Source organism: Thermogemmatispora onikobensis (genome assembly GCF_001748285.1).
Lineage (GTDB): Bacteria > Chloroflexota > Ktedonobacteria > Ktedonobacterales > Ktedonobacteraceae > Thermogemmatispora > Thermogemmatispora onikobensis.
This window is the reverse complement of sequence record NZ_BDGT01000008.1, coordinates 55,839-113,509: the sequence shown is the minus strand read 5'-3', so window position 1 is coordinate 113,509 and position 57,671 is coordinate 55,839. Positions and strand designations below refer to the sequence as shown.

General features: G+C 59.2%; 48 protein-coding genes, 1 tRNA gene and 1 riboswitch (1 of these 50 only partly in view). Of the genes, 31 read left to right on the top strand and 18 right to left on the bottom strand.

Translation table 11 applies throughout. The features are described from left to right. The 6 genes from BGC09_RS05825 to BGC09_RS05800 all read left to right on the top strand — a co-directional run. Positions 1–95: the final stretch of a [LysW]-aminoadipate kinase gene (locus tag BGC09_RS05825; RefSeq protein ID WP_069802944.1), read on the top strand. Its footprint begins 775 nt before the window's first position; the window shows 95 of its 870 coding nt (coding positions 776–870); its start codon lies off the left edge, out of view; the stop codon is at positions 93–95. Then, positions 92–2,476: a [LysW]-lysine hydrolase gene (locus BGC09_RS05820; RefSeq protein ID WP_069802943.1), complete on the top strand. Its 2,385-nt coding sequence runs from the start codon at positions 92–94 to the stop codon at positions 2,474–2,476. Before BGC09_RS05825 ends, BGC09_RS05820 begins: the two co-directional genes overlap by 4 nt. Further along, a complete protein-coding gene (locus tag BGC09_RS05815; RefSeq protein WP_069802942.1) occupies positions 2,473–3,624 on the top strand; it encodes a LeuA family protein in 1,152 nt (383 codons plus the stop codon). The genes BGC09_RS05820 and BGC09_RS05815 overlap by 4 nt, the downstream gene beginning before the upstream one ends. Further along, positions 3,612–4,865 (top strand): 3-isopropylmalate dehydratase large subunit, encoded by a 1,254-nt coding sequence (locus tag BGC09_RS05810; protein WP_069802941.1) that lies wholly within the window; start codon positions 3,612–3,614, stop codon positions 4,863–4,865. The genes BGC09_RS05815 and BGC09_RS05810 overlap by 13 nt, the downstream gene beginning before the upstream one ends. Before the next feature lie 96 nt (positions 4,866–4,961). Beyond that, positions 4,962–5,459 carry a 3-isopropylmalate dehydratase small subunit gene (locus tag BGC09_RS05805; protein WP_069802963.1) on the top strand — a complete coding sequence of 166 codons (498 nt, stop codon included), beginning with the start codon at positions 4,962–4,964 and terminating at the stop codon, positions 5,457–5,459. Continuing rightward, positions 5,456–6,556 (top strand): isocitrate/isopropylmalate family dehydrogenase, encoded by a 1,101-nt coding sequence (locus tag BGC09_RS05800; protein ID WP_069802940.1) that lies wholly within the window; start codon positions 5,456–5,458, stop codon positions 6,554–6,556. The genes BGC09_RS05805 and BGC09_RS05800 overlap by 4 nt, the downstream gene beginning before the upstream one ends. A gap of 134 nt (positions 6,557–6,690) precedes the next feature. On the opposite strand, the gene BGC09_RS05795 is transcribed toward BGC09_RS05800, so the two are convergent. Further along, positions 6,691–7,986, bottom strand: a complete 1,296-nt coding sequence (locus tag BGC09_RS05795; protein ID WP_218103975.1) for a phospholipase D-like domain-containing protein — start codon at positions 7,984–7,986, stop codon at positions 6,691–6,693. Between the two features lie 585 nt (positions 7,987–8,571). Between BGC09_RS05795 and BGC09_RS05790 the strand changes: the two genes are divergently transcribed. The 10 genes from BGC09_RS05790 to BGC09_RS05745 are packed head-to-tail and all read left to right on the top strand — an operon-like array spanning position 8,572 to position 19,076. Then, on the top strand, positions 8,572–10,371 hold the full coding sequence (locus tag BGC09_RS05790) for a Cas10/Cmr2 second palm domain-containing protein (RefSeq protein ID WP_069802938.1): 1,800 nt from the start codon (positions 8,572–8,574) through the stop codon (positions 10,369–10,371). Beyond that, complete coding sequence (locus BGC09_RS05785; RefSeq protein WP_069802937.1) at positions 10,355–11,143, top strand: RAMP superfamily CRISPR-associated protein; 789 nt, start codon at positions 10,355–10,357, stop codon at positions 11,141–11,143. Before BGC09_RS05790 ends, BGC09_RS05785 begins: the two co-directional genes overlap by 17 nt. Then, positions 11,140–12,423: an RAMP superfamily CRISPR-associated protein gene (locus BGC09_RS05780; protein ID WP_069802936.1), complete on the top strand. Its 1,284-nt coding sequence runs from the start codon at positions 11,140–11,142 to the stop codon at positions 12,421–12,423. Before BGC09_RS05785 ends, BGC09_RS05780 begins: the two co-directional genes overlap by 4 nt. Positions 12,424–12,425: 2 nt before the next feature. Beyond that, on the top strand, positions 12,426–12,941 hold the full coding sequence (locus BGC09_RS05775; RefSeq protein WP_069802935.1) for a hypothetical protein: 516 nt from the start codon (positions 12,426–12,428) through the stop codon (positions 12,939–12,941). Between the two features lie 6 nt (positions 12,942–12,947). Next, positions 12,948–13,424, top strand: coding sequence for a hypothetical protein (locus BGC09_RS05770; RefSeq protein WP_069802934.1), 477 nt, complete (start codon positions 12,948–12,950; stop codon positions 13,422–13,424). Further along, entirely contained in the window at positions 13,424–14,386 is a 963-nt protein-coding gene (csx7, locus tag BGC09_RS05765) for a type III CRISPR-associated RAMP protein Csx7 (protein WP_069802933.1), read from the top strand. The genes BGC09_RS05770 and csx7 (BGC09_RS05765) overlap by 1 nt, the downstream gene beginning before the upstream one ends. Before the next feature lie 15 nt (positions 14,387–14,401). Further along, positions 14,402–15,460 carry a type III CRISPR-associated RAMP protein Csx7 gene (gene csx7 / locus BGC09_RS05760; protein WP_069802932.1) on the top strand — a complete coding sequence of 353 codons (1,059 nt, stop codon included), beginning with the start codon at positions 14,402–14,404 and terminating at the stop codon, positions 15,458–15,460. Next, complete coding sequence (gene csx19, locus BGC09_RS05755; protein WP_069802931.1) at positions 15,457–16,119, top strand: type III-D CRISPR-associated protein Csx19; 663 nt, start codon at positions 15,457–15,459, stop codon at positions 16,117–16,119. The genes csx7 (BGC09_RS05760) and csx19 overlap by 4 nt, the downstream gene beginning before the upstream one ends. Further along, positions 16,116–17,288: an RAMP superfamily CRISPR-associated protein gene (locus tag BGC09_RS05750; protein ID WP_069802930.1), complete on the top strand. Its 1,173-nt coding sequence runs from the start codon at positions 16,116–16,118 to the stop codon at positions 17,286–17,288. The genes csx19 and BGC09_RS05750 overlap by 4 nt, the downstream gene beginning before the upstream one ends. Positions 17,289–17,306: 18 nt before the next feature. After that, entirely contained in the window at positions 17,307–19,076 is a 1,770-nt protein-coding gene (locus BGC09_RS05745) for an SAVED domain-containing protein (protein WP_069802929.1), read from the top strand. 196 nt (positions 19,077–19,272) lie between these two features. Here the strand turns inward: BGC09_RS05745 and rpsU are convergent, their stop codons facing one another. Both rpsU and BGC09_RS05735 read right to left on the bottom strand, forming a co-directional pair. Continuing rightward, positions 19,273–19,467, bottom strand: a complete 195-nt coding sequence (rpsU, locus tag BGC09_RS05740; RefSeq protein ID WP_052887903.1) for a 30S ribosomal protein S21 — start codon at positions 19,465–19,467, stop codon at positions 19,273–19,275. Positions 19,468–19,478: 11 nt separating this feature from the next. Continuing rightward, entirely contained in the window at positions 19,479–19,817 is a 339-nt protein-coding gene (locus BGC09_RS05735) for a zinc-ribbon domain containing protein (protein WP_069802928.1), read from the bottom strand. Positions 19,818–20,487: 670 nt separating this feature from the next. Here BGC09_RS05735 and BGC09_RS05730 point away from each other — a divergent pair. The 3 genes from BGC09_RS05730 (at position 20,488) to BGC09_RS05720 (ending at position 24,546) form a co-directional block, all read left to right on the top strand. After that, complete coding sequence (locus tag BGC09_RS05730) at positions 20,488–21,441, top strand: MBL fold metallo-hydrolase (protein ID WP_069802927.1); 954 nt, start codon at positions 20,488–20,490, stop codon at positions 21,439–21,441. Between the two features lie 58 nt (positions 21,442–21,499). Then, entirely contained in the window at positions 21,500–21,856 is a 357-nt protein-coding gene (locus BGC09_RS05725; protein WP_069802926.1) for a YrdB family protein, read from the top strand. Between the two features lie 314 nt (positions 21,857–22,170). Further along, on the top strand, positions 22,171–24,546 hold the full coding sequence (locus BGC09_RS05720) for a phosphoketolase family protein (protein ID WP_069802925.1): 2,376 nt from the start codon (positions 22,171–22,173) through the stop codon (positions 24,544–24,546). Between the two features lie 143 nt (positions 24,547–24,689). Here the strand turns inward: BGC09_RS05720 and thiC are convergent, their stop codons facing one another. Together thiC and BGC09_RS05710 are read right to left on the bottom strand one after the other, a co-directional pair. Then, complete coding sequence (gene thiC, locus BGC09_RS05715; protein ID WP_218103974.1) at positions 24,690–26,027, bottom strand: phosphomethylpyrimidine synthase ThiC; 1,338 nt, start codon at positions 26,025–26,027, stop codon at positions 24,690–24,692. A gap of 57 nt (positions 26,028–26,084) precedes the next feature. Then, positions 26,085–26,198: riboswitch (TPP riboswitch) on the bottom strand. 276 nt (positions 26,199–26,474) lie between these two features. Continuing rightward, positions 26,475–27,242: an SDR family NAD(P)-dependent oxidoreductase gene (locus BGC09_RS05710; protein WP_218103973.1), complete on the bottom strand. Its 768-nt coding sequence runs from the start codon at positions 27,240–27,242 to the stop codon at positions 26,475–26,477. 209 nt (positions 27,243–27,451) lie between these two features. Here BGC09_RS05710 and BGC09_RS05705 point away from each other — a divergent pair, with 209 nt between their 5' ends. After that, entirely contained in the window at positions 27,452–28,078 is a 627-nt protein-coding gene (locus BGC09_RS05705) for a TetR family transcriptional regulator (protein ID WP_069802924.1), read from the top strand. A 201-nt stretch (positions 28,079–28,279) separates the two neighbouring features. Here BGC09_RS05705 and BGC09_RS05700 read toward each other — a convergent pair. Beyond that, positions 28,280–28,365: transfer RNA gene (locus BGC09_RS05700), tRNA-Leu, on the bottom strand. Between the two features lie 326 nt (positions 28,366–28,691). Between BGC09_RS05700 and BGC09_RS05695 the strand changes: the two genes are divergently transcribed. From BGC09_RS05695 to BGC09_RS05685, 3 genes are all read left to right on the top strand, one after another. Further along, positions 28,692–30,152 (top strand): Ppx/GppA phosphatase family protein, encoded by a 1,461-nt coding sequence (locus tag BGC09_RS05695; protein WP_069802923.1) that lies wholly within the window; start codon positions 28,692–28,694, stop codon positions 30,150–30,152. Positions 30,153–30,154: 2 nt separating this feature from the next. Further along, entirely contained in the window at positions 30,155–30,682 is a 528-nt protein-coding gene (locus BGC09_RS23375; protein ID WP_069802922.1) for a CHAD domain-containing protein, read from the top strand. Positions 30,683–30,844: 162 nt separating this feature from the next. Further along, positions 30,845–31,486, top strand: coding sequence for an HD domain-containing protein (locus BGC09_RS05685; protein WP_069802921.1), 642 nt, complete (start codon positions 30,845–30,847; stop codon positions 31,484–31,486). 117 nt (positions 31,487–31,603) lie between these two features. Here the strand turns inward: BGC09_RS05685 and BGC09_RS05680 are convergent, their stop codons facing one another. The 3 genes from BGC09_RS05680 to secD form a co-directional block, all read right to left on the bottom strand. Next, positions 31,604–32,542, bottom strand: coding sequence for a VOC family protein (locus tag BGC09_RS05680; RefSeq protein WP_069802920.1), 939 nt, complete (start codon positions 32,540–32,542; stop codon positions 31,604–31,606). A 176-nt stretch (positions 32,543–32,718) separates the two neighbouring features. Next, entirely contained in the window at positions 32,719–34,275 is a 1,557-nt protein-coding gene (gene secF / locus BGC09_RS05675; protein ID WP_069802919.1) for a protein translocase subunit SecF, read from the bottom strand. Between the two features lie 12 nt (positions 34,276–34,287). Continuing rightward, on the bottom strand, positions 34,288–35,664 hold the full coding sequence (gene secD / locus BGC09_RS05670) for a protein translocase subunit SecD (protein ID WP_069802918.1): 1,377 nt from the start codon (positions 35,662–35,664) through the stop codon (positions 34,288–34,290). Positions 35,665–36,366: 702 nt separating this feature from the next. On the opposite strand from secD, the gene BGC09_RS05665 reads away from it, so the two are divergent. Next, the gene (locus BGC09_RS05665) at positions 36,367–37,110 is read left to right on the top strand and encodes an ABC transporter ATP-binding protein (protein WP_069802960.1); all 744 of its coding nucleotides are present in this window, start codon (positions 36,367–36,369) and stop codon (positions 37,108–37,110) included. Next, positions 37,107–39,857 carry an ABC transporter permease gene (locus BGC09_RS05660; protein WP_069802917.1) on the top strand — a complete coding sequence of 917 codons (2,751 nt, stop codon included), beginning with the start codon at positions 37,107–37,109 and terminating at the stop codon, positions 39,855–39,857. The genes BGC09_RS05665 and BGC09_RS05660 overlap by 4 nt, the downstream gene beginning before the upstream one ends. A gap of 131 nt (positions 39,858–39,988) precedes the next feature. Here the strand turns inward: BGC09_RS05660 and BGC09_RS05655 are convergent, their stop codons facing one another. Next, positions 39,989–41,275 carry an alkaline phosphatase family protein gene (locus tag BGC09_RS05655; protein ID WP_069802916.1) on the bottom strand — a complete coding sequence of 429 codons (1,287 nt, stop codon included), beginning with the start codon at positions 41,273–41,275 and terminating at the stop codon, positions 39,989–39,991. 135 nt (positions 41,276–41,410) lie between these two features. Here BGC09_RS05655 and BGC09_RS05650 point away from each other — a divergent pair, with 135 nt between their 5' ends. Both BGC09_RS05650 and BGC09_RS05645 read left to right on the top strand, forming a co-directional pair. Next, a complete protein-coding gene (locus BGC09_RS05650; RefSeq protein ID WP_069802915.1) occupies positions 41,411–42,556 on the top strand; it encodes an acyl-CoA dehydrogenase family protein in 1,146 nt (381 codons plus the stop codon). 369 nt (positions 42,557–42,925) lie between these two features. Continuing rightward, positions 42,926–43,804, top strand: a complete 879-nt coding sequence (locus BGC09_RS05645) for a GNAT family N-acetyltransferase (RefSeq protein WP_069802914.1) — start codon at positions 42,926–42,928, stop codon at positions 43,802–43,804. On the opposite strand, the gene BGC09_RS05640 is transcribed toward BGC09_RS05645, so the two are convergent. Both BGC09_RS05640 and BGC09_RS05635 read right to left on the bottom strand, forming a co-directional pair. Next, positions 43,783–44,799: a hypothetical protein gene (locus BGC09_RS05640; protein ID WP_141727657.1), complete on the bottom strand. Its 1,017-nt coding sequence runs from the start codon at positions 44,797–44,799 to the stop codon at positions 43,783–43,785. The genes BGC09_RS05645 and BGC09_RS05640 overlap by 22 nt on opposite strands. Further along, positions 44,759–45,658: a DNA-methyltransferase gene (locus BGC09_RS05635; RefSeq protein WP_069802958.1), complete on the bottom strand. Its 900-nt coding sequence runs from the start codon at positions 45,656–45,658 to the stop codon at positions 44,759–44,761. The genes BGC09_RS05640 and BGC09_RS05635 overlap by 41 nt, the downstream gene beginning before the upstream one ends. A gap of 479 nt (positions 45,659–46,137) precedes the next feature. Between BGC09_RS05635 and BGC09_RS22500 the strand changes: the two genes are divergently transcribed. Beyond that, on the top strand, positions 46,138–46,365 hold the full coding sequence (locus tag BGC09_RS22500) for a hypothetical protein (RefSeq protein WP_141727656.1): 228 nt from the start codon (positions 46,138–46,140) through the stop codon (positions 46,363–46,365). Between the two features lie 122 nt (positions 46,366–46,487). Here the strand turns inward: BGC09_RS22500 and BGC09_RS05625 are convergent, their stop codons facing one another. The 6 genes from BGC09_RS05625 to BGC09_RS05600 form a co-directional block, all read right to left on the bottom strand. Beyond that, complete coding sequence (locus BGC09_RS05625; protein WP_069802912.1) at positions 46,488–47,756, bottom strand: glycosyltransferase 87 family protein; 1,269 nt, start codon at positions 47,754–47,756, stop codon at positions 46,488–46,490. 525 nt (positions 47,757–48,281) lie between these two features. Beyond that, positions 48,282–49,232 carry a glycine betaine ABC transporter substrate-binding protein gene (locus tag BGC09_RS05620; RefSeq protein WP_069802911.1) on the bottom strand — a complete coding sequence of 317 codons (951 nt, stop codon included), beginning with the start codon at positions 49,230–49,232 and terminating at the stop codon, positions 48,282–48,284. A 134-nt stretch (positions 49,233–49,366) separates the two neighbouring features. Continuing rightward, the gene (locus BGC09_RS05615; RefSeq protein ID WP_069802910.1) at positions 49,367–50,044 is read right to left on the bottom strand and encodes an ABC transporter permease; all 678 of its coding nucleotides are present in this window, start codon (positions 50,042–50,044) and stop codon (positions 49,367–49,369) included. A 39-nt stretch (positions 50,045–50,083) separates the two neighbouring features. Continuing rightward, positions 50,084–50,788 (bottom strand): ABC transporter permease, encoded by a 705-nt coding sequence (locus BGC09_RS05610; RefSeq protein WP_218103970.1) that lies wholly within the window; start codon positions 50,786–50,788, stop codon positions 50,084–50,086. A gap of 81 nt (positions 50,789–50,869) precedes the next feature. Continuing rightward, positions 50,870–51,880 (bottom strand): ABC transporter ATP-binding protein, encoded by a 1,011-nt coding sequence (locus tag BGC09_RS05605; RefSeq protein WP_069802909.1) that lies wholly within the window; start codon positions 51,878–51,880, stop codon positions 50,870–50,872. Positions 51,881–52,553: 673 nt separating this feature from the next. Beyond that, the gene (locus tag BGC09_RS05600) at positions 52,554–52,796 is read right to left on the bottom strand and encodes a helix-turn-helix domain-containing protein (RefSeq protein ID WP_069802908.1); all 243 of its coding nucleotides are present in this window, start codon (positions 52,794–52,796) and stop codon (positions 52,554–52,556) included. A 367-nt stretch (positions 52,797–53,163) separates the two neighbouring features. Here BGC09_RS05600 and BGC09_RS05595 point away from each other — a divergent pair, with 367 nt between their 5' ends. The 3 genes from BGC09_RS05595 to proS all read left to right on the top strand — a co-directional run bounded on the left by BGC09_RS05595 (position 53,164) and on the right by proS (position 57,451). Further along, positions 53,164–54,510, top strand: a complete 1,347-nt coding sequence (locus BGC09_RS05595) for a hypothetical protein (protein ID WP_069802907.1) — start codon at positions 53,164–53,166, stop codon at positions 54,508–54,510. A 586-nt stretch (positions 54,511–55,096) separates the two neighbouring features. Beyond that, the gene (locus tag BGC09_RS05590) at positions 55,097–55,432 is read left to right on the top strand and encodes a tRNA-binding protein (protein ID WP_069802906.1); all 336 of its coding nucleotides are present in this window, start codon (positions 55,097–55,099) and stop codon (positions 55,430–55,432) included. Between the two features lie 561 nt (positions 55,433–55,993). Then, positions 55,994–57,451 (top strand): proline--tRNA ligase, encoded by a 1,458-nt coding sequence (proS, locus tag BGC09_RS05585; RefSeq protein WP_069802905.1) that lies wholly within the window; start codon positions 55,994–55,996, stop codon positions 57,449–57,451. Positions 57,452–57,671 lie beyond the last annotated feature (220 nt).

The window sequence follows — 57,671 nt, the reverse complement described above, 5'->3', positions numbered from 1 at the left end:
GTGCTGGGACAGTCATTGCCGCTTCCAGCTCCTGTGAGGCTGAGGCGTCCCCAGTTTATCAGCAGCCGGCGCTCTCGGGGGAGGTGCGGCGATGAGCATACTCAGCGAACCAGCGGCGGCCTTCGAGACGCTGATGGATCTGGAGCGCCTTCACACCAGCGGCGTCTACAACAAGCGGCCAGTGGAGATCGTGCGCGGCGAGGGGGCGCTGCTCTGGGATGCGCGGGGACGCTGCTACATTGACTGCGCCGCCGGGCATGGAGTGGCAAACATCGGACATGGGCGGGCGGAGATTGCCGCAGCGCTGGCGGCCCAGGCGCAGCGCCTGATTACCTGCCCCGAGAGTGTCTACAACGATGTGCGGGCGCGTCTGCTAGAGCGTCTGGCGCAGCTCATGCCGTCCGGATTGCAGCGTTTCTTTCTCTGCAACAGTGGGGCTGAAGCGGTCGAAGGAGCGATCAAGTTTGCTCGTCTGGCGACCGGACGACCGGGCATCATTGCCACTCTGCGTGGCTTTCACGGACGCACGTTCGGCGCGCTCTCGGCCACCTGGGAACGCAGCTATCGCGAGCCATTTGCTCCTCTGGTACCAGAGATCAGGCATGTGCGCTACAACGACCTGGCGGCTCTGGAGCGAGCGATCGACGATCAGACAGCAGCGGTTCTCATTGAGCTGGTCCAGGGAGAAGGCGGGGTCCATGTGGCCGATGCGACCTACGTGCGTGAGCTGGCCAGGCTCTGCCAGGAGCGTGGAATCTTGCTGATCGTCGACGAGGTACAGACTGGCTGCGGACGCACGGGGCGCTTCCTGGCCTGCGAGCATTATGGGCTGCAGCCCGACCTGCTCTGTCTGGCTAAAGGAATCGCCGGAGGGTTGCCGATGGGAGTAGTGGCACTTGGTGAGCGTGTAATTGCCAGCGGGCGGCTGACGCCGGGCACGCATGGCAGCACCTTCGGCGGCAATCCGTTGGTCTGTGCTGCGGCCCTGGAGACGCTGGACATCATCGAGCGCGAGGAACTGGCTGAGAGAGCCGCGCGCCTCGGTCAGCATGCTCTGGAGCGTCTGAGGGCACTGCAGTCGCCGCTGATTCGCGAGGTGCGTGGCCTGGGCCTGCTGCTCGGCGTCGAACTGCGCACGCGCGTGCAACCCTATCTCGAAGCGCTGCTAGAGCGCGGCGTGCTGGCCCTGCCCGCAGGTCCCAACGTCATCCGCTTGCTGCCGCCGCTAGTCATCAGCGAGGAGCAGCTTGACCAGGCGCTCGACTGCCTGGCAGAGGTATTGCAAGCCGGCCAGCCGGCAGCGACGGCAGAGCCTCGTCCTGCGCACGCGCAGACGGCCTCGGCAGGGGAAGGGGCAGCCGCTGAACAGGCTGCTGAGATTGAGCTGCTCTATCGTATGGTCAGCATTCCCAGTCTCTCGGGTCAGGAGCGTGTCCTTGCGACCTGGCTGGCCGAATATCTGCCACGCCTCGGACTACAAACTGCCATTGACGAGGTCGGCAACCTGATCGCCACGGTACCTGTGGCCGCGGAAGCCGCCCGACGAGCGCCGCTGGTGCTGCTGGGGCATATGGATACCGTGCCCGGGGCGATCCCGGTGGCTTTCCGCGAGGGCAGACTTTACGGACGTGGGGCCGTGGATGCCAAGGGGCCGCTGGCGGCTTTCCTGGCGGCGGCAGCGCGCCTGGTGGGGCGTCGCCATCTGCAGCGTCCTATTGTGGTCATTGGGGCTGTCGAAGAGGAGGCGGCCACCTCGCGTGGAGCGCGTGCCGTCGTAGAGCGCTATCGTCCCTATGCGTGCATGATCGGCGAACCAAGCGGCAGCCGGGCGGTGACGCTCGGCTACAAAGGGCGACTGCTTGTTGACGGGCGAGTGGTACGTCCCTGTGGTCACAGCGCTGGGCCACGCCAGACGGCGGCGGAGGCAGCCGCGGCCTTCTGGGAGCGGGTCAGGCAGCATGCAGAGGAGTGGAACCGTCTGCATGGTGGCAGCTCACCTTTTGCGTCGCTGCAGCCGGTGCTGCGCAGCATCGAGAGTGAACAGGATGGTCTCCATGAGTGGGCGACGCTGCGCATTGGCTATCGTCTGCCGCTGGCCTGCTCAGCGCAGGCGCTGCGTGAGGAACTGCAGCACTGGGCAGAAGAGTCAGATCTAGCATTAGAATTCAGTGGCGAAGAAGCTGCCTTTCAGGCACCGCGCACGACCAGGCTGGTGCGCGCCTTTGTGCAGGCCATGAGGGCAATGGGAATCCAGCCTGCCTTTAAAGTCAAGACCGGCACTTCGGATATGAACGTCGTGGGGCCGGCCTGGGGACCTGAGATTGTGGCCTATGGTCCGGGCGACGCGCGCCTGGATCATACACCCGGGGAACACCTTGCTGTGGAGGAATATATGGAGGCCATTGCCATCCTGGAGCGCGTGCTGACAAGCCTGGCTCAGGAGGTGGCAGGCGGAGAGGAGGACGAGGAGCGATGAGACGAGCGCTGCACATTCTCGATACGACGCTCAGAGAAGGCGAGCAGTTCGCCGGCGCTTTCTTCAATCTGGAGCAGCAGATTGCTATTGCTCGTATGCTGGATGCCTTCGGCGTCGATTTCATTGAGGTACCCTCGCCGATCTCGGCGCCGCGCATCCGCGAAGCCATCGAGCATCTCTGCGCCCTGGGGCTGCGGGCGCGCATCGTGACCCATGTGCGCTGTGTTGAGGCGGATGTCGAGGCAGCTCTGGCAACCCCGGTGGCCGGCGTCAACCTCTTCTATGGCACCTCACCCGAGTTGCGCTCTTATAGTCATGGTAAGCGCATCGAGAGGATTATCGCCGATGCCGTGCCGCTGATCCAGCGCATTCGGGAGGCGGGGCGCTATGTGCGTTTCTCGGCTGAGGATGCCTTCCGCAGTGATCTGGTCGACCTGTTGACCGTCTTTGATGCCGTAGTGGAGGCTGGGGTGGAGCGCATCGGCCTGCCCGATTCGGTGGGCATTGCCACGCCGCGCCAGGTCGAGCGCATCATTCGCCTCTGTGCCGAGCGCTATCCCCAGGTTGGGATCGAGTTTCATGGGCACAACGATAGCGGCTGCGCCATTGCCAATACCGTTGCCGCCTATGAAGCCGGTGCGGATTGTCTGGATGTGACTGTACTGGGCATCGGCGAGCGCAATGGCATTGCTTCACTGAGTGGCCTGGTGGCGCAGCTCTACCTGCATTATCCTGAGACGCTGCAGCAGCGCGATTTAAGGCAGTTAGCGCCTCTCGATGATTATGTTGCTCAATGTCTTCATCTCCCTATCCCTTTCAATAATCCGATTACAGCGCCGTACGCCTTCACTCATCGCGCGGGTGTGCACACGCGGGCCATTCTCAACAATCCGCGGGCCTATGAGATCCTGAATCCGGCGGACTTTGGCCTGGAGCGCCGGGTAGACCTGGGTTCGCGCTTCACGGGCAGCCATGCTGTCGCTCATCGAGCTGCGGAGCTGGGGCTGCAGCTGAACGATGAGGAAGTGCGTGAGCTGACCTGGTCGCTGAAAATGCGAGCTGAGGAGGGGCCGCTCTCGTCAGAGGCCGTTGACGCTTTTATTCAATCCTGGTATGAGCAGCAAAGGAGTACCGCATGGGAACGCTAGCCGAAGAGATCTTTAGCTATAAACTGGGCCGGCCAGTGAACGCTGGCGAGATTGTGATCGTCGACGTTGATCACGTCATGAGCCATGACACGACCTCGCCGCTGGCCATTCAAGCCTTTCGCAAACTGACGGGCGAGCGCGGCGGGCACGTCTTTGATCCCGCACGTGCGCACATCGTGTTTGATCACATTGTCCCGGCGGCCACCGTGGCGGCGGCTACTCTCCAGCGAGATATCCGCGGCTTTGCCCGTGAGCAGGGCATCCAGATCCTGCAAGAGGGCATTTGTCATCAGGTGATGCCGGAGCGTGGCTTTGTGGCACCGGGCGAGATTATCGTTGGGGCTGACAGCCACACCTGCACCTATGGCGCCCTCGGAGCCTTCGCCACCGGCATGGGGTCGACCGATATTGGCGTAGCCTATGCTACAGGGCGCAGTTGGTTCCGCGTCCCCGAGACCATCAATGTGCGCCTGACGGGGCAGTTGCAACCCGGCGTCTATGTCAAAGATGTGACGCTGGAGCTGGTGCGGCGTATTGGTGTGGATGGGGCCAACTACCGCGCCCTGGAGTATAGCGGCCCGCTTGTCGAAGCTCTTTCGGTCAGCGAGCGCTTCACGCTCTGCAACATGGCCATCGAGATGGGAGCCAAGACCGGTCTGGTCGCGCCCGATGCCACCACCGAGGCTTGGCTGCGTGGGCGTGTCAATCGTAGCTATCCGATGCTGCAGCCGCAGAATCCGCGCTACGAGCGTGTGGTCGAAGTCGATGTCTCAGAGTTGTCACCGCTGGTGGCCTGCCCGCCGGATGTCAACAACGTGGTCCCGGTTGAGCAGGTCGAGCACATTCAGATCGATCAGGTTTTCCTGGGCACCTGTACCAATGGCCGGCTGGACGATCTGGCGATCGCGGCCTCGATCTTGCGCGGGCGCACCATTCATCCTACTACGCGCATGGTCGTTATTCCAGCCTCGCGGGAGGTCTATCTGGAGGCGCTGCGCCTGGGCTACATTGAAACCTTTATCCAGGCTGGGGCCTCGGTCGGGACGCCGGGCTGTGGCCCCTGCATTGGTAGACACTTCGGTGTGCTTGGTCCCGGCGAGCGTGCCCTGACGACGATGAATCGCAATTTCACCGGGCGCATGGGCGATCCCACTGCCGAGATCTATCTAGGCAGTCCGGCCACGGTGGCGGCAACGGCCATCACCGGGCATATCACCGATCCGCGCCAGTTCCTTGCTTGAGTGTGTGAGCAGGTGCTGGTGAGCAAAAGGAGACGAGAGGGCAGATGCTCTGTCCAGTAGAGCAACGACTGTAGATTGAGAGTGAGAGAAGGAGCGATCAAGAGCATGGGACGTATCTGGAAGCTCGGTGATAATATCAATACCGATGTCATCATTCCGGGGCGTTACAATGTCACGACCGACCGTGCGCAGCTGGCGAAGTACTGTCTCTGTGAGATTCTGCCGGAGTTTGCCCAGCAGGTGCGCCCGGGCGACATCATTGTGGCCGGCCACAATTTTGGCTGTGGCTCCTCGCGCGAGCATGCCCCGGCGGCCATTCAAGCCAGCGGCGTCAAGGCGGTGATTGCCCGTAGCTTTGCTCGCATTTTCTACCGCAATGCCATTAACATCGGGCTGCCTGTCCTGATCTGCGAGGAGGCTGTGCTCAATAGTGAGGATGGGCAAGAGGCCGAAGTCGAGCTGGAGCAGGGTCTGATTACCAACCTGACCACCGGCCAGCGCTTTCAGGCGCAGCCGCTACCGCCCTTTATTGCGCGCATTGTGGAGGCTGGGGGCATCATCGAATACATCCGGCGTGAGGGCACGCTGCGATGAGCGCGGCCATCTTTCGGCGGGAACTGGTTCAGGACGAGCCGGCGCTGATCTGCGTCGTTGCCGGCGATGACGCCGCGCCCGAAGTAGTCTGGCCCACCGTGGAGGTCTTGCGGCGCCTGGTGCCGGAGTTGCGCTTTGTCAGAGGGAGCAGTGGGCGTGAGGCCGAGGAGCGCTACGGAGCGGCCTTTCCGCAGGAGACGCAGGAGCTGATCGACAGGGCGGTGTGCACGCTCTTTGGGGCCAGTGGCGGACCAAGCCGGCCTGTGCTCTGGTATCTGCGCTGGGGCAAAGATACGCGCGTCAACATTCGTCCGGTGTGCTGGCAGCCGGGCTATCGCAGTCCGATGCGCGAGCCGGAGCATTTCGATTTTGTCATTGTGCGCGACAATCTGGAGGGGATGTATCCACCGCGCGAAGGAGACCTGGCCGAACTGGCGGCCCTGGCGAGCAGCCGCAGCTGGTGGCAGCCGCCGCCGGTGGACCGTCAGGGGGCCTATGCGGTGCGCATCTGCACCGATGAGCAAATGGCCTATGTGGCGCAGGCTGCCTGTGAGCTGGCCCTGGAGCGCAAGGCTCAGGGCTATCCGGGACGGGTGACGCTCGGCGCCAAGTATTCGATTCAGCCGCGCACCGATGGGCGCTTTCGCGAGATAGTGCGCGAGACGGTGCATCGCTATGGAGAGCTGGAGTATCAGGAGTTCCTGATTGATGATCTGGCGCGGCGCATGGTAGCGGTGCCTGAGAGCCTCGATGTGGTTGTGCTCTCGAATGAGCACGGCGACATTCTGGCCGATATGGCCGCTGGCTGCATTGGAGGGCTTGGTCTGGCACCAAGTGGCTGCTATGGTCCCGCCTATGCCTATTTTGAGCCGGTGCACGGTTCCGCACCGGATCTGGCTGGCAAGGGGGTGATTAACCCGACGGCCATGCTGCTCTCTGGGGCCATGTTGCTGGACTATCTTGGCTATGGAGAGCAGGCGCGGCGCTTGAGGAAGGCCGTTGCTGAGGTCTATCGGCGCGGGCAGGTGCTGCCTCCTGATCAGGGGGGCAGGGCGACCACCGAGGAATTCGTGGCAGCGGTGGGGCAGCTTCTCTAGAGACTGATGAGCAGACGGTGGAGAGCAGGGGCGCGCCCCGGCTGAGTCTGGCAGATGATGCAGGCTGCCAGTGACTCAGCCGGGGCGCGCTCTCTTTTTGCTTGCTGGCAGGAAAACTGTGGCGGGTGGGAGAGTCATGTCAAGAAGCGCAGTGGGGTCAGGAGCCACTCGCTGAGGCGCACATACCAGGGCCGCTGCTCCCAGTCTTCGAGGCGCAGCTCGAAGGCATTGGTCTTATCGTACTTGAAAAGGACCTCCATCTGACGGGCCAGGTCGCCGTTGTAGATCTCCACGTTGATCTCGTAGTTGCCGATCGAGCTGAGGCGGTCGAGGTTGGCGGTGCCGATGGTTGCCCATTCGCCATCGATGGTGCAGGTTTTGGCGTGGAGCATGTGGCGATAGCCGAAGATGCGGATGCCGGCCTTGAGGCATTCGCTGAAGTGGCTGCGCGAGAGCCAGTCGGCGATGATGTGGTTGGACATCCAGGGGACGAGAATCTCGACGTCGACGCCACGCCGGGCGGCAGCCTTGAGGGCGTCGAGCAGAATGGAATCGGGAACAAAGTAGGCGTTAGTGAGGTAAATAAACTGCTGGGCGCGGTCGATGGCCTCGATGTACATGTCGCGGATGGGGAACATGAGGCGCATGGCGCTGGTGCCGCGCACGTTGATGAGCGGGTTGAAGCAGCGCGGGTGGCGCCTGGTGATGCGTTCATAGGCGGGTACGTGCTGGTTCCAGAAGTCGACGAAGGACTGGGCCAGGTCGGCGGCGGCTGGCCCGCGGATGCGCAGGTGGGTGTCGCGCCAGCTGGTGGCGTAGGTTTCGCCGATGTTGTAGCCGCCGATGAAGCCGATTTTGCCGTCGACGACGAGTAGTTTGCGATGGTCGAGAGCATAGCGTCGCGGATCGAAAAGATGCCAGGGGTAGCGGAACGCCTGGTACTGGAGCACATGAATGGTGGGAGGGAAGATTTTGAATTTGCGCGGGACAACCAGGTTGGCGAACCAGTCGAAGATGACGTAGACGGCAACGCCTTCTTCGGCTTTGCGAATGAGGTGTTCTTTAAAGGCGCGGCCAACGCTGTCGTCTTTCCAGATATATGATTCCAGATAAATGGTTTCTTGAGCGGAGTCGATGGCGGCGAGCATATCGTCGTAGAGGTCGCGCCCGTAGTCGTAGAGCTGCAGGTGGTCCTGTCCGATGGTGACCTCAGCAAAGCGCGTGTGTGGGAAGCCGCCCTGGGGAAGGTAGCGCTTGCGCTGACGCGAGATAACTTGCAGGATGATCAGGGTGATGGCCTGGGCGCTGAGGATGGCCCCCACGGTGCGTAGGAGCAGGCGCTTAAGGGAGAAGTGGCGTGCGAGGGAGATGAGCAAGGCCATCGCTATGCTTGTTGGGCTGCTGCGCTCTCGATGCTCTCTATGCCTCATGTGGTTTTCTCCGTTCGTACTGTCTGTGAGGATGGCTGTTGTGTGTTCTCTCTGGCTGGTTCATAGGCTCTCGGTCCGGCCAGGCCCGGCCCGGCTGGTCCTGCTAGTGCCGATGGCGGCTGGCTGAGGTACCCCCGTTGTCCTCTGCTGTTCCCGGCTGCCTTGATATGATAGCGTACTTTGCCCCCTCGGGGAAGGTGAGAATGGAGCAGGGGTGAAATTCTCCGGCTCGTTACTGCCCTTATGAGAGAGGACACCTTTTACTCTCTAGCCATAACTCGCTCATGCTTCCGCATAGGTATTGCTGGTCACTTGTGTAACGATAGATTGCCAGATTTTCATATGTAAGGTATATTTACACGTCGTAGGGGTTGAAAAAGTGGCGAGATTTTTTAGTAAAAAATAGTGATCCTATTCAGGGTAACGTAGTTGGTTGATAGGTGTATTAGTGAAATTCATAAAAATTTATGAAGAAAATCATATACCCCTTTGAAGTGGGAGGGCTATAACTATGCTATACTCCTATTGTCTGCCGGGTAGGGCAGCTAGAGAGCGCTGTAGACATCAGAAGGAGGTAGTGCAGCTGTGGCCTATGCTCTGGTAGCGCTCGACACCGATCGTATCAAAAACTACGTCTTCAGCACCGATCGTCTGAGAGAGATCCGGGGTGCCAGCTCTATCCTCGACCGACTCAACCGTGAGATCATGGGAGCCATCGCCAGGGATCTCGATCCCAACGCGCGGGTGGTCTATGCCAATGGCGGCTCGGGCCTCTTCTTGCTGGCTGAGGACAAATCAGAAGAATTCGTGAGACGAGTCCAGGCCAGATACCGCGAAGAAACCCAGGGTGGGGCTACTGTCACGGGCGCTGTGCAGCGGCTGCCAGCGGAGTTGGCTGAGCCTGATCTCTGGCAGGCTAACCTGCTCCAGCAGCTTGACCTGCTGCGCTACAAGCTGCGCCGCGCCAAGGATTGCCCACCGGCCATCGTGGCCTTGCCGTCTCATCCGCTGCTCCAGCTCTGCGACTCCTGCGGCCTTGCATATGCTGCCGGGCAAAGCCCCTGGAGAGAGCCTCGGGGGGAAGAGCAGCGTTACTGCCCTGTCTGCCTTCAGAAGAGAAGAGAGGATGCTCAGATCAAGAAAAGTATTGACGGCTTGGTGGATGCCAAATTGAGTGGCAAGGCGCTGGACTCTGCTCATGGCGCAAAGCAAGCGGTGCTTTGGAAGAAGCTGATCGAGTTGCTGCCGCTTGATTACTTCCAGGAAGCTGGCCAGCCGTGCAAACCGGAGCGCCCACGTGATATCGATACCTTGCGCGCCGTTGCCAGCAGTGGTCGAGGTAGTGGTAGTGTCAGAGACTATCTCGGCCTGATCTACGCCGATGGCAACGGTATGGGCAGCAGGATTGAAAAGCTCTCGACCCTCAAACAAATCGAAGAATTCGCCAGCGATATCGACGATGCCATCTACGAGGCCCTGGCGAGCGCAGTCGCTGAACACCTCAAGCCGGTCCCCGTGAAGGGCCTGTTGGATGAGGAGGACAACGGGGAGGAGAATGGTCAGGCAAGACAAGAAGCTCAGCCAAAGGGCGACTATTTCTTTCCCTTCGATGTGCTCTTGCTTGGCGGCGACGACCTGATGCTGCTGACCAGCGGTGATCGTGCCCTTAACGTGGCGCTGGAGGTGGCCCGTGTCTTCCGTGAAAAGGCAGGTAAGCAGCAGGGCACACTCTCAGTGGGGGTAGTTTTTGCCCCATTGAAGTATCCTTTCGGCCTGATGCACGATCTGGCGGAGAATGCGCTCAGGTTCGCTAAGAAGCAGGCCCGGGTGGACCAGTGGCGTGACGCCGGAGATGGCGACGACACGCGCATCAATTTCCTGGTCGTAGCTGGCGCCGGTACCCATGAATTTGACTATCTCTACAAGACCGTCTACTGCAAGCGTGAGGCCGACACTGAATTCCGTGCCACGCTACGCCCCTATCGGCTCCCCGCGCTGGAGGATCTGCTACAAGCCATTCGCGAAGCGAAGCGCCTGGGTTTTCCGCGCTCCAAGTTGCATCAGCTACGCGAGGCCGTGCTCAAAATGAACCGGACCAGCACCGTTCCCGAGGCCCTGGCGGCCCTACAGGGCTGCCGCGACAGAGAGCGCGAGTTTCTGCTGAAACGGCTCTATGACTTCAGTCAGCGCTATCTCCTGCGCGGGGACCAGTCGATAGAAAACGCTAGTCTCTTCCAGGGTTTCCCGCGTGTCATTTTCCCCTGGTCGCGGCTTCAAGACCAGGGTCAGTCGGGGCGAGAGATCTACCTGACGCCGCTGCTCGACCTGGTCGAACTCTACGATTTTGTGGCAGCAGAGGAGGGCGAGCGTGAAAGCGAGGACTGACCGCCTGTCGATCGATTACAGCTTAACCTTCCTTACTCCCTTCCATTTTGGGACTGGCTTCCGCCGGGGATTGGTCGATCGTACAGTAGCGCGTGATCAGCAGGGCTGGCTCTACGTACCCGGGGCTACCTTTAAGGGGGCCGTCCGCGAACGCTGCGAGCAACTGGCCCGCACCTACGAAGAGCTGGCTGAAATGTACCAGCTCATGGCTACTCCGCACGATGATGAGCTGGCCCTGCGCGGCCTCGGGTCACGCGTCAGCATGATCACACGTATCTTCGGCTCGCAGATGCTGCCCGGAACGCTCTTCTTTGACAACGCTCGCCTCTTGACGACCGCGGAGACGGCTCCGACTGCAGGGACAGCATCCACGGCGGAAGGACTGCAAGAGTCTCCCGAAGCCCTGGTAACCCCCTATACGCAGGTCCGCCTGCGGCGCCTTACGCGCACGGCGGTCCCTGGTGCCCTCTACACCAGCGAGTTTGGTCGGCGCCATCTAACTTTCTCCGGCACCATTCGCGGCTGGCTGACCTGCCTGCCTCTTGATGAGGAGCCGCGTAGCCCGACTTACTCGCTGCTGCTCTTGCTCGCGGGCCTGCATCTGGTCGAGCAGCTCGGAGCCAACAAGTCAACGGGAAAGGGGCGTTGTCACTGCGACGTGCTGCGTCTGGAAATCAACGGTGAGGAGTATCCTCCCGAAGAATGGCGCGGCTGGCTGGCGCGTCTCGACGAGCTGATGTACTATTCGACGGCGCAGGAGGATGAAGAATGAACGCTTTCACCCTGCTGCTGCAAGCCCGCGCGCCGCTGGCCATTCGCGCTGATCATGCCCCCTCTGGCTTTGGTTGCCTGGACTACCTGCCTGGCACGAGCCTGGCTGGTAGCCTGGCTGGTCTGCACCGTCTGCTCTATCCGACCCAGCGTGACGAATTCAGTCGCCTCTTTCTCAGCGGGCGCGTACAATTTCCCGACCTGTTGCTCGCTCCTCTGGTCTCGGATGGAGAGAAGAAAAATAAGTCCCAGCAAGAGATAGCACTCAGCCCTGTCTATCCGCTGCCGCGCACGGCCCAAAGCTGCAAACGGCACCCAGGCTTTAAAAGCGATAGCGGTCAGGAAGCGGACGAGAACGGGCACGGCGTGAGCGATACACTGTTTGCCTGGGCTGTCTTTGCTCTGCAGCCCGGCAATGAATCGCAAGCGATCAAGGCGCTTAAAAAGCTGCACTCCTGTCCTAGTAAGGACTGCAGTGCCTCGATGCAGAGCATTACCGGTTGTTATGCGCGACACAACGGGGCCTTTCATCTGGCCGATTATCGCGGGCGGCGGCACCTACAGACTCATACTGGCATCGACCGCTTGCGAGGAACTGTACAGGAAGAGATCCTTTACAATCGTGAGGTTCTGGACGAGGGAACCTGCTTCTGGGGACTGGTGAAAGCCTCCGACGAAGAGGCCCCTTTGCTCCAGCGCTTTATCGAGGAGGTGGGCCACTCGGGTCTGGTGCGCATTGGAACGGGGCGCACACGCGGCCTCGGCGCAGTTGAGCTGACGCTGACTCCTCTGCAAGATGCAGCGACCTCTTTGGCTCGTTTCCGTGAGCGCCTGCTGACCTTCGATCGCAAGCTGAAGGACTACCTGGCCAGTCATGAGCTATGCAACGACCAGAAGCCTTTCTACTTTGCCCTTACGCTCTATTCGCCGACCATCCTCTGCGATCAGTTCCTGCGCTATCGCGGGCGCATCGATGAGACCGCTCTGGCGGAGCTGCTCGGCCCGCCTTTCACCAGCGATGATCTGCGCTGTCTTCACACGGCGGCAGCGCTGCGTCGAGTAACGGGTTGGAACGATCTCTGGGGGCTGCCACGCGCCGCTGAGTATGCCATTGAGCGTGGCTCCGTCTTCCTCTTCGCTTACTGGGAGCGCAGCGGCGCCGGCCTTGATCGGCTGATTGAAGCCCTCTTCCGCCTGGAAGAGGAGGGCATCGGTCGCCGTCGCAACGAGGGTTTCGGTCGGGTGTGCGTGTCTGATCCTTTCCATTTTGAGGTGTTGTAGTCATGAGCACAAAGCCCAAGCCGATCCCTGAGATTCAGATTGTGATTGCCGTGAGTAAGGAAGCGGATAGACCGGACTTCTATGAGCTGGCCGAGCGCCTTGGATACCATGCGGCGGTCGTTCTGAAAAAGGATCACCGCTCGCAGATGACCGGGCTGGAGGCCATCGTCAATGGAACGCTCAAGCGCAGCGATGTCCTGGACTATGTCAAGAAGCAGATTGGGCGCTTAACTATGAAAGAGTGGCGCCTGCCATGCAGTGATGATCAGCTTGATCCTCAAACAGGTTTCGGCGAGCGTTTGCTGCGCGTCCTGGAGCAGGATCTGGCCGCGCGTGCTGACAGAGTCTGCCAGGAGCTGGGCATCGGCGAGAAAACTGAGGAGGACCGGCAACTCCGTCGACGTGTCCATCTCTCCTTGATGCGCCAGTTTATCCACTCGATGGTAGCCTACTATGAGTTTTGCTCGATGATGAAGGGCCACAAGGAGCTAGAGGCCTTTACGGAGCGAAGGAGGTAGTAGCCCGTGCTCTCAGAGGAACAGCTTAACAGGATTGCCCTACTGAGCGACGAGGTGCTCTATCCAGAAGCTGTGAGCCTCATACGCCAGTTGCTGGACGAAGAAGACTGCGAGCCTCTGCCCAATAGCCAGATCAATGGCCTGCACGCCATCTCGCTGGCCCTCAACTACCAGGCGCTGCGTGACTTCGTCACCCATCAGACCGAGCGTAACTGGTCCGCCAGTAAAAGAAATATAGAAATTTTTTACCAGAATCTGAAGAAATACATGGAATCTATGCAGAAGAATCGCCTGAAAGCTGAGTTCCACCTGCTCGATGACCAGGGAGGGGTACAGGCCAGGCGCGCTCAGACTGAGGAGCTGATGGCGCAGTTGATGGCCGAATTCATTCAGCATTTGGTGGCAGAAAACAGCCGCTTGCTGGGGGAGCAAGAGCAGCAGAAGGAAGAGAAGAAAGAAGGTTTCTCTAGGAGAGAGCGATAATGGCAGTCGATCACGATCTCTATCGAAAGGATCTCATGCGCCGGCTGCGCCTGCGCAACCGCTATCTCTTCAAAGGGCGGCTTGTCATGGAGACGGCGCTGCACATCGGCGGCGGCAAGCTCACCCTGAGCAGCAGCAAAAGCCCGATTGTCCTGACGCCCGAGAACATTCCTTTCATTCCGGGTTCGAGCTTTAAAGGGGCCTTGCGCAGCACGGTTGAAAAACTGGTGGCTGCCCTGGCTGAGCTGCCGCGGCCGCGCCTGCGCACCTGCGGCCTCATCGAGCGGGAGCAGGAGGAGCTAGAACAAATCCAGCATGAGGAAGGAAGTCTTGATAACATCTGTCCGACTGCGCGCCAGCGCACCATAGCTGAGGAGAGGCGTCAGCGGGGCGAGCTGGATCTGCTCCCTATTCTAGAGCAGCTTTGTCACACCTGTCAGCTCTTCGGCTCGCCGTTCTCGGCCTCGCGGGTTAACGTCAGCGACCTCTACATTCCCGAGGAGGAATGGAACGGTATCATTCAGCTGCGCGACGGTGTGGCCATCGAGCGCGACAGCGAGCGTGCCAAGGAACGCCTCAAGTACGACTACGAGGTCGTGCCGGCCAGCACTGCCTTTGACCTGGAGATCACTCTAGAGAACGCCACCAGAGAGGACCTCTGGCTGCTCAGCCTGGGACTCAGCGAGTTCGTCAACGGCTTCGGATCGATCGGCGGCAAGCGTTCGCGCGGCCTGGGGGCCTGCCGCCTGCGCGACCTGCGCGTCTACATCCTGGAGCTGGAAGGCGAAGAGGACTCCGACGGTAAGAACGGGAGGCTAAGCCCCGAGGAGCGCGCCCGGCGTTTGCAGCGTTATCTGCTTGGGCGCAGTCCCGAAGAGAAATTTAACCGCGTCGAAGACGGTGAGGACTTCCTGGCGAAGCAGATTGAGCGGCTGTTTAGCGCCAACCAGCCAGAGAGATAGGAGGAATTGTTACCAATGCTTAAACAACTCCTCAATGAGGCTCGCTTGCGCCTGCGCATCACCACCACCGGTCCACTGCTCGTCAAATCTGGCCTGCCTACGGTCAGTGGGCCGGACATGACGCCAGTGCTGACCTTTCGCAACGGGCGTCAGGAGCCGTTTCTGCCCGGCAGTTCGCTCAAAGGGGTCTTCCGCAGCCACGTCGAGAAGATTGTCGCCAGCCTGAGACCGCGTGTGGTTTGCTATCCCTTCGCCGGCAGCGAGGATCAGGAGGCCGATCTTGAGGAGCGCCGCCGCACCTATCGCGACTCCTGTGGCGGGCGCTTCACTAGCGAGGCCAAGGACAATGATCAGCGTCGCCACTATCTCGAAGCCCATACTGATGAGGTCTATGCATGTTCCTGCCCGGTTTGTCGCCTCTTCGGTTCAACCTGGTTTATCGGGCGCCTGGCCATCGGCGATGCCTATCTCGTTTCGGCCCCTGTCCGCGAGCTGCGCGACGGTGTGGGTATCGATCGCCTGACCGGCGGCGCCGCCCACAGGGCCAAATTTGAGCTGGAGGTCATCAGCGCAGGGGTCACCTTTGAATGCGCGATTCACCTGCGGAACTTCGAGATCTGGCAGCTTGGTATGCTCTTCGTGGTTCTGCAAGACCTGGAGGATGGGCTGATTCGCCTTGGCTCAGGTCGCTCACGTGGCCTGGGTTGGATCAAAGGAGCGATCAGCGAGGAGGAGCAAGAGGGCTGGCCCGGCGGCTTTGTCACGGCCACCATCCGCGGCAGCGACGCGCGCGAGCCGGTCAGCGAGCTGTGGGGACTGGGGCGCTGGCTGAATGAGAGGCCTGCTGTCAGGGAGACGGGCTTAGGTCGCTACGGGACCTGGTATGACGATCTGGTCAAGCTGCCTGCTGGCATTGAGCGACGCCTGCGCGGCATTCGCCACCTGCGTGTCTTCACCAATGAGGCCCTGGCGCAACTCCGCGAGGAGGCCATTGGGCACTTTATTCGCCGCATCCAGGAATGGCCAGATGAGTCAGCAGTGCTGGCTGCCCTGGCAGCAGGAGGACGCGTATGAGCAAAACAGCATCTCCTGCATGTGACGCGCAGTCTGGTGAGGTTGTCTCCAGCGCATCCGTGGCGCACGCTGCTCTCGAACAGCTTGTCAAGCCCTTTCCTGCAAACGCCTTCTTTCTCGGCGAGCATCTACCCGGCAGGGTTGTGGATGATAATCGACAAATGCGGCGTCTGCTGGTGCGCTTCGCCCGGCTGAGCGAGGTGCTGCAAGTGGAGAGGGACCCGCTTCCGTGGGCTGCCTATACCTGGGGACGGGTCTTCTGCGAAGAGGGAGAATTGCGCTGGGATGGCAGCGAGGGGGAGCTGCGCGTGGTCTACCTGGGACAGGCGCACTTGCTGGCCGAACATCTGCAGGCAAGCTCGCGCCCGGTGGAAGGTCTCAAGCGTCGCTCGACGCAATACTATCTTTTCGGGGAGCGTCCCCGTCGCGTGCGGCCGCAAGAGGTAGGGGTAGCACCTGAAGAGGAGCCGCGCCTCTTTCTCACCACGCGCATTCCGCGGCCCTTGTTCTATCCTGCCGAGCTGCTCCCGACGGCAAAACGGGTAACGCTGAAAGTCTACTCCTACTACGACCCTGCAGATGGGGCGACGGCCTACTTTCGCTTTGCCGGTCTAGAAGCAGAGCCATTGCCCACAGAGACCAGGGGAGGTCGCTCATGAACCCGTATGATTTCGCGCGCATTGACTGGAGCCGTCCCCCGGAGCGGCGTAAGCCCGTCTGGCATCACCGCCTCTTTGGCGCTGGCCTGCCACGGCTCTACAGCGGCAGGCTGGAGCTGCGCCTGACGGCACGTACTCCCATTTTTATCGCGGCCTACTCGCTGGCTGCGGCTGGCAAAGCGATCAAAGATCCCAAGAAGCCAGTACCTTTCATCCAGGATGGAACTGGCCACTACATCATTCCCGGCACCTCGCTCAAGGGCCTGCTGCGCAGCCTGGTCGAAACCCTGGGCAACGGCTGCCTGACGCTCTTCGATGGCAACTATGAGCAGGAGAAAACAGGCGAGCGGGGTCGCTATAAGGCGGTGTATAAGGATAAAGTCAGGCCTGAATTCTTGCACTGCCAGGACGATACCCATCTCTGCATCGCCTGCCGGATCTTTGGCTCGCTCAAAGAGCACAAGCGGGAAAGCATCTTCATGGGCAAAGTGAATATCGGCGATGCTCAGGCCGACCCGGAAACGGTGGCTCTCTACAAGCCAATGTATACCCAGCCCCTGGTTGAGCCAAAGCCGCATCATCGTGCCTTCTACCTCGATGAGCAAGAGCGCTACATCGCCGGGCGCAAGTTCTACTTCCACCATGATCCTGACAGGGAACCTTTGCAGGCGAGCGGCTATGTCTACTTCAGACGCGCAGAACCGGCCAACCGCTACATTCACCCGCTGGGCTACGACACCGTCTTTTACGCTCGCCTCGACTTTACCAATCTGGAGCGCGACGAGCTGGGCGCGCTGCTGCTGGCCATCGTCCTTGAAAAGGGCATGTGTCACAAGATCGGCTACGCCAAGCCGCTGGGCCTTGGCTCGATTGCTCTGGAGCCGCTGCGTCTGGAGTTGATCGACTATGCACGGCGCTACAGTTTCAGTGCGCGTGGTCAGGACGGCAGAGAGCAACTGCAGGGCGAGGCCCTGGCGCAGTTTATCGACGAGCTGGTAGAAGAGTTCAAACGCGAGCACTTGCAGCGGCTGGCAATGGAGGATCTGCGCCGTATCTGGCGCTGGCCGCCTGATCCCGACGTCGAATACTACTATCCTGACAAAGCCGGGTGGTTCGACCTGCCCGAGAACGCCCGCAAGCGCATTGCTGAGACGCGCGATTCTGCCTAGTAGAAGGGAGATCTTCTTATGGGAGCGAGTCAGTCGATTGCTGGTGAAATTCTTTGCTTGTATGCCAGTGAGGATAAGCGTGGTTTTGAGGAACTAAGCAAACACTTATATAATCTTAATAGGATAAGAGATATTCAAGATACCCTACCAGGAAAACCGCCGAAGCAGGAGCAGAGCAAGCTGATCAATCAGGCGAAGCTGATCATCATGCTTATCAGCCCTGATTTCTTGTTTTCGATGGGAGAAGTGGCCAGCATGGCCTTGAAACGAGCAACGAGTGGCGAGGCTGAACTTATTCCAATCTTATACAAGACCGTGGATCTCGGAGGCACTGACCTGGCCGAGCTGCAACTCTTGCCGCGCAATGGGGAGGCCCTCGCCCAGCGAGAGGGAGATAATCGCAATAAAGCATGGAAAGAAATAGCTGAGGAGATTCGGAAAATCTGGGAAGCCCTCGACGCAGGCTCTGGAACAGAGGAGAAAGAGAGGACGACGATGGATGCTGGCCAATCCGAGGCTCATCGATCCCAGCAGGAACAGGACCCGACCAGACCGGCCACCGTTTTCATCAGCTCTGCTGGCGATGCCGGAAAAAACCGCGAACAGCTAGAACTCATGCTGCGCCTGCGCGGCCTCAAGCTCTGGCACCGCGACAGCGAGGACCTGCCCTTTCTCGGCCTCCGTGAAAAAGCCGCAGAGCGGGCCGTGAGCGAGTTAGCCGATGCCTACCTGCTCTATCTCACACCCGAAGCCCTCAAGAAGCCGCAGCTCTGGCTACCCGAGGCACACGCTGCCCTCACGCGCCACGAAAGCGAGCTGGGGTTTCCTATAGTTGTGATCCTGCAGGGGGTCAGCCGGAAAAGAGTGCAGAACGCCCTGGCAAAGGTCAGTCTCGGGAAGCTGACGAATTTTATTGCGGACGAGCCTGAGCCGGAGGTGAGCCAGCAGGAGGTAGTGAGCGGCAAGCTGCGCTCGCTTGCGCGCAAGATCCTGCGCGAGGCCTTTCGCCAGCGTCGCGTGAGAGCTGGGGAGAACCATGAAATCTGGATTGGGCTACGCACCTTTGTTTTTGGAGAGGGCAGCCCTCGGCTCGATCTGTCGGTTGATGCCAGGAGGCTTTTCCTTGAAGACGAGAATAGGGATGTGCGACGTGTCCCTACGGTCGCTGAATGGCAGGATCTTATTGTTCCCGCTCTGCAGGATATCAAAGGACTGCTCACGGCTATTGGTCCAGGCTCTGGAGAAAGTCTAAAAGTTCCGATTAAAGCAGTCTATTCGCTGACCTACCTGTTCGGCTTCATTTTCCAGGGAATGAGGCTGCAAGTACGTGATGAAGCAAGACAGCAGTATTGGGATAACGAAGGGCCGCAGAGCGATTCTTCCCCTCTTACCTGTGATGAGAGCATTCAGGAGGGAGATCCCCAGACAGCGGTAGTGGCTATTTCCATATCGAATAATATTGAAAATGATGTAAAGGTATACATGCAACAGGCAGGGAATAAGATTGACTATAGCTGCTTCATCCATTATTCGATGCCGGAGGGAGTAGACCACACCCGAGGGGTAAGGGATGGCAATCATGCCCTGGCCATTGCCCGTCAGATTGGACGTGACCTGCGCCGCCTGCGCAGCCAAGGCATTGCCCATATCCATCTCTTCTCATCACTTCCTGCTGGGCTTGCGGTCCTGATCGGCCAGCAGCTGAATGCTAGCGTTTTCGGCCCAGTTTCCTTATACGAGTTCTCTGCAGCCTATCGCTATGCCTACACACTCAATCAAAAAGAGTAGGAGTGAGATCCTGCAGATAGGCATCTGTTAGATGAGCACTCGCTTGAAGGGGGAGCCTTCAGCAAGACTGTGCCTCTAGCTTGCATCTGCGACAAGCAGTAGAAGAGCGAGCGCTTGTTAAGGACAGCTCTTCTACTGCTGCTATTGCTGAGTCTTCTATGGATGACCAGTCAGGCACTCTTGACCGTGTATGGAGCTAGCGGCGTGTGCGTGTATGGCGGCGGCGGCGGCGGCGGGCCACGGCGGCCTTACGCTTGCGGCGATCGCTGCGGCTCTCGTAATGTTTGCGGCGGCGCACCTCGGCCAGAATACCAGCGTTCAAAACCTTGCGATTAAAGCGCTTAAGGGCGACCTCGAAGGACTCGTCAGGGTTCAGGCGAACTTCGCTCATCTCGGCCCGCCTTACCAGCGCGCGCGGCGGCCCTGGCCGCGCCCGTACGACTCCTGGGGACGATAGCAATCGCTGCAATAGACGGGGCGATCATCGCGGGGCAAGAACGGCACCCGGGCCTCGTTACCGCAGCTAGCGCAGGTCACCGTATACATCTGGCGCTCCTCACGCCCGTAGCCACGGCCACGGCGCCCGCCACTTGCCTTGCGCGCCGCCCGACAGCTGGGGCAGCGGCTGGGTGTATTGGTCAAGCCGCGGCTGGCAAAAAACTCTTGCTCTCCAACGGTAAAGGTGAATTCCTGGCCGCACTCGCGGCAGACCAGGATTTGGTCCTGTCCAGGGTTAATCATGTAGATAGTCTCCTTACGCGCATTTCTCTGTGGTGGGAAATGCATTGGGACTCGTCTGACAGCGCTCTTATCTGCAAGCTACCAGACGGCAAAAGGCTATAGGCGCGGGAGCGTGCGACCTGAGCCTAGCAGAGTAGGGGCAGCGTCGGCGCGGAGCCGCTGAATGACAAAGAACGGCGTGCCAAAAAAAGCCGCTGCCCGTAACCATGGGCAGCGGCTTTGACAGTTCGCTTCCATGTGTCCTTTGCAGCATACCACACTCTCCGTCTCCCGTCAAGCCTGCCATCTCAAGCGCCAAAAGCTCGTCTGTTGCTTCTCAACTGCCTTTCTCGCTGCACTGCGCTCGAGAACTGGTCAGCATGCAGCCGCCAGCGATTGCCTGTCCGCCGGAGCGGGCATCAGAGGCCAGCCCATGCGCCATGTCAGACCACACAAAGCCAAACAGCCCCCGTGACCAGGTTGGCGCGCGCTCCTCCTCCTCCCCTGGCTTGCAGTCGTCCACATTTCTGCTGTATTCTGAAACCAGCTTGTCTGAGCCGGCAACAGCGGGCGAGCAGAGCAGCGGCGGACATGTCAACCCAGTCCGGTCCAGTCGAGGAGAGAAGGCATCGAGCCGATCAAACCAGGAGAAAAGCCATCGTGCTACTTTTGTGCCAAAGGAGCACTACTCATGAGCGAACAGGTGACGCTACCCCCGGTCGACACGATCGACGTCACGATTCTCGTAGATAACAGTGTCGATGTCCTGCTGCCCGGCAATGAGATGGTTCAGCGGGCCCCCCTGGCCATAAACTGGACCGAGCGCGAGCAGCTCATTGCCGAGCACGGCTATGCCCTGCTGCTCACAGTGGTGCGCAATGGGTGGCGGGCCTCTCTACTCTACGATGCCGGGCTTGGGCGCAGCACCCTCCTGCACAACATGGATGTGTTGGAGGTGCGTCCGGCTGATCTACGGGCTATCGTGCTCTCACATGGTCACGCCGACCATCACGGTGGGTTAGAGGGCGTCGTACGCCGTCTGGGGAAGCGCGGTCTGCCCTTGCTGCTCCATCCCGATGCCTGGCGCTACCGACGCATCGTCTTCCCAACCGGTACCGAAATCCATATGCCCCCACCGAGCCAGGCCGATCTCGATCGCGAAGGTGTTACCATCATCGAAGAACGAGGTCCCTCGCTGCTGCTCGATGGAACCGTGCTGGTGACCGGTCAAGTTGAGCGCGTCACCGATTTTGAAAAAGGCTTCCCCTTGCAACAAGCGCGTACTGACCACGGCTGGGAGCCCGATATCTGGGTCTGGGATGATCAGGCTATTGTCTGCCATCTCAAAAACCGCGGCCTGGTGGTCCTCTCTAGCTGCAGCCACGCCGGGGTCATCAACATTCTTCAGCATGCCCGGCGGCTTACCGGCATCGAGACCGTCTACGCCTTTGTCGGCGGTCTGCATCTCAGCGGCGCCGTCTTCGAGCCGATTATCCCGCGTACCATCGCCGAACTGCAGGCGATTGGACCCAGTGTCATTGTGCCTGGGCACTGTACCGGCTGGCGCGCGACTCACGAACTGGCTCGCGCTTTGCCCGCGGCCTATATCCAGACCAGCGTTGGCACCACGCTGCACTTTGCCTGATCCCCCTTTTCTCTGGCCTGGTGCACCAGGCCAGGGGCGGGAAACTATTACCATCGTCATGATTGTTGTCATTCTCAAAGAATGTAACCGTGCTCTGCGCTTCCTGCTGGAAGTGGCCATGATCCTGACGTTGAGCTACTGGGGAGCCAGCTCCACCAGTCTGGCGCTCCCACTCAGCTTCCTCCTGGGGCTGGCCCTGCCCCTATTCGCAATGCTTGTCTGGGGCCTACTCGTGGCCCCCAAGGCGCGTCACCGTTTGGTTGATCCCTGGCGGCTGCTGGTCGAGCTGGCTCTCTTCGGCCTGGCTGCTCTGGCTCTGTGGCATCGACAATGCTACCTGCTCGCTAGCATGCTGATGGCGCTCTTCCTGCTTAACCGCCTGGCTCTCTCGCTCTGGGGACAGAACACGGTCTAGCGCATGGACCGCAGCGACACCTTTTGCGTGGCCCAGTCGTACCTGTGACAGAACGGAGATAACTGTTACTATTGTGCCTCTGCTTCTTGTGTGGCCCTGTGCCATTCTTGTGAGAAGGAGCAGGATTGCTGTGAGTGCGCTGTGAGAGGCTCTTGCTATGCTCAGAAAGAAAGCGGGCGCGGCTCACTGGCTGTTCCCCGAGGATGACCACGGCTGTGACCTCGAGCGAGGATCGCCGCAAAAGCTGCCAGAATAACGAATGAATGTCAAGTGGGTATTCTTGCCTTGTTTGTCACTGAACAGAGGAGGGAAGCATGTCGACCGCTGCCGGGGCGCGTACACTCAGCCAGCAGCAGCTAGAACTGATGCATAAGTACTGGTGTGCCGCCAACTATCTGACTGTAGGGCAGATCTACCTCCAGGAAAATCCCTTGCTCAAGGAGCCACTGCGGCCCGAGCACATCAAGCCCCGGTTGTTGGGGCATTGGGGCACCTCGCCAGGCTTGAATCTCATCTACGTCCATCTCAATCGCCTGATCAAAGACTATGACGTCGATATGATCTTTCTGGCAGGACCCGGACATGGTGGTCCGGCGGTGATCGCCAACGTCTACCTTGAAGGGACCTATTCAGAGATCTACCCGGAAGTAAGCCAGGACGAGCAAGGGCTGCGTCGCCTCTTTCGCCAGTTCTCTACTCCTGGCGGCGTGCCCAGTCACGTCGGCGTTCCCATTCCTGGCTCCATCCACGAAGGGGGCGAGTTAGGCTATGTGCTGGCCCATGCCTTCGGCGCTGCCTTCGACAATCCCGATCTGATTGTAGCTGCCGTTGTCGGCGATGGCGAAGCCGAAACTGGTCCCCTCGAAGGGTCCTGGAAAAGCATCAAATTTCTCAATCCCATCCGTGACGGAGCCGTGCTTCCTATTCTGCACCTCAACGAGTACAAGATCTCCGGTCCGACGGTTCTGGGTCGCACCAGCGACGAGCGGATCGAACAGCTCTTCTCGGGACACGGTTACCACGTCTACTTTGTCGAAGGAGACGACCCGCTCACTGTGCATCGGGCCCTGGCCGAAACCCTTGATCACTGCTATCACGAGATCCGCAGCTACCAGCAGCAGGCCCGGACCCAGGGTTTCAGTGGCGTACCGCGTTGGCCGCTGATTGTCCTTCGTACGCCCAAAGGCTGGACCGGCCCCAAGGAAGTCGATGGTATCCCCGTTGAAGGGACCTTCCGCGCGCATCAGGTTCCCCTGGAGGAGGTCAGGACGAAACCGGCTCACCTCAAGCTGCTGGAGGACTGGTTACGCAGCTATCACCCCGAAGAGCTGTTTGACGAAGGCGGACGCCTCCGCCCCGAATTAGCGGCTCTGGCCCCGCAGGGCGAGCGCCGCATGGGCGCCAATCCTCACGCTAATGGTGGAAAACTGCTCGTTGACCTGCGCTTGCCCGATTTCCGTTCCTACGCGCTCGAAGTCTCCAAACCGGCTACCAGCTACTATAGCAACACTCGTCCGCTTGGGGTCTTTCTCCGCGACATTTTCAAGGAGAACGCGGAGCAGGCCAACTTTCGCTACTTCTGCCCTGATGAGACCAACTCCAACCGTCTCGGCGACGTCTTTGCCGTCCAGAACCGGACCTTTTTGGAACGCATCCTGCCTATCGATGACCACCTCTCGCCGGATGGGCGCGTCATGGAGGTGCTCAGCGAGCATCTCTGCGAAGGCTGGTTAGAGGGGTACCTCCTGACCGGCAGGCATGGTCTGTTCGCCACCTATGAGGCTTTTGCGATGATCGCCGACTCTATGATCATCCAATACTCAAAGTGGCTCGAAGGTTCCCGATCCCTCTCCTGGCGCGCACCGATTGCCTCGCTCAACCTGTTGCTCACCTCCACCTGCTGGCGCAACGATCATAACGGCTTCTCCCATCAGGGGCCGGGCCTCATCGATACCCTGCTCTCGCGCCGGGGGAGCATCGCCCGCATCTACCTGCCGCCTGACGCCAACTGCCTGCTCTCGGTGGCTGACCACTGCCTGCGCAGCCGTGACTACATCAACCTGATCGTGGTCGACAAGCAGCCGCATCTGCAGTATCTCAGCATGGCTGAAGCCATTGAGCACTGCCGGCGTGGCCTCTCGATCTGGCCCTGGGCAGGCAACGAGGATGATAACGAACCGGATGTCGTGCTTGCCTGCGCCGGAGACGTCATGACAATGGAGACCGTGGCCGCCGCCTGGTGGCTCCGCCGCCAGCTCCCGCAGCTCAAAGTACGTGTCGTCAATGTCGTCGATCTGATGACACTCTATCCTCCCGAGCTGCACCCGCACGGCCTCGACCATGCAACCTTCGTCGCCCACTTTACTGAGGCGAAGCCTGTCATCTTCGCCTTTCACGGCTATCAGCGCGCTGTCCATCAGCTCGTACACGGGCGCCCCAATCCGGCCCGCTTCCACGTCCGCGGCTACAACGAGCAGGGAACCACGACCACACCCTTTGATATGGTCGTCCTCAACGAAGTCAGCCGCTACCATCTCTGCCTGCTAGCGATGGAGCACACGCCACGCCTGCGCCATCTCACAGCGCCACTCGTGCGCGAATGCGAGGAGCGGCTGCGTGAACATCATCGCTATATCCGTGAGCACCTGGAGGATATGCCTGAAATACGCGACTGGACCTGGACAGATTAAACTCTAAACGGGAGCGACTCAAGGAAGCGATGTTATCTTGCTTCTCTTGCTTCTCTTGAGCCGCTCCCATGGAGTTTCAAGCGCGGCAGGACGACAACAGGATCTGCCTCCGATTGGGACCGCAGCGGCTCAGATGTAACCCCTCAGCGGACCAGCTGCTCCGCCGCCTGTGGATGCGGGCTACCGTCCCGTTGCTGTCGACGCAGCACATGCTCAACAAGATTCATCGGGCAGAATGGCCCACACATTGAGCAGGCCCGCGTCTTGGAAGCGCGCTCAGCGAAGATGCGCCGTGCCTCTTCAGGATAGAGCGCCAATTGAAATTGGGTATCCCAGTCGAGACGATAGCGAGCCTCCGACATCTGACGGTTGCGAGCCAGGGCCTGGGGATGGCCACGAGCTACATCAGCGGCGTGGGCGGCGATCTTAAAAGCTACCACTCCCTCATAGACCTGGCGCGGATTAGGCAGACCCAGATGCTCAGCCGGCGTCAGATAGCAGAGCATATCGGCCCCATGCATGCCTGCCAGCGCCCCACCGATCGCTCCGGCGATATGGTCGAAGCCGGCAGCGGTATCAACGGGCAACATGCCCAGAATGTAGAAAGGAGCACCACGACAGAGCTTCTTCTGCAGCTGGACATTGGCCTGCACTTCGCTGAGGGGCACATGGCCCGGACCTTCAACCATCACCTGTACGCCTGCGCGCCGCGCTCGTTCGACTAACTCTCCCAGGATAATCAACTCGCCCACCTGGGCGCCGTCAAGATCATCGGCAAGCGATCCAGGCCGAAGGCCATCTCCCAGGCTCAACGTCATATCATACTGGCGAGCGATCTCCAGCAGCCAATCGAAATGCTCGTAGAGCGGATTCTCGGCTCCGTTCTCCAGCATCCAGGCCGCCAGCAGGCCCCCGCCGCGCGAAACAATCCCTGTCACGCGCTCCGCCTGCCGGTAATGCTCCAGATTCTGACGCGTCACCCCACAGTGCACAGTAATAAAATCGACGCCAGCCTTGCCATGCTGTTCAATCGTCTCAAACAGCTCATCGGCGCTCATCTTGAGAAAAGAACCCTTCTCGCGCACCGCCCGAAACTCGGCTTCGTAGATCGGAACGGTGCCCAGGGGAACAATACAGGACCCCAACAGCGTCTGACGAATGGCGGGAATGTCGCCACCGGTCGAGAGATCCATGACGGCATCGGCGCCAGCCTGCTGGGCCAGTGCGAGCTTTTGGCACTCCTCTGCTAGATTGACATAGTCGTAGGAGGTACCAAGGTTGGCGTTGACTTTTACCAGGAGGCCCTGGCCGATAGCGGTAAAGTGAGAGAGGGTGCGATGATTGGGGTTGGCTGGAATAACTGCCAGGCCGGCAGCGACCTTCTCGCGGATTGCTTCAACGGGGAGACCTTCGGCTTGGGCCACATAGGCCATTGCCTCGGTAATCTGGCCCTGACGGGCCTGCTCAAGCTGAGTTGGCACTGTTCCACCTCCGGTCATTGTCTGGGACTGACCTGAAGGGGAACCGGCAGCGGGTTGGGCGGCCAGACGGACCCTTCCCTCCGCCGGTATTACCCGGGTCAGGTTCGAGGGGTCGGCCCCGCTGACAGGGGCCCTCTCAGCCCGGTTGCCCGAGCTCCCCCAGGTCCAATGAGAAGCGCTCAGTCGTCTACTGAAAGAATCATACCATATGCATCCTGTTGGTGAGCCACGCTTGATGGCCGGCAGCGCCCTTCTCTGGCTGCTAAAGGCGACAGATGAGCCAATACGATCAGCCTGGGGAAGAGGGTAAGCATCTATCTATCAACCGTGCGGATAATGCCCTTCGCCTGACACTACCCAGGAGCAGGAGGGGAGAGAGCAAAGAGGAAGGGAGCCGCCGGAGCTAGAGAGCTGCCGGGCTCCGACCGCTCCTCAAGCAGGAATAGCTCAAGCTGCTAGCCAGCCTCCGTCAACGGGCAGGATGGCCCCATTAATATAGCTTGCTTCTTTGGAAGCGAGGAAAGCAATAGCTGCGGCGATCTCGTCGGGCGAGGCTACCCGTGAGGGAGCGCTGGCGCGGATGAAGGTCCCAACGCGCTCCAGACCAGACTGACTCGGGACGCCCGACCCCATACCGATAGCTGTCGCCACCGCTCCCGGACAAACGGCGTTGCAGCGAATGCCACGCTCGCCATAGTGGAAAGCAATGCTGCGAGTCAGGCCGATCAGACCATGCTTGGAGACCGTGTACGGGGTGCCGGCGGCGCCGCCGCGCAGGCCAGCCTCGGAGGCCGTATTGACAATCGTGCCGCTACCCTGCTCTAGAAAAATCGGAATGGCCCGGCGGCAAGCCAGGAAGGGACCGTAGAGGTTCACTGCGAGCACGCGCTCCCACAACTCTAAGGGAACCTCAGCGGCGGGCGTCATCAGATCCATGATACCCGCATTATTGCACAGGATATCGAGCCGCCCGTAGGTCGAAGTAGCAGTCGTCAGCATGGCCTCAACGCCACTCTCCGAGGCCACATCGGCGGGGCAGGCGCAGAGCTTTGCCCCCTGCCCTTGCAATTCCGCTACCAGTGCCTGCAACGGCTCCTCGACAATATCGACGGCGACCACCGCCGCTCCTTCGCTAGTCAGGCGCTGCACCAGTGCGCGACCGATGCCTGACGCGGCTCCTGTCACCACGGCGACCTGTTGCTCGAAGCGCATCATCTCTTGCTTACTCCTTCTCTGCTAGGCTGGAGACATCAGAAATTGGGAACTGGAAGAGAAACGCTGAGCCATCCTTGCTCGTTGCCAGATCCAGGCGGCGCTTGACGGCCAGGGCTGCGGCGTCAGTGCACGTGTGGGCTGGTTGTCAACGCCGCTTGTTCGCATTATAATGTCACTAACTGACAAAAGTCAATGAAAGACAAAGGGGAATGAGCGACACGGCCATCTCACAACAGGACCAGGCCGTCCGGTCTGGCCTACGCGAGCGCAAGAAGCGTCTTCTTCAGGAAGCCATTGAACAAGCCGCGCTCAAGCTCTTCCTACAGCGCGGTTACGAGCAGACCTCCATTCAGGATATTGCTGAAGCAGTCATGATCTCGCCGCGTACCTTCTTCCGCTACTTTCCATCCAAGGAAGAAGTCTTACTGGGGCCAACGCGGGCTGTCATGCGGGCCGGGCTAGAGCATCTGCGTACTCTGCCGCTGCCGAGGGTCCAGTCTGAGAACGAGGCAGTGCGCACCGCGCTGAGAGCTGTCTTGCTCTACATTGCCCAGCTCTACCAGCACCAGCGCCGCAGTTTCCTGCTGCGCTATCAGATTGCCCGCCAGGTTCCATCGGTGGCCGCCTTTTACCTCTATGCCCTCTTAGAGGCTGAGATGGCCTTTTATGACCTTCTTCAGGAGCGCGCGGGGGAAGCATATGAGTGTGGCAGGCTTCGCTTGTTAGTGGCCACCCATGTGGCTGCCCTGCGAGTTGCGCTGGAACGATGGCTTGATGAGGGGGCGGAGGGTGACCTCCAGGCTCTTGTCACAAGCTATCTTGAGGCGCTGCACTAAACACGTTGAGTTCTGACCTCCCTGCCCCACATGCTGGTAGCGGGTGCCTTGGGTAGAAGAGAGAGGGGGTGGTGGCTAGCTCGGGGGGAATGACCAGGCTGTCGGTGGGAGAAGCCTGGAGTGGTCAGCCAACGGAAAAAAGGAGCTGCCGTATGTGAACAGCCTCAGCAGGCCCTTTCACATACGGCAGCTCAAGAAGGGTGCCGAAGGTGGGATTCGAACCCACACGCCCGTGGTAAGGCACAACGCCCTGAACGTTGCGTGTCTACCAGTTTCACCACTTCGGCCTGTACGCCGCATGCGGTCCGTTGCCCACCTGCCTGAGCGGTGGGGCTTTCGGTTCCGTGAGGCTATATTACTCCAACTTGGGTTTTCTGTCAAGGGGTTTCCAGGCAAATTTCCCGATTGAGTGCCTTATCCCGGCCCTCTTCTCTGGCCTGCGGGCAAGCATGCTATAATGAGACAAAAGCGGCCAACTGTCGGGTTGCCTGAGAGGCGGCCTGATTCCTGCCAGCTGCCAGCCCAACAGAAGGGAGCAGACGAAGCGAGCTGTCTCAAGGGGGCCGGGCTGGAAGACAAGACAGGTCCTGGAGAAAGAGCGAGACAACTGCCTATGGGAGCAGAATCGCGGCCAATCCGGGCCGCCATCGATATCGGCAGCAACACGATACACCTCGTAGTTGCTCGTTGCTGGCCTGATTACCTGGACATTCTTGCCGATGAGCTTGACCTTACCCGTCTTGGAGAAAGCGTCAACGTCAGCGGGGCGATCTCCGAAGAGAAGGCAGAACTAGCCTTCGCGGTCATTGCGCAGTACGTGACCCTGGCGCGGCGTCTGGGGGCGGAGACCATCCTTCTGATCGCCACAGAGGCCATTCGCCGGGCCAGCAATCGGGCGGCCTTCCTCGGACGGATTGAGCAGCAAGTCGGGCTTCCCGTAGCCCTTATCAGTGGTGAAGCCGAGGCTGTGCTAACTTTCTATGGGGCCACCTATGAACTCTATCACGCAGGGCGGGCCCCTCTTGACCTCGGGGTCGTTGATCTCGGCGGAGGAAGTACCGAGCTGGTCACTGCCCACGACGGGCGCATCACCTGGCGTCTCTCCCTGCCCATTGGCTCCGGCTGGTTGCTCGATCGCTATCTATCATCTGATCCGCCGACTCGTCAAGAACGGGCCACCGCGCGCACCTTTCTGCAAGATTCCCTGCGCGATCTGGTCATCCCCTTCTACCCGCCTGTGCTGGTTGCCACCGGTGGCAGCGCCAATTCTCTTTGGTTACTGGCTGAGCGCGCCTTTGGCCTGCCAGCTAACCAGCGCTCCCTCAGCGCCGAAGATCTGGCTCAATGCGAGGGATTACTGGCGGCCCTCTCGGCGAGCGAGATCGCCGAGCGCTATGGGCAGCCCTATAAGCGGGCCCGTATTCTCCCTGCTGGCACCCTGATCCTGCGAGCTTTGCTGGCGCGCCTGGGGCTGGATCAGCTACTGATTAGTCCCCACGGCATTCGCGAGGGAGCATTGCTAGCCTACGAGCGCTATGGTCCAGCCTGGCTCTACCGGGTTGAGGATCAAGGAGCCGTCGGCGGCCAGGATCGGAAGAGCCACGAGCAGCGTCAGACAGCCGAAGAGGCTGCCCACGACGATTTCCTTGCCTATGGCCGTCGCCTGCTTACTGAGCGCCTGGAGAAGATGCTCTCCTGGCGCCGTCTCCTCCTCAAGGAAGCAGATGAGGAAGCCGTCCATAAGATGCGCGTGGCTTCGCGGCGTCTACGGGCCGCTCTTGACGCCTATCGTGGCTATCTAGAACCAGTGGCCTTCAAGAAGCTCTATCGCCGCCTCAAAAAAACCGCTGCCCTCCTTGGCGCCGTACGAGACAGCGACGTCCTGCTCCTGAACCTGCACGCACTGCTGACAGAAGCTGAGGCCGAGGATCGTCCTGCCCTCCTTTGGCTGCTGGCCGTGCTGGAAGAGCAGCGCGGTCAGCAGGTCGCTGCCCTGGAGGAGCATCTACGCGAGCTAGACGGCGAAGCGCTACGCGCGCAGCTGCTGGCCTGCTTTGCAGGAGAGGAGTGCTAAGAATGGCCAAAGCCCAGCCTGTCAAAGGTCTTGATCCCTGCGCACCCGCTGCCCACAATGCCCGTCTGATCGCCCTGCAGCGTCTGGAGGAACTCTATGGCTGGAGCCAGGCGGCGGACGATCCGCACGACACGCGGCGCCAGCATCACCTGCGCATTGCCGTCAAGCGGCTCCGCTACACCCTGGAACTGTTCCAGGAAGTCTTACCGGAAGAATGTCAGGCGGTGCTGGCAGAGCTGGAGCAGTTGCAGGAAGAGCTGGGGAGGCTCCACGATCACGATGTTCTTATTGCCTTACTCAAAGGAGTATTGACCAGGGCTGAGGGAGACGCCATTGACGAGACTGCTCAACTTATATCTTTGCCGCCGGCTCTGGGGGAGCCGCCGCTCGCCATTCAGGGGAGTCTGTGCCACCTCCTGCCGCGTCTTCTGGAAGAGCGTGAGAGACATTTCCTTGCTTTTCGCCAACATTGGCAGGAGCTTGAAGCTCGGCACTTCCGACAAGAGCTGCAAGTCCTCTTACGGAGCTAGCGTCGCCCACTTGCCTTCGCAATTTAGTGCCTCTCTGTACAGCAGTCTTCGTCAATCTGGTGTACAATAAGAACAGGTAAAGGGAAAGTAAACGCCAGGTTAAAACTATGCTACAAAGCATGGTCGCTTGAAGAGCGTGGCGTATAAAGGTGGGTATACCGCATGCATTCCATAGAAGATCAATTAGAGTGGTGGCAACTCCCTCAGCCCACACCCGAAGAGTTGCAGCTCAGCGGGGGATTGCAAGTCGAAGACTGGCCCCATGCCCGTCATGTGGCGCGTCTCTCCTTGCAGCTCTTTGTAGCCACAGAACCGTTGCATGGACTTGATGACAAAGCGCAGCGCCTGCTAGAGCGGGCAGCCCTCTTACACAACACAGGGATGCTCGTTGAAGAGCGGCGTCATCACAAGCACTCCTTCCGTCTCATCAAGGAGACCCCACTCCCTGACTTTAGCGATGAGGAGCGGCACGAAATTGCCTGCATTGCGCGCTACCATCGGCGAGCCTTGCCGAGTCTGGCGCACGAAGAATATGCGGTCATGAGTCGCCCAGCGCGCAAGCGCGTCTCCATGCTTGCAGCTCTCTTACGCATTGCCGATGCCCTCGACTACAATCACGATGCTCGTGTGTTGCGTCTGGCCAGTGTGTCCGAGGAGTGCACCCGGGAGCGCTGGACGATTCAACTCTGGACGCGCCCCCTGGCTGATCTTGACGAAGAGCTTGACCAGGCTCACGAGAAAGCCGATCTGTTCGAGAAAGTCTTCAAGCGAAAGCTGCGTTTTCATATTGCAGCGGCGGAGTGAAGGGAGGGCCGAAATGGATAACCTTGTCGGCCCGCCGTTGCTCCTGCTCCGCCGTTTCTCGCTTCACTCCGCTGCTCCTCGCCATTGATCTGTCTGTCTGCCCGCCTTTTTAGGTACTCAAGCGAGTTGGTGCAGCACAATAGCGGCTCCGCAGGTGAAGTCTGGATGAATCCAGAGGACTGGCTGGGGCTGCTCCCGGAGCAGATAGGTGACGCCGTGCTGGTCAAGGTAGCGCCGGGCCGCTTGCAGATCAGTGACCTCCAGCGTCATCCGACAGAGGTTCTCACCCACTGTCTGGAGAAAAGGCGCCACACTCCCTGGCTCTGGCCACAACTGGCCCAGGCCAGGGAGCGAGTCAGCGGGTGTATTGTTGGCCAGCGGCAGAGGAGACGCCAGCTCGAAGCTCTGGAAACCATTGCCCAACGGGAAAGCCACCAGGAAGGCTTCCCAGTGCTCGGCCTCGCCTGTATAGGGAGGAGAGGCTTCCAGCCCGTAAATCTGGCTGAAGCGTCGCCGGCCCTCGTCCAGATCGGCCACGGCGATCGCCACGCTGGAGACGCGCACTGCTCCCAAAGGATGGGGGGGTGGTTGGCGCCAGCCAGCAAGGCGGAAACGGCGCTCCTCCCCACTGCTGTCGTGCTGGATGAGAAAAGGATAGTGCTGGGCCAGGTCGGGGCGCTCAATATCGGCGCGCAGCCAGGAGCGAGAGCGGCCATCGGCGGCCCGTAGCTCTCCGCGATTCGGACCCAACACGGGTACCCCGCGCGCCCGCATCCGCTGGCAATCCGTTTCAATCGCATCAGAAGCCAGAGCAAAGTTCCAGTAGCCCTCTCCCTTGGCGAGACGTTCCAACATACTGGGCTGAGCCTCATCCGGCGCCACGACTGTAATCAACTCCAGGTAGGTGTCGCCGATCACAATAATACGATTGGCCGTCCCGGCGGCGGGATGGCGCCCACCGCCAGAGACGCTCAAGCCCAGCTGCTCAGAGAAGAGAGCACTGGCCCTCTCCAGATCCTTGACCCCAAGAATCACATGGTCGATACCGGTGAGCATAACCGTTCTCCACCTCTTACCCGTTCAGGACAGACCTGAAGAGTCGCTGGTTCTTTTCACCCGTTCTCACTGGCCTGCTTAAGCCTGCAGCGTGCCGTTCTGCCGTTCGATCTGTTTTCGCTCTTCCGAGTCGGAAACCTCGAACCAGACAGCTACGCTAGAGGACTCTCAGCGAGTTAACCGCGAGTCGAAGTCAGCTCGCGCTCGCGAGCGCGGCGCCCGCCTGGAGCGGTCGCGCCTGCACCGCCGAAGCGTGCTCGTAGCCAGCTCAGACCAAGCTCGCCCTTCTCCCAGATCACCAGCAGCATACTGGCGTTAAAGATTGACGAGTAGGTACCGCTGAAGATACCGAGCAGCAGCGTTCCCGTGAAAGGCCGAATTGAGACACCGCCGAAGAGCGTGAGGGCGGCCAGCGTGAAAAGCACCGTCAGCGAAGTGTTCAGCGAACGGGCCATCGTCTGGATCAGACTGGCATTCACCACCTCCTCGAAGGTTTCGACGGTGCGCCGCTGCATATTCTCGCGGATGCGGTCAAAGACCACGATCGTATCGTGAACAGAGAAGCCGATCACCGTCAGCAGGGCGGTGATGAAGAGTGCGTCAATCTGGAACCCGACGGCCCAGCCCAGGATCGAGGAGACTCCCAGCACCACCAGCACGTCGTGTACCAGCGCGAGCACCGCACAGACACCATAGCGCCAGGGGCGTGGCACCTTGCGGAAGGCGAACCAGATATAGAGCAGGATCAGGATCGAGGCAGCGGCAACTGCCAGAATAGCATTGCGCTGAGTATCTGCCGCCACCGAACCCTGAACAGTGGCCGTCTGGAGCAACTGGACATAGGTCTTGCCCTGATTGATAAAGGCGCTTTCGATCCCGGCCTGCAGATTCGCATCCAGGGGGGTCACCGTCAGAATATTGATCGTCTGGGTCGTGGTCCCCTGGCGGATGTCCATGACCTTGACTGGAATATTGGCCGGGTTACTGCTGGAGCCACTTGACGGCGTAGCGGTGGCCGTAGCGGTAGCGGTGGCCGTGGCCGTCGGAGTCACCTGCTTCGCCTGGACTGTGGCGGTGGCTTGAGCTGCGGCAGTGGCTGTTGCCTTGGTTTGGGCGGTGGCCTGAGCTGCGGCAGTGGCCGTTGCCTTGGTTTGAGCGCTGGCCGTCGGGGTAGGCGTACGAGCGACCGAAGGCCCCGAGGTCGCAGTAGCGGTGGCCGAGGCCGACGAGCCACTGCTAGAGGAAGCGGCCTTCGTCGTATCGGTTGTATTCGGCAGCTTACTCAGAGCTTTGCGGATATCCTCCACCTTGGGGGTAACCCCTTTGGGGAAGTTCGTCACCGTCACAAGCGTGACCTTTTTGCCGCTGTAGACCAGATCATCGAAGGTGATCCCCAGACTTGTGCTGTTGTAGAGTGTCTGCAGGTCCTTCTTAATGGCGTTTTGAACCGTACTATCGATGGTCGTATTCAAGCGCACCCAGACCGTTCCCTTGCCGGCCAGCGTCTGATCGCTGCCGAGCTGGACCTGCACATCCTTCAGAGGGAAAGGTTTGAGCAGGTTCCGTACGGTCGTGATGGTCAGCTGCTTTTCTGGTCGCAGACTGAGGGAAGAACCGCCAGCGAAGTCGATGCCAACGTTCAGCCCTTTGAAGACCAAAGAGATGGCGCCTGGGAAAATCACCAGCAGCGAGAGCGCCAGGAAGAGATAGCGCTTTTCAACGAGCCTGAACACAGCATCCTCCTCTTACAGCGAGCTACGCCGTCCTCCAGTGGCTGCCGCGATCGAGCCGGCGGGCAGACCGAAGAGGGCGGGGTGGTTGATGACGCCTGTCGGCACCAGCACGTTCAAGAAGGTGCGTGTGACAGTGATAGCCGTGAACATGCTGATCAGCACGCCCAGGATGAGCGTAGTAGCGAAACCGCTGATGATCGTTGCGCCGAAGGTATTGCCGAAGAAGAAGAGCACCAGGCACGTGATGATTGTAGAAAAGTTGGAGTCGCGAATTGACGGCCAGGCACGCTTCCAGCCAGCATCGATAGCTGCCGCCAGTAAGCGACCGGCACGTAGCTCTTCCTTGACGCGCTCAAAGATCAAGACATTGGCGTCCACTGCCATACCGATCGAGAGAATGAAGCCGGCGATCCCGGCCAGCGTCAGGGTGACCCCGATGAGCTTAAAGACTGCGAAGGTGAGTCCGGCATAGAGCGCCAGGGCCAGATCGGCCAGCAGACCGGGGAGACGATAGTAGAGCAGCATGAAGAGCACAACCATGCTGAGGCCGATGGCGCCAGCGATCAGGCTCTTCTGAATCGAGTCGGTGCCCAGCGTGGGACCGACGGTCTCCAGACTGGCGATCTTCAGCGCGATGGGCAACGCCCCGTAGCGCAGGACGGTGGCGATAGACTGAGCCTCCTGGAGAGTGAAGCGACCGGTAATGACCCCTGGACCGTTGATAGCGCTCTGAATAACAGCAGACTGGATCACCTTGCGGTCGAGGGTGACGGTCAGATAGTCGCCGATATGCTGCTGAGTGAACTGGCCAAATTTCGAAACGGCGTCACCCTTCATAGCAAAGTTGATCTGCAGCTGGCCCGACGAGTCTGTGCTTACGCCGATCTGGCTGGGGTCGAGATCCTTGCCAGTAAACCAGGGCTTGCCGCCGGGGTTGGTGCTGGTGTATTGGCTGGGATCGAAGGTGCTGTTCTCGGTGAGCGGCGTCGAACCCGTATCCCAGAATTCGAGATTGCCCGCCTGCAGAAGCGTCTGCAGAGCCTGGGTCTGATTGCCCGTGTTAAAGCCCGGCAGCTCCACAGAGATGCTGTATTGATTGCCGTTCTGCTGCACGCGGATGCTTGGTTCTGAGACACCCAGGCCGCCATTGACGCGCTGCTCAATCAGGTTGCGGGCGGCCTGAATAGTCTCGTCGGTCACCTGCTCGTTGGAATTAGCAGGCACCAACAAGGCGCGGACGCCTCCCTGCAGATCCAGTCCCAGATTGACCTTGAAGTCGTGGTTGATCCCCAGAATGTGGATACCCGGCGTAGTGGGCCAGTCAATATAGGCCGCGCAGGCCGCCAGGATGACGATCAGCAGGAGGAGTAGGGCTGTTCCTCTACGCATAGCGTCTACGTTCTCCTCGCTCTCTTCCTGGCGCTCTCCCTCATCCGCTCGCGCAGGCGCTGGCTCTCCTTGCCATCCTGCCTGCCCACGCTGCTGAGATCCCGGGAAAGAAACGCAGGAAAAGAGATATGTATTGGGTTTGACCAGCGCCTGCCGAAACGCGCAGAAACCACTCCCTCACTGGTGGGCTGTACGGAGCGGGCCGCTGGTGCGCGTAGGCGGTCGCTGTTGTTCGATTCCTTACAGTTGCTCGCTCTTTCCTCTGTCAAGGCCGTACGATGAGTTCCTGTGCAGTATAGCATAGTTGATGATGCTTGCCTATCCCGGACTCTCAGACTGGCACGCCTGCGATTCTTGGCGCTTCCTTGCCTGGCCTGGCTTTGACTGGTTAGTGCCAGGAAAACATCACATTGCCCTAATTAGGGTGCTATTCTCCTCTTGACAGATCAGATAACGGTATGTTATAAATTCGGAAGCTATAACAATAAGTTATAGCCAGTCGGAAGATCGGCAGATCGCCGCCGGACGGGCAAGCGGCTACCCTCTTTCCTCTGAAGGAGTATCATCTTCCTTATGAGAGAAGGGCAAGGGGGCGGAGTGAGCAGCTACTTGCCAGATGTAACCGGGAAAGAAGGAGAGATCATAGCGATGGAAGAAAGAGTCCAAAGCGACAACGGGGCTGACCAACTCGAGTCTCGGAGTATGCCAGCAGGAGGAGATGAACAAGGGCGGCCAGCGCTGGGGAGGACAATCCTGCAGGTTGAGGAGGTAACGCGCAGTCTGCCACTTGGTCACGAACGTATCGAGATTCTGCGCGGTATCAGTTTCAGCGTGCGGCAAGGGGAATTTGTGGCCATTGTGGGGCCCTCGGGGTCGGGCAAGAGCACTTTACTGGGGATCATCGCGGGCCTGGACAATCCAACCAGTGGGCGGGTCCTCATTGACGGTATTGATGTCACGCGCATGAGCGAGGGCAAACTGGCCGCTGTGCGCAACCAGAAAATCGGTATGGTCTTCCAGGCCTTTAACCTGATCCCCACCCTCACAGCCCAAGAGAACGTCGAAATTCCCCTCTATGTTGGCAGGCACAAAGGGTCACCGGCGTCCCGGGCGCGCGAACTTCTGGAGCTGGTTGGTCTCTCCCACCGGCTCAATCACCGTCCGACGCAGCTTTCGGGAGGCGAGCAGCAGCGTGTTGCTGTTGCCCGTGCTCTGGCAACTGACCCTCCGATTGTGATCGCTGACGAGCCAACCGGGAATCTCGACGCCGCCAATGGCGAGAAGTTGCTGCAGCTGATCACTTACCTGCGTCATACTACCGGCAAAACCTTTATTATTGCCACACACGATGCAACAGTGGCCAGCCACGCCGATCGCGCCATTCGCATTGTTGACGGTCGCATTGCCGCGATCGAAGTGCTCAGGGAGGAGGCTATCCGTTCATGAAAGCCTCGCTCTACTTCAAGTATGCCTGGCGTTCGCTGCTGAGAGGCGGTCAGCGCAGCGTGCTGGCAATTCTGTGTATCGCGGTAGGGGTGCTGGCCATTGTCTCGCTGGAGTTGGTTGGCCAGATGATCAATCTGGCTTTGACCAGCAATGTACGTGAGGCCAACGGTGGCGATGTGGCTGTCTCTACCTATGTTCAGCCGTTCAATAGCAAGGATCTGGCTTTCTTTGAGCGCCTCAAAAAGCAGGGGGAGATCAGTGCCTATACCCCAGTGATTGCAGCACAGGCCTCAACAACGCTCTCGGCAGGTGTGGGTGACAGCTTCCAGCTTCTCGTGATTGATCCTCAGACCTACCCCGTAGTTTCCCCGCCTACCTTTCTGCAGCCGTCTGATGGCAGCTTCTCGCGCCTGGTCCAGGGACAGCAGGTGGTGGTCACCAAGAACTTTCTTGATCGGTATCATTACAAGGTTGGGGATAGTCTGACCATCTATGCCAGCTCTACTGAGCCGACCGCGCGCTCTTTCCATGTCACTATTGCCGGCGTCATCGCCAATGAGGGTATAGCCTCCCTGGGAGGCGCTAGAATGTACCTGGCCGCAAGCGCCTATCAGGCAGCTGCCCCTGACCTGCCATTGCTGTATGAAAACATTTATATATCGACAAATAACGATCAGTCGCGGACCGATCGTGTTGTCAAGGAAGTTCAAAACCAGTACTATTATGCCTCAGTGCAGACGGTGACGGATGCTTTGAAGGCTGATGAGCAGCAGGTTGACTATATCCGCAAGTTTCTGGAGGTTGCTGGACTGCTAGCCTTGCTCATTGGCGGTGTTGGCATTGTCCACACCATGCAGGTGCTTCTTCTGCGGCGGCGTACCGAGATTGCCATGCTCAAGACCACTGGCTACCGGCGACGCGATCTCTACCTGCTCTTTGGCCTGGAGGCCGGTCTGCTTGGTCTCATTGGGGGCGTGATTGGCTCGGCCATTGGTCTGGGTGTGAGCCTGTTGGCACGCAACCTGATCAGGCAGCTCTTTATGTTCAACCTGCCAGTCAGCTTCGACCCGCTCATTCTCGGAGGTGGGGTGCTGATCGGTCTGGGAACTGCCCTCATCTTTGGGTTGCTGCCAATTGTCCAGGCGGCTAATATTCGCCCGCTGAGCGTGATCCGTGAGCTTCCAGAGGGCTTGCGTCCTGGCAGCCGGCTTCTTACGGCGGGTTTGCTCTTGCTGCTCTCGCTGCTCTTCTGTGGCATGGCCATTGTCGTGCTCAACAACGATGTTGCGCTGGGGATCGGCGTCGTCTATAGCACGTTCATCTTTCTGGGGCTGCTCAGTCTCTTCTTTGTTCTTGCTGTCATCGTCATTAGTCTGCTGCCGGTTCCAGAGCGACTGAGTGTTGGCTTTCTGGCTTTGATCGTTGTGGCTCTGGTGATTGCCGGCCTGATCACCTTTGTGCTGCCAGTCTTTGGCTCGCTGCTCTTGCTGGCGGCTGCAGCCGGGCTCGTGACAGTCTTTTTGCCTGCGACCTGGAAGGCCAATATTAAGATGGCCTTGCGTAATATTGGGCGTCAGCGGGCCCGTACCACCACGACGATGTTGGCCTTGTTCGTGGGTATCTTCACGATTGGCCTGATTCTGATTCTGGGGCAGGATTTGCGTGATGCCATCAATACGTCGCTGGCGCAGGTCGTCTCGTTCAATGTGATTGCTACCACGAATGATCGCCAGGCTCAGCTGTTAGAGGCACAGTGGAGCAGCGTCCCCGGTATTCAGCGGCGAGAGCATCAGGTGTTGACTTCCTGTTTGCCGCTGACGATCGATGGGGTGCCGCTGCAGACGCTGCTGCGCCAGACTGGAAATGCGTCGCCAAACAGCGTCGAGAATCAGATCGCACTCCTTTATCTGGGAGAGCTGGAGGGCTATGATCTGGCGCATGGGCAAGCTCCGTCTCAAGGAGTCTCCATTGTCCAGGGGCGCAACCTCAGTGCGGCGGATGTGGGCAGCGATAACGTACTCTTGCCGCAGGCTGCTCTCGAGCTTGCTCCTTTGAAGGGTCACCTGCAGCTTGGCAGTAGGCTTACCCTGGTCAGCCAGGACGGCAAAGTTACCCGTACGGTGACGGTGGTGGGCATCTACCGTCCACAGCCAGGGGTTTTCTCCGCTGGAGGGATGCTCGCGCCGTTGAATCTGGTGCAGGCTCTCAGCCCTGGCGGTCAGGCCACCAACGTCTACTACCTGAAGATCGATCCAGCTCAGCTGGACAAGGCCCTCGATCGTATGCAGGCTATTGCTGGTACCATCTCGGTCGCCAATCTGGCGAACCTGGGCGATTATGTCAACCAGTTCCTGAGCTATATCATCCTGACGCTGAGTGCCATCGCCTCGCTCTCGCTCTTTGCGGGGATTGTCATCATTGCTAACGCCGTTGGGCTGGCCATGCTTGAGCGGCGGCGCGAGCTCGGTATTCTCAAGGCGGTGGGCTATACCAGCCGTTCGATCCTGGGTGAGGTCCTGCTTGAAAACGGCACCGTCGCTGGTGTCGGGGCCTTCCTTGCTATGCTGTTGGTTAGCCTGGCGCTCAGCCTGCTTGGTCATTTCGTCTTCAATTTCAATCTGGGCACCAGTGAGGTAATCGTTCTGGCGCTGATTGTCGGGGCGGCGGTCCTCGCGATGGTGGTAGCGGCCTTTGTTGCCTGGGGGGCGGTGCGCGTGCGCCCCCTGGAGGTCCTGCGCTACGAGTGAGAGCGGGTCATTTACACAAGCAAGCAAACGAAAAGGCAGCGCCACCCGCTGTGATGAGAGGAGAGGGGAGCCACAGGAACAGGCCCCCCTCTCTCCTGTGGCTCTCAGGAGCCTGCACTGTGAGGTGCATTTCAAAGCGGTAGGAGCAGCAAGGGGATCTGCATCTCTGCCGGGGTCAGGCCGCCGTGGTGACCCCGGAAGCGCATCTGGAAGCGCCCTTTTTCAAACCACCAGACGCTTTCCCCCTCGTACGGTAAGAGCACGACATTGCCCACGCGCCTCAAAAAGACCTCGCTGGGAGCCTGGCGCCCGAAGAAGTGGGCGGCGATCAGGTCCTGCGTCCGATGGACCTCTGCCCGTCCGGCCAGGGCCTGGCTCAGGAGAGCGAGAGCCTCGTCCAGCGCTTCGTCTCTCACATAGAGGAACATATCGCGCGCCGAGCCTGCGGCAACCAGCGGGCGGCCCTGGCGGGTCGTCCGGAGCAGAGGCACCAGTTCTGGTAGCTGCAGATTCAGATAGAAGGTGGTTTCGGGTTGCACGGGCACCATGCCGTGATCAGCGGTGAACATCAGGAGTGTCTCAGCAAGCTTGCCGTGTAGCGGCTGGTAGAAATGCCTTTCCAGGGTGCTCCAGAACTGGAGAACTGCCTCCTCGAACTCTGGAGAGTCGGGACCGGAGCGGTGACCGGTGGAGTCGATCCCATCGAAGTAGAGCAGATAGTAGGCGGGCCTGGTCTCGTTGGCCTGCGCTGAGAGGAGCTGCTCGCGCAGTTCATCGAGGGCCTGGGAGAGTGTGTCGAAGGCGCAGACACGTGCGCCCCGGAAGACCACGTTAGAGAATGTCGACGGGGTATAGGAACGGTGCTGGAAGATCGTGCTGCGCACGCCGTAGCTCTCCAGCGTCTCGTAAAGCGTCTGTTGTGGATAAAAAGCCGAAGGCGGTAGGCCGCACTGCATCAGCGTGTCGCGTGTGAATTCGCCTGCGTATGAGAAGAGCAGCGGGGCAATCACCTCATCGATTAGCGGCTCGTAGTAGGTCCATTCATAGATCCCGCTCTGACCGACTTCCAGGCCGGTGTGGATGGTGGTCGTGTGGGCTGCTGTGGTCGACGGGAACTGCGACGTAAGCAGCGAGAGCAGGCCCTCGTCGAGGGCCTGGCGGAGCAGCGGATGACGCTCGGCATAGCGCTGCAGGAAGCGCCAGCCAAAGCCATCGATAAAGAAGAGAATCACCCGCTGATAGCGCTGGGGCAGCGCTCCGAAAACGTCGCTGGGCAAGGGACTCTCACCGGCTCCCGTCAGCAAGGTCAGAATAGTGCCTGGAATATTGGCGAAGCAGTAGGAGTCGTAGAGTGGCCTGATGAATGCTTGCGAGAAGTGGGCCTTCTCAACTGCTTGCACAGAAGCTGTATTCAGCATGCTCGATTCGCTTTCCAAGGAGAGGGTCGATGCTGACCTGATTCGTCATATAATAGAGTATACGTAACTCGCCACCTAAAAGATAGGGCATGCAGGCGCAGTCTGTTTCCGCTAAGAGAAAGGATCAAGCCAAAGATGGACTTCGAACTCCCTGAAGAGCACCGACTGGCCTATGAAAGCGCTCTGCAGTTTGCGCTTCGCGAGATCAAGCCTCTGGCCGCAGAGCTTGAGCGCAGCGATGATTTCCCGCGCTGGCTCTGGCGCAAGCTGGCGGACCAGGGCTATACCGGGATAGGCATTCCCGAGAGCTATGGTGGCAGCGGCGGCGATTTCTTGATGGCGGCCCTGGTAGCGCGAGCCATTGGGCGGGCCAATGGGGGCATCGCCATGTCATTTGGGGCGCATCTGAACCTCTGCGCCCATAATATTTTGCGCAATGGAACTGAAGAGCAGAGGCAGCGCTATCTTCCCAGGCTCGCGGCAGCCGAGATGATCGGCGGGCTGGCCCTGACCGAGCCTGACGCTGGCTCCGATGCTATGGGGATTCGTACAACGGCGCGCGCCGTTGATGGAGGGTTCGTGCTTAACGGTACAAAGGTCTTTATCACCAACGGCCCGATCGCCGATCTCCTGATTGTCTATGCCAAAACCAGGCCGGAGGCGGGTAGCCGAGGCATCACAGCCTTCCTCTTCGAGACAAAGACGCCAGGTTACCATGTGGCGCGCAAGATCGAGAAGGTCGGCATGCACGGCTCACCCACAGGGGAGCTGGTCTTTGAGGAGGCCTTTGTGCCAGCGGAAAACGTGCTGGGCCAGGTCAACGAAGGCTATCGTGTCGTGATGAGCGGTCTTGATCTAGAGCGGGCCTTCTTCGCTGTCAGCATTGTGGGAGGGATCGAGGCCGCGCTGGAGCTTTCACTGAAGTACGCTCGTGAGCGTCAGCAATTCGGACAACCCATCGCCAACTTTCAGCTCATTCAAGCCAAGCTGGCCGATATGTACACCGATCTGGAAGCAGCCAGGCTGCTGGCCCATCGAGCCTTGTGGCTGGCCCAGCAGGGACAGCGCGTCAGCAAGGAGGCTGCAGCGGCACTGCTCTTTACGGCCCGTGCCCAGTGGCGGGCGGCAAACGAGGCGCTGCAGATTCATGGCGGCTGGGGGTACACCACCGACTTCGAGGTCGAGCGCATGTGGCGCGATGCGCGCCTGGCAGAGATCGGGGCCGGGACAACCGAGATTCGCCAGCTGATCATTGCGCGCGAGTTGCTGGGTCTGCGCTAGACTTGTGGTGTAGCAGGAGCGCTCTCTTGTCGCAGTGGTCTGCTTGACTCACGACCTGCGGTCCACCGGAAAGCGGTCGCCAGGGTGCCAGCGACGCTGATTGACAGGGGCACTGGTGCTATGGCAATGTATAGAGCGGTGGCTAGAGCGGTGGCAGACGGCAGAGAACGGCTGTCATAGATGGAGAGAAGCATTGCGCTTGCCATCTCAAGTCTCGCACTGCGGCAGACAGTTTGGCCTTGTTTGTTGGACGGAGAGGCTGATGGCAAGCGCGCTTTCTTCCCTTTGCGCAACGATACTGAGTAGACACGGGCCGGGCTACAAGGGAATCCCCACCAAAACAGCCTGGCTAGATTGGACCAGCGAGACATGCAGAAACATGGTTTGGTGCGTAAGCGCACGCTGGCAGCTGAGGAGCTGCAGGAGATTGCCGCCCTGGCGGCCTTATGCCATGAGCGTGAAGGCATTGAGGTGCGCTTGCTCTGGGAAATGTTGCGTTCGCGCTCGGGGCAGGTGACCAACGACTTTCTCTACTATGAGGATGGCCAGCTGCTCGGTTATCTGGCGCTCTATAGTTTCAATCCACGCGAGGCCGAGCTAACGGGTATGGTTCATCCTGACAGACGTCGCCAGGGCATCTTTTCGCTGCTTTTCCGCCTGGCCAACCAGGAGCTGAGGTATCGTGGCGTGCCGCGGATTCTGCTCTTTTTTGATCGCAACTCGCTGGGGGCCCAGGGCTTTGCGCAAGCGGTAAAGGCGCGCTATCACAACTCGGAGTATCGAATGGTGCGCGAGTTGGAGGATGCGCCCCTCCGGGTGGAGCAACAGGATGGGGTGCGGATTCGCCCGGCCAGGGCGGATGAGGCACCTCTGCTGACGCACATTACGGCGCGGGCTTTTGAGATGACGGAGGATAGAGCGCTCTTAGCGGAGACGACACGGGATATTACCAGTCCGCGGCGCGTGACGCTGGTGACGGAGGTGGCTGGCGAGGTTGTTGGGCTGATCCGTTATATCGATGATGAAGACGAGGCCTTCATCTATGGCTTCTGCATGTTACCTGAGTACCAGGGCAAGGGCTACGGACGCCAGACGCTGGCCTGGACGGTCGCGCATATCCTTCGCCAGCGCCCGCGCCGGATTGCACTGGAGGTGGATACCACGAACGAGGGAGCGCTCGCTCTCTATCAAGCCTGTGGCTTCAAGATCAGCACAACCTTTGATTATTACGAGGTGCCAGTTGGCTGATCGGGCTGGTTCAGTAACAGCCATAAGTCGTGAAAGAGCAGGTCCTGAAAGGACTTGACTTGCCCCTGGAGTCTCTGGTCTGCGCCCAGTTCAGGCCGATAGTCTACATAGTAGACTCCTTCCAGACGTGTCAGGAGATAGCTGTAAACGAGGAAATGATTCCTTTTAAAGGTTGATCGAACACAGAATTCATTATCGCCAATAGTGGCTCTTTGAATGTCATGGAGAAAGATAGCTACAACTGGCGTTTTTCTCTTGAGAAGTCTATCGAGCAAATACTTATCGAGAAAGATCTTGTCGAGCCGGTCCTTGCTAGTGGTTTTGATAGAGGCGATAATCTCACCTGAATGCAGATAGGACTCTGAAGAAGAAAGCTGTCTCTCTTCGAGGGAAAGGACAATATCAAGCTCATATGACATATGCTCGGCTGTGGTATCTGGCACAGGCAGCCTGATTGTTCGTGGACTGCTTTTTAAACCAACTTCGTGAAAGATCTGCTTAATGAGACCTTCAAATAACTGACCCGTTCGCTTTCGAGATTGATTAGAGCTTTCTAAAGAATCGCTAATGCTCCCGATGATCTGCTGGATAGTGTAGACTACGCGGTTAATTAGACCATCTGCCTGGGAAAACCGCGAAAGGGCAGCCCACTCCCCTCTTGCGAGACGCAGGTCTTCTAGCATGTCTTTGAAGACTTCAAAGTTATATTCAAACTCATCAATATCATTAATAAATAAATATCTATTTATTGGTCGTGTTATTCTTCTTATTCCTAGTAGATTCTGGTAATTTAGGAACATATATGGAGGATGTGAGGAAGAGACAACGCACTCGATTGGTGACACTTTCATAAATTTTATGAAATCAGTACAGTAATCTTTATATTCATCTAATTGCTGGAATGCAAGAGTGTCGAGCATCTTTTTCTGAAATCTCTGCAGAATGCGGTTATAATCATCTGATTGACTGTCTGCGCCTGGCGTTCTCCTGGTCATATAAAATCCACCTCTCTATCGGCCAGTCCTCGACAAGCTCGAGACGTTCAACTGCCCAGTGACAGTACTCGACGGATATATCGCAGCCCTTCCAGCGACGCTTGAGCTGCTCGGCGACGACAGCCGTGGTGCCGGAGCCGATGAAGGGGTCAAGAATTAGATCACCTGGGTTGGACGAGGCGAGCACTATTTTGCGCAGCAGCTCTTCAGGCTTTTGTGTTGGATGAGGAGTTTTCTCGTGCATGCCGTTGCAGGTCGTGGGGATCTCCAAGACATCGCGTGGCTTGGCTCCGTGTGGATGTGGTTGCCAGAGATGCGGGTGGCCTCGTCCATACTGGCTACTTGCAGCTTGTGGATGCTCGGGGTACTTCAGGGTATGGTTGCCGTAGGGGATGCGTACCGCATCGATATTAAACGTGAATTGCCGCGTCTTGCGGAAATGGAGGATGCTTTCATGCGAGCGTCCCCAGTCTCTACCAAGATTCGCTTTGTTCTTGTAATGCCAGACAAGCCAGCGGCAGCCTTGGAAATAGCGGGAAGCGGGCAGGCGCAGGTCAGCCAGAATCTCGGAGTAACCGCAGATATAGAGGGTACCTGTTGGCTTCAGCACACGCGCAGCCTGCTCGATCCACTGTAAGGACCAGTCCACGTATGCCTGCTGTGATTCAAAGCTATCCCATTCAGCTTTTTTGATATTGTAAGGCGGGTCGGCAAAGATGAGATCGACGGACTCACTTTCCAGCGAGCGCAGCCAGGCAATAGCATCTCCGACCCAAATCTCCCCATGAGGATGACGGTAGAATAAGTAAGGTTCCTCCCTGTGAACTGCAGGTGGCTCGTACACAATGCCTCGTCTCACAGGTTCTCCAAAAAAGCTCGGTAGTTCTCGCTCCCCTTTCTGGGCTCGCGCTCTAAAAGCCACGGACAACCACCTCTCTCATCCCTCGGGCTGGCGATGCTCTCCTGATGAGGGATCATGTATTTACTACAGCTATGATACCATGCACCGCCCTCTGGGAACTAGTATGGGGTGAGCCTTTCCCAAGGCTTCCTGGTCAAATAGCCGGGGGCAAGGAGGGCTACGGGCGATTGGCTTGCTCTGATCCCAGGCAAAGCCTGCCGATTGGCTGTGGTTATGCAACCCTTTTTCGCCTATTGTTGTTCTTAGGAAAAGAAGAACAAAATAGGGTAGCGTGAGTAAACGGGATGCTGCCGGACCAGGTCGTTGATCTGATCTCGTCCCAGCTAGCAGGGCCGCTGCCGGCTACCGTCTCACAGAGTTACGCTTGCTCCAAGCGCATTGGAGCATGGCCTGTCCCCATTCAGGAGGTACCTGGTGTGACTTGCATACTTCTCTTCTTATTCCTGATCTTGCTGATCGCCCTACTCGACTTAGTGGCCATCCTCTGGGGGGCGGATAGTCGCGATGGCCTCGACAGTCCAGAATGGCAGCGGCGAAGCTCCTGGTTCCTGCCCATTGACCATGCGCGTCCCTCGGGCCGCAGCGCTCATGAGACTTATCTCTATCTCTATCGACGCCCACCTTATGATGAGCGGACGTCGTAACAAGAAGCTGTCCTATTCTCACAGGTAGCTGGCTCTGATAGGAAGCTGCCTGCGAAAGTCTAAGGCATCTCTGACATCGAACGGGGCGCGGCAATGACGCAGCGCCTCTTACCAGGCGACCTCTACTTACGGACGCAACGATACAAGCTCAGCGCTGTTGCCAGTGTCAGCCCGAGGAGCGGAGGCCAATAGACCAGCGCATAGTAGAGTGTCCAGTCGCGTTCATACATGAAAAAGTAAGCCAGCGGAGTCGTACAGGCAAAATACCAGGCCCAGAAAGCTATTGGCCTTCCCAATCCCAGCTTGCTCTCGCTGCAGGTCAGGAGCAGCGCGGCCAGCGGAATCAGCACAGTCGTATACCAGGGGAAAATATGGGCTGACACGGCGAACAAAGCACTGATCAGCAAGAGCGCTGCAGTCTCCCCGGCGATGTGGTGCCGCCAGCGCAGCCAGAGCACAGTGACTACTGTCCCCCCCATGATTGCGCCAATCAAGCCCTCCTCCAGCCAGTGGAGCAGAGCCGGACTCAGGGAGGTGTGCAGGGCCAGCCAGTGGCTCAGCTGCTGCGGCAAGCCTGCGTTCGGGGTATAGCTGCCGGCATAGCTCTCAAAAGGGCTGAGCAGCTGGCCCTGTCCTAGAATCAGGTACGGCAGGTAACCAGCGACCAGGGTCAGGACCCAAACCAGCACCAGTAGCCAGTCGCGACGCCGGGCGATGGCCAGCAGCAGCAGGGCAGGATAAAGGCGTACCAGCGTTGCCATGCCCAACAGAGACCCAGTCACAGCTCGCCCGCGAGGACTGGCGTGCCCGGCAGCCAGCAGTGTCAGAAGGGTGAGCAACACCGCTGGTGCATCGACATGACCCTGAATAGCGAACTCCACGATCGGTAGCGGGCACCAGGCGTAGAGCACACAGAGCCCTCCATCTTTCCCCCGCCGAGAGAGCAGCCAGGCCAGGACCACACAAGTCAGCCAGTCGCATCCGACAAAGATCGCCTTCAAAACTGTCAGATTGCTGGGCGCCAGTAGATAGCTGACCAGAAAGAAAAGCTGGGCCCCGGGCGGATAGAGCGTCGGCACATTGCGGTAGCGACTGTTGGCAAAGATGAAATCGCGCAGGTGGATGAAATGGGGATCGCCTGGAGCATAAACATAGGGACTGTAACCCAACAGCGTCACGCGCGCATCCCACAGGTAACGCCAGGCATCTGGCGAAAGCACTGGGGGGATAGGTAGCAGCATCAGGCGGAGCAGTAGGGCCCCGCCTAGGAGCAGTCCCAGCTCAACGATGCGCGCCCGACCTGAGAGCGGGGGGCCAGTCAACACGACCAGGCAGGCCAACATATACGGAAGAAAGGTCAGCAGCCAGTGCCAGACAAAGGCATTGATCAAAGGTGCAGGGCTGCTTGTATTCGGAGGATGAGTCAGCAGCGGTATCTGCAAAATAAACTGTAGAAGCAATAGTAGAGATAACAGAGCAAGGCGTCGATTCGGAAGCAGAGGGAAGGCTGCTGGCCTGCGCGTTGCTGACTGCTCGGCCTCTCTAGCCAACCGTGCCATCGCTGTCTCCCAGAGCGATCAGTGAGAATCAAGAGCAGGGCCGTCCTGGCTACGGCCTTCGGTCGGTCGTATCTATAATAACACAGTGAGCGCCTGGCTCCTCTGCTGGCTTTCCCCTGGATGAGGCGGCCTAAGAGCAAAACCAGGCTGCAAGGCGCAAGGCCGGAACGCCTCTGGCTGCGAGCCGGTCAGTCAGTCACTCAGCCTGTCAACCAACCTGTCAGCCAGCCAGTTGGCCTGCCTCTGCTAACAAGAGCAAGGCTGCTGCCCTGTGACCGTAAAGGGGTGGACAGCAGCCTCTCGCAGCCTCTCAGCTAAGGCGCAGATACGCCTCTGAAGCAGGGAGACGGAGCGTGGCTAGAGCAGGCCGACGCTCTTCAGCCAATTCGTTGCCACCTGCGTAATCGCCTGGGAGCGAGGCGTCCCGCTATTGACTGCCTGGGTCACCTGGCGCTGCAGATCGATGCTGACCTGGGTCGTGAGCTTCGGAGCCAGCGGATTCAGGGCTGTCGCAATGGCGGGGGCCTTCTTCAGCGTATCCTCGCGCACGATGGGGGCCGGGTTATAGATCGGGAAAGCGTTCTTATCGTCTTGTAGCAACACGAAGCCATTCTGATCGATGAGGGCGCTCGTCGTATAACAGACATTCAACTGCGCCTGGTTCTGCTTCACCGCATTGAAGGTCAGCGCCTCATCCATGACGATCACCTTCTTGAAATGGATGCCATAGATCGACTCCATCGTCTGTAACGGCTCCTGACCATCTGTTGGAGCCGCGACCGTCAGCTGTGAGGCGACTGCCGCTGGAAGCTGGGAGAGCCTGGTAATCTGCAAAGGTGCGGCGGCCATCTTGGGGGCACAAATCCCGTAGGTGTCATTGAGGGGCGCCACATCCAGCCAGACAATCTTATACTTACTCTCGAAGCCCTGCTTCACCAGCTCGTAGTCCTTCTGCGGGTCGTGTGTGGTTTGCAGGCCCAAACGCTGCAGGCCCGTAGCTGTAAATTCGGGATAGAGATCGATGGCTCCGCTCGTGATGGCGTTAAAGACCACATCGTTGGTGCCGAGAGCCGGCTTCTCAATCACTTTGAAGCCGGCGTGGCGCAGCAGGAGGGTATACATCTTGGTCAGAAGCTGGGCCTCGACATCGAGCTTCCCGCCGACTGTCAGCGTAATCTGACTATTAGGCGAGGAGCCGCTCCCCGAGCTGGAAGAGCCACCACAGGCGGCCAGGGTGAGCAGGCTGATCCCCAGTACAGACAGCAGGAGCAATGCGCGCAGACGCGCTGGCAAGGCAACAGAACGCATAAACTTTCTCCTCATAAGATCCAAAATAGGATAGGCGGACTCCACTCTCAGTATAACCATCGAGCAAGAATAGAGAGTCAGACAGTCAGCGAATAGCAGACGGGGCTGATCTGGCTCTCACTCTGACTTGATCTTTACGCCCGCGCGGCCTCGCTTAAAGCCATTTCCTGGACCCGCAGGCCGGCGGGTGTCAGGGCGCGCTGGAGCCAGCCCATCAACAGCTCAACCAGCATCGCCAGCAGGGCCACGGGCAGGGCGCCGGCGAGAATCTGGACCGTCTTAAACTCATAGAGGCCATTCACAATATACTCGCCATAGCCGCCAGCGCCGATAATTGCAGCCAGCGTGGCGGTGGCCACAATCTGCACTGCCGAAGTGCGCACGCCGGCTGCCACGATGGGTAGCACCAGCGGCACCTGGATGCGCAGCAGGATCTGCCGCGTATTGAGACCCATTCCGCGCGCAGCATCGATGATTGCCGGCTCAATGCTGCGAATGCCGGTATACGTATTCAGCAGGATCGGCGGAATCCCCAGCAGTGTCAAAGCGACAATTGTCGGCTTAAAGCCCACTCCCAGGTAAGGAAGGGCGGCAGCCAGGAAAGCGATAATGGGAATGGCGCGCATCAGACCACTGAGATTGACAGCCAGGAACGACAGCAGAGGGCTGCGCACCACGGCCACCCCGATGGCAATGCCGAGCACAGTCGCCAGGGCCACAGAGACAGCACAGACCTGCAGGTAAGCGAGCGTGTGGTCCCAAAAGGTATTGGCTGGGTCAAGAATGAACTGCCACAATTGGACAAGCAACATGGGGGTCTCCTCCCTTCAAGGCTTCGCCACCAGGCTGGTCTAGGATGCCAGGGCTAACTGACTGTGCCCACGTTCCAGCGCGCGCTGCAACAAGAGCAGCAAGAGGTCGGCCACGAGTGCGAAGAGCGCCAGGAGAATCGCCCCGCCCAGGATCGTATCGTAGTCCCCCAAGGGGATACTCTTGAAAATCAAGTCGCCCAGCCCTCCCTGGTCTACTAACGAGGCCAGCGAAGCAATGCCAATTGTCGTGACGGTTGCCACGCGAATCCCTGCTATAATCACGGGCATCGCCAGCGGCAGTGTGACACGCCAGAGAATCTGGACGCGATTCATTCCCATTGCCCGCCCGACCTCGATCAGCAAAGGATCAATGGCGCTAATAGCCGTAGAGATGTTGCGTACCAGCACCAGCTGAGCATAGAGCACCAGGGGAATGATCACGGTTGCCAGCGATAGCCCGGTGACCGTGACCAGAATACCAATGAGGGCCAGCCCGGGAATCGTGTAGAGCAAGCCCATCAAAGTAATCACAGGCAGGCGCAGGCGGCGGTAACGCACGATCAAAAGAGCGAGTGGGAAAGCAATAACCAGGGCGATCAGCATGCTCATCGCCACAATGGTGAAATGTTGCAGCAGAAGGTTAGGGATACTGCTGGGATCGGAAAGATCATAGCTGGAAGGAGTCGTTAAGTAACGCATGAGCAACTCCGCTGTGAAAACGGTCCAGAGATCGCGAGGCAGCAAAACACCTCCTGGCAGCAGGCGAACCCTGCCGTCCTGGCTGAAACAGCTCACTCAGCGCCTCTGAGCTGACGCTGCCGGGCCTTAATGGGCTGGGCTGGCCGTTGTCTGTGCTGTCTCATCAGCATGCCGGACGGTGGTAATCGCTTGATTGATCGCGCTCAGGGTAATCGTACCGATTGGGGCCTGGCTCTGCTCATCGTAGACGACCAGGGCCTGCGCGCCGGAGGCGATCAGGCTCATCAGGGCCTCTAACAGCGTTGCCTCTGAAGAGCAGCGTGGCTGGCGCTCATCCTCGCCGGCGGCTTCGGTACCTGCCAGCATGGCGCTCTTCACGGGCAGGTACTGGAGTTGACGCTGAATATTATCCGATCCGATAAGGCGGCTTACGAACTCATTGGCTGGTTTCAGCAGCAGATCGACTGGAGAACCGATCTGAACAAGGCGGCCCTCGGAAAGAATCGCGATCTGGTCCCCCAGGCGGAAGGCCTCCTCCACATCATGGGTGACGAACAGGATCGTCTTGCGCATCTCGCGCTGGATACGTTGGAGTTCGTCCTGCAGGTGAACACGTGTAATGGCATCGAGCGCGCCGAATGGCTCATCCATCAGGAGGATGGCCGGGTCTGCGGCCAGGGCGCGAGCCAGGCCGACGCGCTGCTGTTGGCCGCCGGAGAGCTGACGGGGGTAGCGCCGGCGATATTCCGCTGGGTCCAGGCCCACCAGGGTCAGCAACTCATCGACACGCCTCTCCATGCGGGCCTTAGACCAACCAGCGATTTCGGCGGTAAGGCGCACGTTCTCGGCGATGGTCATATGGGGAAAGAGGCCGACCTGCTGAATGACATAGCCAATGCGCCGGCGCAGCTGAATGGGGTTTTCCTCCAGAATAGAGTGGCCATCGATAGTAATCGTGCCGCTGCTTGGCTCGATCAGGCGATTGACCATGCGGAGCAGGGTCGTTTTCCCTGAGCCGGAGGTGCCCAGCAGCATGCAGATCGAGCTTTCGGCCACCTCGAAGCTGACATGATCGACAGCGGGCTTGCTGGCACCGCGGTAGTACTTGCTGACCTCATGAAACGCAATTCTGGCCATGCGACACTCCTTCGCTAGAGCAATGCTTGCTGTTCTCTCTGACTGATCCCTCTGCGCAGCTCTCTCTTCACCCACGGTCTGCGTTTGTGGACAGTGACAGAGAATGACACGCTGCCGCTGTGCCAGCTGTTGCCTTGTGAGCGGATGGCTGTTGCCTCCGCTGGTGTCAGGAGAACGGAGTTCCGTCCCTGTCCGTGCCTTTCTCTCGCGCTTGCTCGATCGGAAAAGAACCTCTTCATTATGGCATACAGCCGTCTCCTCCTGCAAGCTAGCCAGCTACAGTCTGACAGCACGCGGGCAAGCCTTCACCATACAGACACGATGCAGGCCCCACTGAGGTATAGCTGGAAACGAGCAAAAGGAGAGTGACGACTTGCCGCAAGCCAACGCTTGAAGCCGCCCTTGGACAAAGAAAGTGCCGCGTCTGGCCGATCTGCACCGCTGTCTTGCTGGCTGCCTGAAAAAGTTTTGACAGCAGTGCTGAAGGCACAAGATGCGGCCAGAGAAGTGGGGAGGCGCGGGTGTGTTACAGATGTGGAGGTGGACTTCTCACGTGAGAATACTAGAAAAATGCACAGTTTCAGTCTTCACAGCGCTTTGTCACGCGCTACGGCTCTCCCTCAGTGCTTTGCCTGGCCCCTCACTTCGTGGCCTCTTCGAGGCAGAACCTGGCTCATTCTGAGCGCTTCGCGTCATCTGGTTCATCCTCTGGGTCGGGGAGTTCTTCAAACAGTGCCTCCATTGGGACACGCAACACCTTGGCAACCTGAGCCAGGGTCGTGTAGGACGGTCTGTAGCTGTCTGGCTCCTTGATCATCTTACTGATCAATTGATCGTGCACCCCGGACTTTCTCGCCAGCCAGGACTGTGTCCGGCCCTTCTGTTCCAGGACTTCCTTTACCCGTAACCGATACATTCTTTGCCTCCTGTCACTGCCCGGATACTAGGTTAAGGGATGATGGTATTGAATGCTAGACCATATTCATTGTGCGGCTTTATTGACAATGATTACCTAGCCACCATTCCCTGACATTGATTGTTGGCAATGAAAGTGGGTATACTTTAGCATAGCGTAGTGTTCGCTGGGATCGTTCTAAAGAGAGCGAGGATCGTAACATGGTAGAGACGTATCTAGTTATTACAAGTGTATATGGTGCTTTTGTGACACTACTCTGTGCTGTGCTGCTGTTCATGTCTATGAAATATGAAGCTGGTTGTGTAGATGCCAAGACGTGTGCTGACAGTGTAAAGCGTGATTGAGTACGTTGCGAAGGAGGAGACAGATGAGTACACCGCTGTTGCCGTTTGTGCCACCGCCAGAGGGCCTGCTCAGGCTCCCTCAAGCGCTGCTGGAGCACCTGGAACAACCGGAATGGGGTCAGGCACACCTGCGCCTGCACATTGGAGGCGGAAAGATCTACTGGGGTGTCTCCCAAAACGAGACGGACCTTGTCTATGCGGTCACGGATCTGCCCGCCTGGCTGGCGTGCACAGAGTGCCCGCAGGTGCTAGAGGGGCGCGTCCTGGCGTACAAGGCGAGCGGCGCGCAGACGAGCGGCAAAGAGAGAGCAGGGACAACGCTCTTCGTCGAGTGGAAAGACGGCCTCCTCTTGCTGCAAGGCCAGGCCCCGCTCCTGGTGGCTCCATCCCCGTTGCTTGCCGCCTTACAGGAAGCAGCCGAATGCCGCGCCCGTGTGGAAACCATCGGGGCGGGCTATCTTCCCTGGCAGCTTTTTGAACCGCCACGGGAGTGGCTCTACTGGCCGGGGCATGGCCTTGCTGCTGTTGTGCCGCCACAACCTGACTGGGAGGGCGTAAGCCCTGCGGCGAAGCCGACGGGCGAGATGCTGCTATTTGTCGCGAGGGAGCCGCAGCCCGGGGCTACGGCGGCTGCTCTCCAGCCTCAAGCAGATGCTGGGCGGGACGTCTCTGGCCCGCTGTTTGTGTTTGACTATCCGCCTGATCTGGCGCCGTTTTTCATGGACATGACCGTCTTGCGAGTGCGAGCAGAACAGGAGCAGGAGGCACGCCTCTTGATTGTTGGCAAAGGCATCCGGGGCTGGGGCGAGGAAGCTCACAGCTACGTACTCACGCCTGCCCGTCCGCTCCCCCTCCACACCTCAGGGCCTGCCTCTGGGGCGTTGCCTGCCGCCTCTGCCATGCAAGACGTGCTTGCTCCTCTGGCCGAGGTGCAGATCAACGCCCCGGATTTCCTGGCCGCTGGCTTTGCCGCGCTCTCGGACCGCTTCGACTACGCGCCTATCGACGTCTGTTTCTTCCGCCACACCGTGCGGTTCAGAACGATCACCACGGAGGAAACAGCGCGTCTGCGCCAGTTAGACGAGGAGGAAGCGCTCTGCATTGCCACTGCAGAGGAGGGCGATCTGAGCCTTCTGCTAGAGGCGTCCACGCCCTGTCTCGAAGGAAGCACTCCAGCCCCACAGCATGGTCAGGATCAGGATCAGGTGCAAGGCATCCTCAAAGCGAGTCAGATTGCGGCGGTCCTTGCGCCATTTGCCGCGGCGCCCTCGCCGATCGTCATTGGCATGGGGCGCCGCACCTTTTTTGCGCGCTCAGGCCAGCTCTTCTTCATTGTGCCTCTAGGCTCGGGCTTGTGCTCATCCTCGTAAGATCGCCATCGGACACCAGGCCGAAAGGTACACGGGCAAGAGGGGCCCTCCCGGGCGCCCCTCTGTTCATATTCGCCTGGTGACTTCGCATCTCCCCTACAATTTTTTGATAGAAATCTGATAACTTCCCCATACTTTCTTGAATGTTTTGGCGTATGATCCTGATGTAACGATAGAGGCCCTGCACAACGAAGCAGTTGCGATGCGGCTTCTCTAGCCGGCGGATTGGCACACAATTTGCACGCACATGATCTCTGTCATGAATCCAAGAACGGAACGGGAGGTGAGAGCAGCGGCCTGAGCTGATCGACAGTTGTGTGTTCTGGCGTACCCATTCTGCTTGGACCATACCATCCGGAGGCACCCGGATCGCGCGAAGGATCGCCGATCCGGGTGTTTTTTGCTTCGTTGGCTGGAGTGCCTGCCGTCGCAGATGAAAGCGCGAAAGGGCGCTGCCAAGAGAGGGGCTGCGTGGGACCCGTGCAGGTAGTGGAGCCTTGTGCTATAATAGGCGCCACGCCAGGGAGGCAGCGGCAGAAGGAGAAGGAGGGAGGCACCAACACGGAAGGAGGGTTCTATCGTTGCTATGGCAATCATTAGCTACGAAGACTTTGAAAAAGTTGATATTCGGGTGGGCAAAATCGTCGCCGTCGAAGACTTCCCTCAAGCGCGCAAGCCTGCTTATAAGCTAACCATCGACTTTGGCCCTGAGATTGGCCTCAAGCGCTCCTCAGCCCAGATCACCAACTATGCAAAAGAAGAGCTATTGGGCAGGCAGGTTGTAGCCGTCGTCAACTTTCCGCCCAAGCAGATCGGCCCCTTTCGCTCTGAGGTCCTGACCCTGGGCGTCCCCGATGCTGATGGCAAGGTCATCCTGTTGACTCCCACGAGAGAGGTCCCTCTTGGGGGGCGTATGTTTTGAGGGGGCGAGGCCAGCCCTGTCTCGCCTCCTTCACTCGTGCCTCACCTGCTTGACAGCCCCCAGGAAAAGGTGTATCCTGAGCGCCAGAGCAACAGAGCGAAACGCAGCTGCGGTGGACCAAAGAAAGCATCCTGGAATGCGGTGATCAGGACCAGTAAGCGTGGCGACCGTTCGACAGCGAGCCGGGACAGTGCAAGCCGGCGAATGCGACCGCGCTGAACCCACCTGAGAGCGTCGGCGAGGAGTCGACCGGTTCCCTCCCCGTTAGCGGAGGAGGCGATCAGGGCCTGCCTGTCTATCAGGGCAGGCGCTGGCCACTGGCCTGCTTGAAGCAAGGGAGGCTGCTGCCAGAATGCAAGAAGGGGTGGGGCGAGTTGCGGCAGGGAGATAGCTGGCCGCCTGGTCGTACGAGTGGAGCGGTCTCGCAAGGGGCTGCTCAAGCAAGGTGGTACCACGGGTCTCGGTGCTCGTCCTTCTCGAAGGGCGAGTTTTTTTATTGGGCTGTTTCTCTTCCTATCCGTCTGCTGTCTGCTCTCTGCGAGAGAAAGGGTGTGCTTCGTTATGGCCGAAGGAGCAAAGGAGAAATACGTCGAGGAACTTGTCGATCAGAGCGACGATTTTTCACGCTGGTATAACCAGGTAGTGCGTAAGGCCGAGCTGGCCGATTATGCGCCAGTGCGCGGCTGCATGATTATTCGCCCCTATGGCTATGCCATCTGGGAACATATCCAGCGTCTGCTGGATGCCCGCTTTAAGGAAACGGGGGTCATGAACGCCTACTTCCCCCTGCTCATCCCGCGCAGCTTTCTGGAGCGTGAAGCCAAGCATGTAGAAGGCTTTGCCCCCGAAGTGGCCTGGGTGACGCGCGGAGGCGGCGAGGAGCTGGAGGAGCCGCTGGCTATTCGCCCCACCAGCGAGACCATTATCGGCTACAGCTTCGCCAGGTGGATTCAGAGCTATCGCGATCTACCGCTCTTGATTAACCTCTGGAACAATGTCATGCGCTGGGAGAAGCGCACAGTGCTCTTCCTGCGCACCTCTGAGTTTCTCTGGCAGGAGGGCCACACGGCTCATCGGACGCTGGAAGAGGCCGAAGAGCGCACGCGCCTCATGTTGGAGGTCTACCGCTCCTTTGTGCAGGAAGACCTGGCGATTCCCGTTCTGCATGGGCGCAAGAGTGAGAATGAGAAGTTTGCCGGAGCCTTGCGCACCTATTCGCTAGAGGCGATGATGCGCGATGGCAAGGCGCTGCAATCGGCCACCAGCCATAATCTGGGCCATAACTTTGCGCAGGGCTTTGATATCCAGTATCTGGATGCCGATGGCCAGCGCAAGTATTGCGCGACCACCAGCTGGGGCCTGAGCACGCGCATCATTGGCGCGGTCATTATGGTCCACGGCGATGAGTCGGGTTTGATTCTGCCGCCGCGAGTGGCTCCCTATCAGGCCGTGATTGTGCCGATCTGGCGCAAGGATGCCGATCAGGGGGCGATTATGGAGGCCATCGGGCGCATCGAACGCCTGCTGAAGGGGAAGGTGCGCCTCAAGGTCGATTTGAGCGACAATACACCGGGCTGGAAGTTCAACGAGTGGGAGCTGCGTGGGGTGCCGGTGCGCATCGAGATCGGCCCGCGCGACGTCCAGAACAATAGCGTGGTCCTGGTACGCCGTGACAATCGCGCGAAAGAGACCGTGGCGATCGATGCACTGGAGGCGCGCCTGCCCGAGCTACTGGAGGAATTGCAGCAGGCTCTCTTCCAGCGAGCCCTGGCCTTCCGCGAGGAGCATACCTACTACGCTGAGACGTACGACGAATTTAAGGAAATTATGAGCGAGAAGCGCGGCTTTGTCCGGGTGAAGTGGGCAGAGGATAGCGAGGCTGAGCAGGCGATCAAGGAGGAGACGAAAGCCACGCTGCGGGTGATTCCCTTTGATCAGCCCGAGGGTGGGGTGCAAGGACGCTGCTTCTATACAGGGAAGCCGGCGACCTGCGAGGCCGTCTTTGCGCGCTCATATTAGCGGCGCTGCGAATGGAGCCGCTCCCTCCCATCCAGAGGGTGAGCGGCGGTCTCGCGCCCTCTGTTCTGCCTGTGAGGGGGGAGTGTCCTGGGCAGCCTCTGGCCGCTCGGAGCTGCCCCTCTCAGCAGGAGCAGGCTGAAAGCCCGGCAAACTGGGCAGAAGAAAGCTAGCAAGAAGACCTATCTCACTTGCCCGTCTGAGCCTCCTTTGTTATACTGCT

What these genes read in the sequence shown, in the direction of transcription:
- BGC09_RS05820 (WP_069802943.1), top strand. Translation starts at nt 92, where the DNA reads ATGAGCATACTCAGCGAACCAGCGGCGGCCTTCGAGACGCTGATGGAT.
- BGC09_RS05815 (WP_069802942.1), top strand. Translation starts at nt 2,473, where the DNA reads ATGAGACGAGCGCTGCACATTCTCGATACGACGCTCAGAGAAGGCGAG.
- BGC09_RS05810 (WP_069802941.1), top strand. Translation starts at nt 3,612, where the DNA reads ATGGGAACGCTAGCCGAAGAGATCTTTAGCTATAAACTGGGCCGGCCA.
- BGC09_RS05800 (WP_069802940.1), top strand. Translation starts at nt 5,456, where the DNA reads ATGAGCGCGGCCATCTTTCGGCGGGAACTGGTTCAGGACGAGCCGGCG.
- BGC09_RS05795 (WP_218103975.1), bottom strand. Translation starts at nt 7,986, where the DNA reads ATGAGGCATAGAGAGCATCGAGAGCGCAGCAGCCCAACAAGCATAGCG.
- BGC09_RS05780 (WP_069802936.1), top strand. Translation starts at nt 11,140, where the DNA reads ATGAACGCTTTCACCCTGCTGCTGCAAGCCCGCGCGCCGCTGGCCATT.
- BGC09_RS05775 (WP_069802935.1), top strand. Translation starts at nt 12,426, where the DNA reads ATGAGCACAAAGCCCAAGCCGATCCCTGAGATTCAGATTGTGATTGCC.
- csx7 (WP_069802933.1), top strand. Translation starts at nt 13,424, where the DNA reads ATGGCAGTCGATCACGATCTCTATCGAAAGGATCTCATGCGCCGGCTG.
- csx7 (WP_069802932.1), top strand. Translation starts at nt 14,402, where the DNA reads ATGCTTAAACAACTCCTCAATGAGGCTCGCTTGCGCCTGCGCATCACC.
- csx19 (WP_069802931.1), top strand. Translation starts at nt 15,457, where the DNA reads ATGAGCAAAACAGCATCTCCTGCATGTGACGCGCAGTCTGGTGAGGTT.
- BGC09_RS05750 (WP_069802930.1), top strand. Translation starts at nt 16,116, where the DNA reads ATGAACCCGTATGATTTCGCGCGCATTGACTGGAGCCGTCCCCCGGAG.
- BGC09_RS05745 (WP_069802929.1), top strand. Translation starts at nt 17,307, where the DNA reads ATGGGAGCGAGTCAGTCGATTGCTGGTGAAATTCTTTGCTTGTATGCC.
- rpsU (WP_052887903.1), bottom strand. Translation starts at nt 19,467, where the DNA reads ATGAGCGAAGTTCGCCTGAACCCTGACGAGTCCTTCGAGGTCGCCCTT.
- BGC09_RS05735 (WP_069802928.1), bottom strand. Translation starts at nt 19,817, where the DNA reads ATGATTAACCCTGGACAGGACCAAATCCTGGTCTGCCGCGAGTGCGGC.
- BGC09_RS05730 (WP_069802927.1), top strand. Translation starts at nt 20,488, where the DNA reads ATGAGCGAACAGGTGACGCTACCCCCGGTCGACACGATCGACGTCACG.
- BGC09_RS05725 (WP_069802926.1), top strand. Translation starts at nt 21,500, where the DNA reads ATGATTGTTGTCATTCTCAAAGAATGTAACCGTGCTCTGCGCTTCCTG.
- BGC09_RS05720 (WP_069802925.1), top strand. Translation starts at nt 22,171, where the DNA reads ATGTCGACCGCTGCCGGGGCGCGTACACTCAGCCAGCAGCAGCTAGAA.
- BGC09_RS05710 (WP_218103973.1), bottom strand. Translation starts at nt 27,242, where the DNA reads ATGATGCGCTTCGAGCAACAGGTCGCCGTGGTGACAGGAGCCGCGTCA.
- BGC09_RS05705 (WP_069802924.1), top strand. Translation starts at nt 27,452, where the DNA reads ATGAGCGACACGGCCATCTCACAACAGGACCAGGCCGTCCGGTCTGGC.
- BGC09_RS05695 (WP_069802923.1), top strand. Translation starts at nt 28,692, where the DNA reads ATGGGAGCAGAATCGCGGCCAATCCGGGCCGCCATCGATATCGGCAGC.
- BGC09_RS23375 (WP_069802922.1), top strand. Translation starts at nt 30,155, where the DNA reads ATGGCCAAAGCCCAGCCTGTCAAAGGTCTTGATCCCTGCGCACCCGCT.
- BGC09_RS05685 (WP_069802921.1), top strand. Translation starts at nt 30,845, where the DNA reads ATGCATTCCATAGAAGATCAATTAGAGTGGTGGCAACTCCCTCAGCCC.
- BGC09_RS05680 (WP_069802920.1), bottom strand. Translation starts at nt 32,542, where the DNA reads ATGCTCACCGGTATCGACCATGTGATTCTTGGGGTCAAGGATCTGGAG.
- secD (WP_069802918.1), bottom strand. Translation starts at nt 35,664, where the DNA reads ATGCGTAGAGGAACAGCCCTACTCCTCCTGCTGATCGTCATCCTGGCG.
- BGC09_RS05665 (WP_069802960.1), top strand. Translation starts at nt 36,367, where the DNA reads ATGCCAGCAGGAGGAGATGAACAAGGGCGGCCAGCGCTGGGGAGGACA.
- BGC09_RS05660 (WP_069802917.1), top strand. Translation starts at nt 37,107, where the DNA reads ATGAAAGCCTCGCTCTACTTCAAGTATGCCTGGCGTTCGCTGCTGAGA.
- BGC09_RS05655 (WP_069802916.1), bottom strand. Translation starts at nt 41,275, where the DNA reads ATGCTGAATACAGCTTCTGTGCAAGCAGTTGAGAAGGCCCACTTCTCG.
- BGC09_RS05650 (WP_069802915.1), top strand. Translation starts at nt 41,411, where the DNA reads ATGGACTTCGAACTCCCTGAAGAGCACCGACTGGCCTATGAAAGCGCT.
- BGC09_RS05645 (WP_069802914.1), top strand. Translation starts at nt 42,926, where the DNA reads ATGCAGAAACATGGTTTGGTGCGTAAGCGCACGCTGGCAGCTGAGGAG.
- BGC09_RS05640 (WP_141727657.1), bottom strand. Translation starts at nt 44,799, where the DNA reads ATGACCAGGAGAACGCCAGGCGCAGACAGTCAATCAGATGATTATAAC.
- BGC09_RS05620 (WP_069802911.1), bottom strand. Translation starts at nt 49,232, where the DNA reads ATGCGTTCTGTTGCCTTGCCAGCGCGTCTGCGCGCATTGCTCCTGCTG.
- BGC09_RS05615 (WP_069802910.1), bottom strand. Translation starts at nt 50,044, where the DNA reads ATGTTGCTTGTCCAATTGTGGCAGTTCATTCTTGACCCAGCCAATACC.
- BGC09_RS05605 (WP_069802909.1), bottom strand. Translation starts at nt 51,880, where the DNA reads ATGGCCAGAATTGCGTTTCATGAGGTCAGCAAGTACTACCGCGGTGCC.
- BGC09_RS05600 (WP_069802908.1), bottom strand. Translation starts at nt 52,796, where the DNA reads ATGTATCGGTTACGGGTAAAGGAAGTCCTGGAACAGAAGGGCCGGACA.
- BGC09_RS05595 (WP_069802907.1), top strand. Translation starts at nt 53,164, where the DNA reads ATGAGTACACCGCTGTTGCCGTTTGTGCCACCGCCAGAGGGCCTGCTC.
- BGC09_RS05590 (WP_069802906.1), top strand. Translation starts at nt 55,097, where the DNA reads ATGGCAATCATTAGCTACGAAGACTTTGAAAAAGTTGATATTCGGGTG.
- proS (WP_069802905.1), top strand. Translation starts at nt 55,994, where the DNA reads ATGGCCGAAGGAGCAAAGGAGAAATACGTCGAGGAACTTGTCGATCAG.